At 27.5% G+C, this 51,986-nt stretch carries 55 protein-coding genes and 1 pseudogene; 27 read left to right on the top strand and 29 right to left on the bottom strand.

The features are described from left to right. The 5 genes and pseudogenes from BUA62_RS04995 to BUA62_RS04975 form a co-directional block, all read left to right on the top strand. A pseudogene (locus tag BUA62_RS04995) lies at positions 1–735 on the top strand (PD-(D/E)XK nuclease domain-containing protein); the annotation flags it as partial. A gap of 129 nt (positions 736–864) precedes the next feature. Then, the gene (locus tag BUA62_RS04990) at positions 865–1,080 is read left to right on the top strand and encodes a hypothetical protein (RefSeq protein WP_072864087.1); all 216 of its coding nucleotides are present in this window, start codon (positions 865–867) and stop codon (positions 1,078–1,080) included. A 45-nt stretch (positions 1,081–1,125) separates the two neighbouring features. Beyond that, positions 1,126–1,962, top strand: a complete 837-nt coding sequence (locus BUA62_RS04985; protein ID WP_072864084.1) for a PHP domain-containing protein — start codon at positions 1,126–1,128, stop codon at positions 1,960–1,962. 9 nt (positions 1,963–1,971) lie between these two features. After that, entirely contained in the window at positions 1,972–2,913 is a 942-nt protein-coding gene (locus BUA62_RS04980; protein ID WP_084670708.1) for a cation diffusion facilitator family transporter, read from the top strand. A gap of 2 nt (positions 2,914–2,915) precedes the next feature. Then, a complete protein-coding gene (locus BUA62_RS04975; protein WP_072864082.1) occupies positions 2,916–3,983 on the top strand; it encodes an alanine/ornithine racemase family PLP-dependent enzyme in 1,068 nt (355 codons plus the stop codon). 30 nt (positions 3,984–4,013) lie between these two features. On the opposite strand, the gene BUA62_RS04970 is transcribed toward BUA62_RS04975, so the two are convergent. From BUA62_RS04970 to BUA62_RS04855, 24 genes are all read right to left on the bottom strand, one after another. Further along, positions 4,014–4,211 (bottom strand): cold-shock protein, encoded by a 198-nt coding sequence (locus BUA62_RS04970; RefSeq protein WP_072864080.1) that lies wholly within the window; start codon positions 4,209–4,211, stop codon positions 4,014–4,016. Positions 4,212–4,366: 155 nt separating this feature from the next. Beyond that, positions 4,367–4,564, bottom strand: coding sequence for a cold shock domain-containing protein (locus BUA62_RS04965; RefSeq protein WP_072864077.1), 198 nt, complete (start codon positions 4,562–4,564; stop codon positions 4,367–4,369). A 153-nt stretch (positions 4,565–4,717) separates the two neighbouring features. Further along, the gene (locus BUA62_RS04960) at positions 4,718–6,268 is read right to left on the bottom strand and encodes a 5'-nucleotidase C-terminal domain-containing protein (RefSeq protein ID WP_072864075.1); all 1,551 of its coding nucleotides are present in this window, start codon (positions 6,266–6,268) and stop codon (positions 4,718–4,720) included. 36 nt (positions 6,269–6,304) lie between these two features. Next, positions 6,305–7,192 (bottom strand): damage-control phosphatase ARMT1 family protein, encoded by an 888-nt coding sequence (locus BUA62_RS04955; RefSeq protein ID WP_072864072.1) that lies wholly within the window; start codon positions 7,190–7,192, stop codon positions 6,305–6,307. Between the two features lie 94 nt (positions 7,193–7,286). Then, complete coding sequence (locus tag BUA62_RS04950) at positions 7,287–8,666, bottom strand: RtcB family protein (RefSeq protein ID WP_072864070.1); 1,380 nt, start codon at positions 8,664–8,666, stop codon at positions 7,287–7,289. 819 nt (positions 8,667–9,485) lie between these two features. Next, positions 9,486–10,058 (bottom strand): acetate uptake transporter, encoded by a 573-nt coding sequence (locus tag BUA62_RS04945; RefSeq protein ID WP_072864067.1) that lies wholly within the window; start codon positions 10,056–10,058, stop codon positions 9,486–9,488. A 128-nt stretch (positions 10,059–10,186) separates the two neighbouring features. Continuing rightward, on the bottom strand, positions 10,187–10,936 hold the full coding sequence (deoC, locus tag BUA62_RS04940) for a deoxyribose-phosphate aldolase (RefSeq protein ID WP_072864065.1): 750 nt from the start codon (positions 10,934–10,936) through the stop codon (positions 10,187–10,189). 56 nt (positions 10,937–10,992) lie between these two features. Then, the gene (locus tag BUA62_RS04935; protein WP_072864063.1) at positions 10,993–11,535 is read right to left on the bottom strand and encodes an HD domain-containing protein; all 543 of its coding nucleotides are present in this window, start codon (positions 11,533–11,535) and stop codon (positions 10,993–10,995) included. Further along, entirely contained in the window at positions 11,528–12,748 is a 1,221-nt protein-coding gene (locus BUA62_RS04930) for a hypothetical protein (protein WP_072864061.1), read from the bottom strand. The genes BUA62_RS04935 and BUA62_RS04930 overlap by 8 nt, the downstream gene beginning before the upstream one ends. Further along, positions 12,741–13,406 carry a RadC family protein gene (gene radC / locus BUA62_RS04925; RefSeq protein ID WP_072864059.1) on the bottom strand — a complete coding sequence of 222 codons (666 nt, stop codon included), beginning with the start codon at positions 13,404–13,406 and terminating at the stop codon, positions 12,741–12,743. Before radC ends, BUA62_RS04930 begins: the two co-directional genes overlap by 8 nt. Next, positions 13,399–13,959, bottom strand: a complete 561-nt coding sequence (locus BUA62_RS04920; RefSeq protein WP_072864056.1) for a Maf family protein — start codon at positions 13,957–13,959, stop codon at positions 13,399–13,401. Before BUA62_RS04920 ends, radC begins: the two co-directional genes overlap by 8 nt. Then, positions 13,956–14,453 (bottom strand): Gx transporter family protein, encoded by a 498-nt coding sequence (locus BUA62_RS04915; protein WP_072864054.1) that lies wholly within the window; start codon positions 14,451–14,453, stop codon positions 13,956–13,958. The genes BUA62_RS04920 and BUA62_RS04915 overlap by 4 nt, the downstream gene beginning before the upstream one ends. Beyond that, positions 14,447–14,809 (bottom strand): NusG domain II-containing protein, encoded by a 363-nt coding sequence (locus tag BUA62_RS04910; protein ID WP_072864052.1) that lies wholly within the window; start codon positions 14,807–14,809, stop codon positions 14,447–14,449. Before BUA62_RS04910 ends, BUA62_RS04915 begins: the two co-directional genes overlap by 7 nt. An 8-nt stretch (positions 14,810–14,817) precedes the next feature. Continuing rightward, the gene (locus tag BUA62_RS04905; protein ID WP_072864050.1) at positions 14,818–15,858 is read right to left on the bottom strand and encodes an FAD:protein FMN transferase; all 1,041 of its coding nucleotides are present in this window, start codon (positions 15,856–15,858) and stop codon (positions 14,818–14,820) included. Beyond that, the gene (gene amrS / locus BUA62_RS04900; RefSeq protein ID WP_072864048.1) at positions 15,828–16,820 is read right to left on the bottom strand and encodes an AmmeMemoRadiSam system radical SAM enzyme; all 993 of its coding nucleotides are present in this window, start codon (positions 16,818–16,820) and stop codon (positions 15,828–15,830) included. The genes BUA62_RS04905 and amrS overlap by 31 nt, the downstream gene beginning before the upstream one ends. Before the next feature lie 51 nt (positions 16,821–16,871). Then, positions 16,872–17,393 (bottom strand): AmmeMemoRadiSam system protein A, encoded by a 522-nt coding sequence (gene amrA / locus BUA62_RS04895; protein WP_072864046.1) that lies wholly within the window; start codon positions 17,391–17,393, stop codon positions 16,872–16,874. Between the two features lie 10 nt (positions 17,394–17,403). Continuing rightward, positions 17,404–18,318 (bottom strand): tRNA pseudouridine(55) synthase TruB, encoded by a 915-nt coding sequence (gene truB / locus BUA62_RS04890; RefSeq protein ID WP_072864043.1) that lies wholly within the window; start codon positions 18,316–18,318, stop codon positions 17,404–17,406. Further along, entirely contained in the window at positions 18,311–18,682 is a 372-nt protein-coding gene (gene rbfA, locus BUA62_RS04885) for a 30S ribosome-binding factor RbfA (RefSeq protein ID WP_072864041.1), read from the bottom strand. The genes truB and rbfA overlap by 8 nt, the downstream gene beginning before the upstream one ends. Next, positions 18,675–19,571 carry an HDOD domain-containing protein gene (locus BUA62_RS04880; protein WP_072864038.1) on the bottom strand — a complete coding sequence of 299 codons (897 nt, stop codon included), beginning with the start codon at positions 19,569–19,571 and terminating at the stop codon, positions 18,675–18,677. Before BUA62_RS04880 ends, rbfA begins: the two co-directional genes overlap by 8 nt. A 5-nt stretch (positions 19,572–19,576) precedes the next feature. Then, positions 19,577–21,043 (bottom strand): sensor histidine kinase, encoded by a 1,467-nt coding sequence (locus BUA62_RS04875; protein WP_072864036.1) that lies wholly within the window; start codon positions 21,041–21,043, stop codon positions 19,577–19,579. Between the two features lie 3 nt (positions 21,044–21,046). Then, positions 21,047–21,430, bottom strand: a complete 384-nt coding sequence (locus BUA62_RS04870) for a DUF1667 domain-containing protein (RefSeq protein ID WP_143148330.1) — start codon at positions 21,428–21,430, stop codon at positions 21,047–21,049. After that, positions 21,405–22,625 (bottom strand): NAD(P)/FAD-dependent oxidoreductase, encoded by a 1,221-nt coding sequence (locus BUA62_RS04865; protein WP_072864033.1) that lies wholly within the window; start codon positions 22,623–22,625, stop codon positions 21,405–21,407. Before BUA62_RS04865 ends, BUA62_RS04870 begins: the two co-directional genes overlap by 26 nt. Next, positions 22,622–24,055 (bottom strand): NAD(P)/FAD-dependent oxidoreductase, encoded by a 1,434-nt coding sequence (locus BUA62_RS04860; protein WP_234970287.1) that lies wholly within the window; start codon positions 24,053–24,055, stop codon positions 22,622–22,624. Before BUA62_RS04860 ends, BUA62_RS04865 begins: the two co-directional genes overlap by 4 nt. Before the next feature lie 24 nt (positions 24,056–24,079). Next, positions 24,080–25,423, bottom strand: coding sequence for a hypothetical protein (locus BUA62_RS04855; RefSeq protein WP_072864028.1), 1,344 nt, complete (start codon positions 25,421–25,423; stop codon positions 24,080–24,082). A gap of 112 nt (positions 25,424–25,535) precedes the next feature. On the opposite strand from BUA62_RS04855, the gene ruvC reads away from it, so the two are divergent. From ruvC to BUA62_RS04820, 7 genes are all read left to right on the top strand, one after another. Next, positions 25,536–26,012, top strand: a complete 477-nt coding sequence (gene ruvC / locus BUA62_RS04850) for a crossover junction endodeoxyribonuclease RuvC (protein ID WP_072864026.1) — start codon at positions 25,536–25,538, stop codon at positions 26,010–26,012. A gap of 73 nt (positions 26,013–26,085) precedes the next feature. After that, the gene (mreB, locus tag BUA62_RS04845) at positions 26,086–27,096 is read left to right on the top strand and encodes a rod shape-determining protein (RefSeq protein WP_072864023.1); all 1,011 of its coding nucleotides are present in this window, start codon (positions 26,086–26,088) and stop codon (positions 27,094–27,096) included. Between the two features lies 1 nt (position 27,097). Continuing rightward, complete coding sequence (locus tag BUA62_RS04840; protein ID WP_072864021.1) at positions 27,098–27,778, top strand: hypothetical protein; 681 nt, start codon at positions 27,098–27,100, stop codon at positions 27,776–27,778. Next, the gene (locus tag BUA62_RS04835) at positions 27,778–28,188 is read left to right on the top strand and encodes a hypothetical protein (protein ID WP_072864020.1); all 411 of its coding nucleotides are present in this window, start codon (positions 27,778–27,780) and stop codon (positions 28,186–28,188) included. Before BUA62_RS04840 ends, BUA62_RS04835 begins: the two co-directional genes overlap by 1 nt. Further along, positions 28,169–29,878 (top strand): penicillin-binding transpeptidase domain-containing protein, encoded by a 1,710-nt coding sequence (locus tag BUA62_RS04830; protein ID WP_072864018.1) that lies wholly within the window; start codon positions 28,169–28,171, stop codon positions 29,876–29,878. Before BUA62_RS04835 ends, BUA62_RS04830 begins: the two co-directional genes overlap by 20 nt. Positions 29,879–29,893: 15 nt before the next feature. Continuing rightward, positions 29,894–31,105, top strand: a complete 1,212-nt coding sequence (locus BUA62_RS04825; RefSeq protein WP_072864016.1) for a hypothetical protein — start codon at positions 29,894–29,896, stop codon at positions 31,103–31,105. Between the two features lie 11 nt (positions 31,106–31,116). Continuing rightward, on the top strand, positions 31,117–31,749 hold the full coding sequence (locus BUA62_RS04820; RefSeq protein WP_072864014.1) for an HAD family hydrolase: 633 nt from the start codon (positions 31,117–31,119) through the stop codon (positions 31,747–31,749). A gap of 179 nt (positions 31,750–31,928) precedes the next feature. Here BUA62_RS04820 and BUA62_RS04815 read toward each other — a convergent pair whose 3' ends face one another. The 5 genes from BUA62_RS04815 to BUA62_RS04795 are packed head-to-tail and all read right to left on the bottom strand — an operon-like array spanning position 31,929 to position 36,559. Next, the gene (locus tag BUA62_RS04815; RefSeq protein WP_072864012.1) at positions 31,929–32,246 is read right to left on the bottom strand and encodes a hypothetical protein; all 318 of its coding nucleotides are present in this window, start codon (positions 32,244–32,246) and stop codon (positions 31,929–31,931) included. Between the two features lie 9 nt (positions 32,247–32,255). Next, positions 32,256–32,720 carry a 23S rRNA (pseudouridine(1915)-N(3))-methyltransferase RlmH gene (locus tag BUA62_RS04810; protein WP_159429496.1) on the bottom strand — a complete coding sequence of 155 codons (465 nt, stop codon included), beginning with the start codon at positions 32,718–32,720 and terminating at the stop codon, positions 32,256–32,258. Between the two features lie 9 nt (positions 32,721–32,729). Further along, positions 32,730–33,842: an FtsW/RodA/SpoVE family cell cycle protein gene (locus BUA62_RS04805; protein ID WP_084670705.1), complete on the bottom strand. Its 1,113-nt coding sequence runs from the start codon at positions 33,840–33,842 to the stop codon at positions 32,730–32,732. Beyond that, the gene (locus tag BUA62_RS04800) at positions 33,839–35,881 is read right to left on the bottom strand and encodes an HD-GYP domain-containing protein (RefSeq protein WP_072864011.1); all 2,043 of its coding nucleotides are present in this window, start codon (positions 35,879–35,881) and stop codon (positions 33,839–33,841) included. Before BUA62_RS04800 ends, BUA62_RS04805 begins: the two co-directional genes overlap by 4 nt. A gap of 3 nt (positions 35,882–35,884) precedes the next feature. After that, positions 35,885–36,559 carry a substrate-binding periplasmic protein gene (locus BUA62_RS04795; RefSeq protein WP_072864009.1) on the bottom strand — a complete coding sequence of 225 codons (675 nt, stop codon included), beginning with the start codon at positions 36,557–36,559 and terminating at the stop codon, positions 35,885–35,887. A gap of 91 nt (positions 36,560–36,650) precedes the next feature. On the opposite strand from BUA62_RS04795, the gene BUA62_RS04790 reads away from it, so the two are divergent. From BUA62_RS04790 to miaA, 15 genes are all read left to right on the top strand, one after another. Next, positions 36,651–37,391: a DUF2520 domain-containing protein gene (locus BUA62_RS04790; protein ID WP_072864007.1), complete on the top strand. Its 741-nt coding sequence runs from the start codon at positions 36,651–36,653 to the stop codon at positions 37,389–37,391. A 1-nt stretch (position 37,392) separates the two neighbouring features. After that, positions 37,393–38,205, top strand: coding sequence for a 3-methyl-2-oxobutanoate hydroxymethyltransferase (gene panB, locus BUA62_RS04785; RefSeq protein ID WP_072864005.1), 813 nt, complete (start codon positions 37,393–37,395; stop codon positions 38,203–38,205). After that, the gene (locus BUA62_RS04780) at positions 38,202–38,942 is read left to right on the top strand and encodes a biotin--[acetyl-CoA-carboxylase] ligase (protein WP_072864003.1); all 741 of its coding nucleotides are present in this window, start codon (positions 38,202–38,204) and stop codon (positions 38,940–38,942) included. Before panB ends, BUA62_RS04780 begins: the two co-directional genes overlap by 4 nt. Before the next feature lies 1 nt (position 38,943). Continuing rightward, positions 38,944–39,474: a hypoxanthine phosphoribosyltransferase gene (gene hpt, locus BUA62_RS04775; RefSeq protein ID WP_072864000.1), complete on the top strand. Its 531-nt coding sequence runs from the start codon at positions 38,944–38,946 to the stop codon at positions 39,472–39,474. Positions 39,475–39,563: 89 nt separating this feature from the next. Continuing rightward, on the top strand, positions 39,564–40,397 hold the full coding sequence (locus tag BUA62_RS04770; RefSeq protein ID WP_072863998.1) for a purine-nucleoside phosphorylase: 834 nt from the start codon (positions 39,564–39,566) through the stop codon (positions 40,395–40,397). Between the two features lies 1 nt (position 40,398). Further along, a complete protein-coding gene (locus BUA62_RS04765; protein WP_072863996.1) occupies positions 40,399–41,391 on the top strand; it encodes a lytic transglycosylase domain-containing protein in 993 nt (330 codons plus the stop codon). A gap of 10 nt (positions 41,392–41,401) precedes the next feature. Then, on the top strand, positions 41,402–42,952 hold the full coding sequence (gene fliF / locus BUA62_RS04760; protein WP_072863994.1) for a flagellar basal-body MS-ring/collar protein FliF: 1,551 nt from the start codon (positions 41,402–41,404) through the stop codon (positions 42,950–42,952). A 14-nt stretch (positions 42,953–42,966) separates the two neighbouring features. Beyond that, entirely contained in the window at positions 42,967–43,983 is a 1,017-nt protein-coding gene (gene fliG / locus BUA62_RS04755; protein WP_072863992.1) for a flagellar motor switch protein FliG, read from the top strand. Further along, on the top strand, positions 43,976–44,662 hold the full coding sequence (locus BUA62_RS04750) for a FliH/SctL family protein (RefSeq protein ID WP_072863990.1): 687 nt from the start codon (positions 43,976–43,978) through the stop codon (positions 44,660–44,662). Before fliG ends, BUA62_RS04750 begins: the two co-directional genes overlap by 8 nt. Next, positions 44,649–45,971, top strand: a complete 1,323-nt coding sequence (gene fliI, locus BUA62_RS04745) for a flagellar protein export ATPase FliI (RefSeq protein ID WP_072864095.1) — start codon at positions 44,649–44,651, stop codon at positions 45,969–45,971. Before BUA62_RS04750 ends, fliI begins: the two co-directional genes overlap by 14 nt. Before the next feature lie 158 nt (positions 45,972–46,129). After that, the gene (locus BUA62_RS04740; protein WP_072864092.1) at positions 46,130–47,431 is read left to right on the top strand and encodes a carbohydrate ABC transporter permease; all 1,302 of its coding nucleotides are present in this window, start codon (positions 46,130–46,132) and stop codon (positions 47,429–47,431) included. 12 nt (positions 47,432–47,443) lie between these two features. Beyond that, on the top strand, positions 47,444–49,663 hold the full coding sequence (locus tag BUA62_RS04735; RefSeq protein WP_084670703.1) for an ABC transporter permease subunit: 2,220 nt from the start codon (positions 47,444–47,446) through the stop codon (positions 49,661–49,663). Between the two features lie 2 nt (positions 49,664–49,665). Next, a complete protein-coding gene (locus BUA62_RS04730) occupies positions 49,666–50,010 on the top strand; it encodes a hypothetical protein (RefSeq protein WP_072863988.1) in 345 nt (114 codons plus the stop codon). Beyond that, positions 49,937–50,698: a class I SAM-dependent methyltransferase gene (locus tag BUA62_RS04725; protein ID WP_072863986.1), complete on the top strand. Its 762-nt coding sequence runs from the start codon at positions 49,937–49,939 to the stop codon at positions 50,696–50,698. Before BUA62_RS04730 ends, BUA62_RS04725 begins: the two co-directional genes overlap by 74 nt. Continuing rightward, entirely contained in the window at positions 50,695–51,591 is an 897-nt protein-coding gene (miaA, locus tag BUA62_RS04720; RefSeq protein WP_072863984.1) for a tRNA (adenosine(37)-N6)-dimethylallyltransferase MiaA, read from the top strand. The genes BUA62_RS04725 and miaA overlap by 4 nt, the downstream gene beginning before the upstream one ends. Positions 51,592–51,986: the final 395 nt, after the last annotated feature.

Raw genomic sequence — 51,986 nt, 5'->3', positions numbered from 1 at the left:
AGAAAATACATAGATAAAAATATGGAAAATATTATATCAAAAGCGAAAAAAGAAAAAGAATTAATGATGAAAATATTATTTGAACCAGAAAGTATTGAGTTTGATATAAGCGATGATAGAATAAAATTCTTATATTTAAATGGGGTAATAGATGACTGTGACGGCAAATGTTGTGTAAAAGTACCGTTATATTATAAAAAATTATACAATCATTTCAAACCACAAATTAATGGAGAAAAATCGCAAATGAAACCATTTGATGAAAGTATAAAAAAATATCTAAACAAAGATGGAAGTCTGGATTTAAACAAATTGATGAAAAGATATATAGAATATATAAAATCAAGAGGAGCAGTAATGTTCAAAGGCAGGAACTATTACGAAGGAGTATATCAATACAATCTTGATCAATTCCTTAGCTTGTATGTAGAAGCGGCAGATGGAAAAGTATATCCAGAAACACAAATAGGCGGAGGAAGAATAGATTTATTGATAAATTTAAACAACAAAGAATATTTAATAGAAATAAAAGCTAATATAGATGAAGATCAATATGAAAAATCAAAAAAACAAATAAAAGAATATATAAAAAGAAAAGGGCAAAAAGAAGGATGGTTAATAATATATTCGGATACTATAAAAGATTTTGAATATATAACAGAAGAAGAAAATGGAATAAAATTACATATTTGGTTTATAAAAACCAATTTTGAAAGTCCTTCGAAGATAAAATAAAACAAGAGAGAAATAAGGGGTGAATATGTTTTGTAATTTAAAGAATATAATGATATAATTAAATATAGTGGAAGTTAAGACGATATATATTATAGATAACTTAGTCAAAGCTCTAAAGAAGGTGATAAAATGATCAGTCCTGTAAGTGGTGTTTCATCCCAATATGTTCCACAAAATGTTTCAAGGCAGGTTAATGCAAAGGCTGTTCAAAATGTTCAAAAAACTGCTCAAGATTTTGGGAATCTTTTAAATGCTATTATGTATAAGCAAAACGGTTTAACAGAAAAAATGGTTAGAATTGTTGGAGAGATGTATCAAGGACAAAAGTTAGATATTCTCGCATAATGCGGGCTCTTTGCCCGCATTAATTTATTGTAAAGGAGGCCGTATATGTTTTTAGATTTGCACTCACATTCAATTTATTCAGATGGAACTTTTACACCAGAGGAGTTAATTTTAAAAGCTAAAGAAAAAAATCTATTATTATATTCTGTTACAGATCATGATAATATTGGCGCACAAAAAGAGGCAATTTATTTTGCAAACAAATATGAAGTTAATTATATTACAGGACTTGAAATTAGTTGTAAGTTTAAAAATATGTTTGATATTTTAGGATATAATATAAGTTTGGATAATAATGATTTAAATAGTGCTCTTGAAAAGGTTCAAAATTTTAGAAAAAATAGAAATAAGTTAATGATTGAAAGGTTAAACAGTTTAGGATTTGATATTGCTTTAGAAGAAGTGATAAATGAGGCTGGTGGTGATGTTGTTGGAAGGCCCCATTTTGCAAGGGTATTATTGAAAAAAGGATATGTTAAAGATAGAGATGAAGCTTTTGATAAATATCTTGGTGATGGAAAAATTGCACATATCCCTAAAGAAAAAATTGAACCAAAAGAGGCTGTAAGACTTATAAGAAATGCTGGAGGATTTCCTGTTATTGCTCATCCAAAATATTTAAAGTTATCTTATTCAAAATTAAAAGAAATTATTTTAGAATTAAAAAAACATGGACTTTGGGGTATTGAAGTTTATTACCCTAAACATAGTAATTCTGAAATTAAACTATTTAGAGATTTAGCAATTGAAACCAACCTTTATATTACTGCTGGTAGTGATTTCCATGGGGCAAATAAACCAGATGTTGATCTGGGAATGAATGTAAATGACCCTTTTTTGGAAGAATCTATTAATTATATTATAGAAAATAAAACAATATAGAGGTGCAAAATGGATTATATTGAAAGAGAGAAAATATCTACTAAATCTTCTTTAATCTCGATATTTACAAATACTTTTTTGGCTGTATTAAAAATAGCAATAGGTTTTTTTACAAATAGTATGGCTATTCTTGCTGATGGGCTTGATACTGCTACAGATATTTTAACATCTTTTATGACATTAATTGCTGGTAAAATATCCAATAAACCACCGGATTTAAAACACCCTTATGGTCATGAAAGAGCAGAAACTATTGCTACAAAGGTTGTTTCTTTGATTATTATATATGCAGGATTCGAGGTTTTAATTAATTCTATTAATCGTTTAATAAAAAAAGATGTTATTATTGAAAATGCTTTGTTTGTTGTAATTATTGCTTTTATCTCTGTAATAACTAAATTTATATTATATAAATATAGATTATCTGTGGGAAAGAAAATTGAAAGTAATGCAATAATAGCAGATGCTCTTAATATGAGAAATGATATTTTTACTTCTTCTTCTGTTTTAATAGGTATGGTGGCTTTATATTTTACCGGCATATGGTGGTTGGATTCTGCAATTGCTATTTTTGTTTCTTTTATGATTATAAAGACAGGATTTGAACAATTTATGGAATCTTCAAGTGAATTTATGGAGAGTTCTCCAGAGTTGAAAGATATTTATGATATTGTTATTGAAGAAACTAAAAAGATGAAATGCGCTAAAAATCCTCACAAGATTAGAGCAAGAAAATTTGGTTATAAAATTTTTATAGATATGCATTTAGAACTCCCACCAGAAATAACTGTAAAAGAAGCAAATGATATTTGTGCAAAGTTGGAAAGTAAAATAAAAGAAAAAAAGAAGAATATTAGAGATATTGTTATACATATTGAACCTTACGGTAATGCTGAAAAAGAATGTTTTGGTATTGATTCTAATAATATAAAAGATTTGAGGGAGGAATGAATATGTATCCTGTTCTTCATATTTATCCTGATAAAATCAAACATAACGCTAAAAATTTAAAAAAGCTCTGTGATAAGAAGGACGTTAAAATAACCGGTGTTACTAAAGTGGTTTCGGGTAATTTGGATGTTGCTAAAGCTATGGTTGACGCAGGAATTACTTCTTTAGGTGATTCAAGAATTCAAAATATCATCAATATGAAAAAAAATGATATTGATGCAGAATTTATGTTATTAAGAATTCCTATGAAATCAGAATTAGAGTTAGTTGTAGATTATGTTGATATTGTGATGGTTTCTGAATTAAAAACTGTGGAATGGTTAAATGATATAGCTAAAGAAAAGAATAAAGTTCAGGATATTATTTATATGGTTGATGTGGGTGATTTAAGAGAAGGGGTTTGGTATGAAAATGCCGTTGATGAAATTATTTGTGCCCAAAAATATAGCAATATATTTTTAAAAGGAATTGGAACAAATCTTGGCTGTTTTGGTGGAGTTTTGCCCAGTATTGATAATATGAATATTTTGCTTGAAATACGTAATGAAATTGAAGAAATTTTAAATAGAAAATTAGAAATAATTTCAGGTGGCAATACTGCAGCTTTACCTTTAATAGAAAATGGAACTTTACCTAAAGGAATAAACCATTTTAGACTTGGTGAATCTATTATCTGTGGTACTGATGTAACAAATGATAGGATTGTTCCAGGAAATAGACAGGATACTGTTATATTAGAAGCCCAAATTATTGAATTAAAAGAAAAACCTTCTGTTCCTATGGGAGAAATTGGATTTGATGCTTTTGGAAGAAAACCTGTTTTTGAAGATAAAGGTAAGAGATTAAAGGCTATTCTTGCTATTGGAGAACAGGATATTTCTCCTGATGGTTTAATACCTCTTGATAATAAAATTGAAGTTTTACATTCCAGTAGTGATCATACAATTGTTGATTTAACTGATTCAGATAATATTTATAATCTTGGGGATACTATTCAATTTAAAATGAGTTATGGTTGTTTGTTAAAAGCTATTACTAGTAAATATGTGGAAAAAACTATAGAAAAATAAAAAGCCCCTTTACGGGGCTTATTGGTTTAGTTAGATAGCTCTTACATTAACTGCTTGTAAGCCTTTTTCGTTTTCTTGAATGTCATATTCTACTTCTTGACCTTCTTCTAATGTTTTGAATCCGTCCATTGTTATTGCTGTGAAATGAACGAATACGTCATTTCCATCTTCACCTGAAATAAATCCATAACCTTTTTTTGCGTCAAACCATTTAACTTTTCCTCTCATACTCTTCCTCCATGTTTCTACCGTGTTACCCATTGCAACTACGGATATGATTCTTTGTCTTTAAAAGACATTTTAATTATATACCTTTTTTTTATAAATGTCAACTATGTAGATTAAAATATTAAAAGCCCCTTTACGGGGCTTGATTGGTTTTATTAGAGTGTTGTTACATTAACTGCTTGTAAACCTTTGTTGTTTTCTTGAATGTCGTATTCAACATCTTGACCTTCTTCTAATGTTTTGAATCCGTCCATTGCTAATGCTGTGAAATGTACAAATACGTCATTTCCATCTTCACCTGAAATAAATCCATAACCTTTTTTTGCGTCAAACCATTTAACTTTTCCTCTCATGTTTTCCTCCATGTTTCTCCGTGTTACCCTTGTAACTACGTGTGATTTCTCTTATAGTATATACTTTTATTATTACGAAGTGATACGCTAATTATTACAGTTTGAATTTAAAAAACTCCTTCCAACAATTGGAAGGAGTTAAATTAGATTTTATTATTTTTCAACAACTACTCTTGTTTCATTGTCATAATTTTCAATTGTTCCGAGTTTTTGAATGTATTCTTTAACAACATCTGCTAATACAAATCCTGTATCGTATCCTTTTAATCCTTTTAACATTTTGTATCCATCTCCGCCACCAGCAATATAATTGTTAGCAGCTACTTTATATGTTGCTTTTAAATCTATAGGTTTTCCATTTACCATTACATCAACTGGTTTTCCATCTTTTATTTTGTATGTCATTCCACCAACATGTAACCATGCGCCTTTTCCTGCAGGTATTTTTGCTGCATAATCTAACACTTTCATTAAGTCTGCACCTGTCATTTCAATTACATATGTTGTGTTTCCAAATGGTAATACTGTTAATATATCTCTATATGTTATAGGTCCTGGTTGTATTGAAGCTCTAATTCCTCCACCATTTTGTAATGCAACATCTGCACCAGTTTTCCACATTATTGCATCTGTTATTAAATGTCCTAAATTTGTATCTCCACTTCTAACATGAGCTCTTTCGCCATCTAATAATATTTTTGTTTCACCAATCACTTTATTTAATTCTTCAGCGCCTAATGTATAATAATAATCAGCAATCATTTTAATGAATGGATCTTCTGGAATTGGTTCTGTTACAAATTCATATTGAGCCTTTCCATTTGCATCTTTTCCTAAATATTTTTTCATATTGATTGGAATTGGTGCCCATTCATAGTCTACTATTTTTCCATTTTCTACCCATAAATCTAATCTTCCTAAGTATTTTCCCCATTCTCCTGATTGAACAACTATTGTTTTATTTATGTTTGCTGCTTTATCCATCAATGTGTGTGAATGTCCATCAATAATTATATCTATTCCTTTTACGTCTTTTGCTAATTGATCTGATGTTGTGTATTCTACACCTAATGGTTGATATTCTCCGCCAAAACCCAAGTGACCAAGAACAACTATAATATCTGCTTTTTTCTTTAATTCTGGTAAATATTTTTTCACTGTTTCTTCAACATTTAAGAATTTTCCGCCTTTTAAATGTATTGGTTCTAATACTTGTGTTTGTTCTGTTGTTACACCAAGAATAGCAACTTTAACTCCACCCACATTTTTAATAATATAAGGTTTGAATAATTGTCTGCCATCTTTTGTTACAAAGTTAGCAGATAAGAATGGAAATCCTGCGTATCTTTGTTGCATAAGTGTTGTTTCTATTGGATTGTCAAATTCGTGGTTACCTAATGCCATTGCGTCTACACCCATGTAATGCATTGTAACAAAATCTGGTATAGCATCTAATTGATCTGATTCTGGAACACCTGTGTTAGCGTCTCCTGCATGTAGGAACAATACATTTGGATTTACTTCTTTTTCTGCATTTACTAATGTAGCAATCCTTGCAAATCCCCCAATGTCAGGATTATGATACTCACTATATGGCCATACATGACCATGAGTGTCATTCATATGAAAAATAACAAGGTGTTTTGGAGCAGCAAAAACTGCAACTGTCAAAATTACCAATAATACAATAAATAACTTTTTCATCTTCTTACCCCCTTAAAATATGATATGAAACAAATATTATTTTACAAATAAATTTTTTCTAGAAAAAACTAAATCTCCTACTTTTACCCCTAATTCTCTTGAAACTACTGGACATTTTGACATTAAAACAAAATATATATTTTCTTCTTCTCCTGATAACCCCTCAAAATTACCCTGTCCTTTTGAAATTATAACATCCGCTTGTTTGTAGGCAATCATAAATTCTTGATTAACATCGCTTAGCAATGTTCCGGGTATTTTACTACCTGATGATATTATTTCAGATGATACTTCATCTAAACCAATCTCTTTTGCATCTTCAAGTGTAACGTCATTTATTACCGGTGCACCTCTTACTGCTGAAATTACATATAAATAGGGATATTTTTCTTTAATAATCTTTATAAACAATTTATCTAAAACTATTTCTCCCGCATTATCGTGTATATATAATAATATCTTAGCATTTTCTAATGTTTCATTAAAACTTTCAAAATCGTCTAAAACAAAATCTTTTGTTTTAAGTATATTTTCTAATTCCCACTCTAATTCTCCAAAAGAATTTTTTACTCCATAATCTATAACATTTCCTAAAGCGGAAAGTTTTGCTGCATTTTTTAGCGGATCTTCTGAATCCTTTAAGAATATATACATTTCATCAAATACCTCTAAAAATGTTTCATTTGATTGCTTTTTTTCTTCTTTAAAATAATCTGTAGTTCCTGTATATTCGCTTAAATTATCATATATTATCCTGGCCATTTCTATAGGTTTTTTTCCATAGGTAGAATATTTTAGCATTTCTAAAGATATTTTATTCATAATTTCAAATTTTTCTTTTTCTTCGTAATCTTTAAAATTTTTGTTTATAATACTTTTTATCTGTTCAATTACACAAGCTATACATTCATATTTTGCAAACATATTATTACCCCCGTTGATATTTCTCTTATTTAAATTATAGAAATAAATCATTACGGTTTTAAATATTTAACTTGAATATACCTTTTAATTTTTATTAACCCTTTACAACACCAACGGGAGTTAACTTTGCTATTTTTTTGGATATTCCTATCTTTTCGATGATATTTACAATGTCTTCTATATTTTTATAAACTTCTGGAGCTTCTTCTACAATTGTTGATTTAGATTTAGCTATTAGATGTATATTTTTTTCTTTTAATTCATTTATAACAGCAGATGAGTTTAATCTTCTTTTTGCTTGCCTTCTACCTAAAACTCTTCCTGCTCCATGTGCTGATGAGCCAAATGCTAATTTCATTGATTTAGCTGTTCCTATAAGAATATATGAGGATGTCCCCATGTCACCAGGAATAAGCACTGGTTGATTTTCATATGCTCTTGTTGCGCCTTTTCTGTGAACAATTAAATCCATTTCTTTTCCATTAATATTATGTTTTTCTAATTTAGCAATGTTGTGTGTAATATCATATAATAATTTTACATTAACATTATATATTTTTTTAAAGATTTTTCTTATTTGATGCCCCATAACCTGTCTGTTTGCAAAAGCAAAATTAGCTGCACCATTCATCGCAAAAAAATAATCCTGACCATATTGACTATTAAAAGGAGCATTGATTAATTGTTTATCCGGAATTTTTTTATTCCACTCTTTTAAATTGTCTCTGAATATTTTAATATAATCTGTGGCCACTTGATGTCCTAATCCTCTTGAGCCAGAATGAACTGTGTAAACTATTTGGTTTTCGAACAATCCCCATTCCTTAGCTTTTTCTTTATCATATATTTTTTCCACTTTTTGGATTTCAATAAAGTGATTTCCTGAACCTAATGTTCCTAATTCATTGGATCCTCTTTTTATAGCTTCTGAACTAATTTTTTTAGAATCCGCGTATATAATTTTACCGCTATCTTCTATATTATTCAAATCTTCTGATATTCCATAATTATTGCTGACTGCCCAATATGCACCATTTTCTATAATATTCTTCATTTCTTTCACAGAAAATTTAAATTTTGTTCTGGATCCAATCCCTACTGGTATTTCATTATATATTTCTTTTATTAATTTATCAATATCAATATCTATATCTTTATAATTTAATGGAGTAATCATCACTCTAACACCACAGTTAATGTCAAATCCCACTCCACCAGGAGATATTATTCCTTCATCTTTGTCAAACGCTGCTACTCCACCTATTGGAAATCCATACCCCCAATGTATATCTGGCATAGCATATGCAGCTTTTACAATCCCAGGTAAAGTTGCTACATTTATCAATTGGTTAATTGCCTCTTGATATTCTGAATTGTTTATAGTTTTTGAGTCTGTAAAAATTATAGCGTCTACTTTCATATTATCATATTTTTTTATTCTCCATATGTACGGTGATTCTCTTATTATTTTCATAGTTTCACCTCTCATATGATACATTGCTCTTATTGTATGCAAAAATTCATTTAATACTTTTTAAGTTTTTAATTTTTTAGAACTCTTTAAATATTTACAGAGCAAATATTTACCTCTATACTTGAATTATATCACATTTCGGTAACTTCATTTGCAGATAATTTTCCAATTATTTTCACTTTCTTTTTCGCTACACCAGAATATTACGATGTCCAAAAAAGTAAAGTCGCTCAAACCTTGATTGTTAATCCTCAAAAATAGCTCATTCTCGCCGGTCGTATCAGACTCACATCCGTGTTCGGCTTCACTCAATTTTGCATCCATGCAAAATTGACCGGCTTCATTCTCTATTTTTTCGGACAATCTGCGAGTTTTCGCTTGCTTTACTAATTGGACACACTAACCAGAATATGAAAAAGATATGGAATTAAAAAGTTTGAAATAAATATTGAAAGAGATGAGGAGGAATTTCACATGTTTGAAAACTTTGTATAAGCTATTGATGAGTTGTTAAAAGAAAACTATAAAAAGGGATTGAAAAAAGAATAGAGAAAGGAATAGAAAAAAATTCGTACCCCTTACTTTCGTAAGGAATACGAATTCAACAATCCAGATGTTTTAAGAAATTTGGTTAAATTCTTAGACATCAACCCTGTAACAGGAAACTCGAAAAACAGAGGTATGAGGTCCTACAGGGAAAAAGATCTACTTTTATTATATCAAAATTTTATCGCTAAGTCAACTAGTTATTAATTTTTAACAAAAGTTTAATCGTAAAAAGTTGTTCTGAAAAGTTATATTAAAATAGATATTATTTTGTTATAATGGTAATACGGTTTTTCCTAATTTTTCATTTAATACTTCTCCCATTGCTGTATATATTGCAGAAGCACCACAAAAGATTCCTTCCCAACCAGCAATAGTTTTTATTATCGCACTTCCAGTAAAATCACCTATTGCTAATAAGAAAAATAATATCGTCAACGTTCCAAATACAACCTGAAGTGATTTGTTACCATTTAATGTTCCTATGTACATAAATAATGTAAAAATTCCCCATAACAAAAGATAAAATGCTACTGCAGTTGCAGATGCTGGTTCGCCTAATCCCATTTTTGGCATTGTCCAAATACCCACCAATGACAACCAAAATAAACCATAAGATGTAAATGCTGTAGCACCAAAAGTATTATTCTTTTTCATTTCAAAAATACCAGCAATCACTTGAGCTAATCCACCATAAAAAATTCCCATTGCCATAATCATCACATTTAACTCATAAATACCTGCATTATGAAGATTTAATAGCACTGTTGTCATACCAAAGCCCATTAAACCTAATGGAGCAGGATTTGCCAATTTTTCTGAGATACTCACATTCTTTATTTCCATCTTTTTTCCTCCCTTAAATAATTTCAAGCTATTTTAAATTATTAATATTACTACAATATAAAAGAATCCTTAATTATATGAAAATAAAAACCCCTTTAAGCTTTTTGCTTAAAGGGGTTTTATTATTTTTAATAATCTGCGTTAGATTTTTCACCACTCACAATTTTTACTCCTGAACTTGCCCCAATTCTTTCTGCTCCAACTTTTATCATTTTTTCAGCATCTTCAAAACTTCTAACTCCGCCTGATGCTTTTACTTTTAATGCTTCACCAACTACAAATTTCATTAAAGCGACATCTTCGACTGTTGCTCCACCAGTTCCAAAACCTGTGGATGTTTTTACGAAATGCGCTCCAGCTTCTTTTGATATTACACATGCTGCTATTTTTTCTTCTGTTGTTAAATAACATGTTTCTATAATTACTTTTACTGTTTTTCCTTGAGCTGCCTCAACAACTGCTTTTATTTCATCATATATATAATTATATTCTTCAGCTTTTAACATACCCACATTAATAACCATATCGAATTCATCCGCACCATCATTTAAAGCTATATCTGTTTCATATGCTTTTACATCTATGGAATTTGAACCTAGAGGAAAACCTATTACTGTAGCTACTTTTACATCTGTTCCTTTTAACTCTTCTTTTGCTAATGGAACATATACAGGATTTACACATACTGAGAAAAAGTGATAATCCTTTGCTTCTTTACATATTCTTTTTATATCTTTAGGCGTTGTTGTTGCTTTTAAGATAGTATGATCTATGTATTTTGCAACATCTTTTGGAGTTAAAGAAATGTCTTTTTCTGTGATTTTAAATTCTTTGTTATATCTTTCTATTTCTTTTTTGATTAGTTCTCTTAAATCCATTTTTTCCACCTCGCTGTTATTTTTTTCATAATAAAAAGTTGCGTATAACGCAACTTTTATAATCCAAGTTCTTCTGCTATTTCTTTCATTGACTCTATGGATATCTCAAAAAATTTGCTTAACTCTATATTTATTTCTTCAATTTTCTTTATGTTTTCTCTATTAGCTCCAGCTGCAAATGATTTATCTTTAAATTTTTTCTTTAATGATTTTACTTTTAGTCCTTCAATTTTTTTGTCTGGTCTCACTAAAACTGCAGCTGTTACTAATCCTGATATAGGATCTGCTGCATATAATGAATAATCTAATTTTGTGTTTAAAGAAGCATGTTCATTATGGGCTAAAATTGCATTTTTTTCTTCATCTGTTATTTGATTTTCTAATATTTCTACTGTTTTTTTTGCATGGATTTCTGGATTATTTTTTGTATATTCGTAATCAAGATCATGTAAAATACCTATTATTTCCCATCTTTCTTCATTTTCATTTAATTCTTTCGCTAAACCTTTCATTATAGCTCCTACCGCTAAACAATGTTTGACTAAATTATCATTTTTTACATGTTGTTTTAATAATTTAATGGCTTCTTCTCTATTCATTTGAATCCTCTCCTGTAAAATATAATTGACATGTTCTCCAACCAAATAACATTCTTATACCTTCATAAAATGGTAAATCTAAAGCAAAATCATACCTTACTCCTTCTTTAGATTCTAATCTCTGAATAACATTCTTTATTTTTTGATAAACACCTGGTCCAAACAATTTTGCTATTTTTCCATTTTTTATGGGTTCCATTGTAAATGTTTTTAATCCTTTCACATGAGAATCATTTGGGAAAAATACTACTCTTACTTCACCAAACATATCTGAAATTTCTTCAAAACTTTTATTCGCTTTTTCTTCATTATTATAATTATAGAAACCTAAAAAACTAATTATTGATTGTTCTGGTAATTTCATTTCAGTTTCAAATCTACCGGCAGTTTCGTACTCAAATGATTCGAGTACCTTCCAGAATTTACAATAATCTGGTGGTACATTAGATTTTAATTTGGAATATCTCAACAAACAGTTTGAACAAGGAATATCATTTTCAAAATTTTTTCGCATTTGATATAATTTATCGCCTTCTTGAGATAAAAAGTGTAGATATCCCTGGTATATTGACGCAACGTATTTAACTTTTCCTTGTAAAAATACTTTACTTAAATATTCTTTTGCTTTTATATAGTCTTTATCATATAATGAAAGAATAAAGTGTAATAATGGATCATTCGAACCTCTTGCTGCTTCTTCTACTGCTTTGTATGCCTTAAAATAATCCCCATTATATACGGCATTCATCGCTAATAATAGATTTGTATATTTATTGTTTGGAAATCTCTTTACTGCATCTTCTGCAAATTCATATGCATCTTTTTCATGCAACATCATTTTTGCCATTCCTAAATTAAAGTAATCTTCAGGAAATGACGGATTATCTAATAATTCTTTTACTTCTTCATATTCTTCCCTGAGCAAATGTACTACAGCTAACTGGTTAATGTAGGAATTTTTCGGCTTATTTGCCAATAGTTTTTCAATGTGACGAGCCAATTCTAAATTATTGTTTTTAAAATCATAATAATTCAGGTCAACAATTGTTTGTACATCATCAATAGGCACAGAAATATACTTTATTTCTATGTTTGCTCTTTCAACTGTTTTTTGCTTTTTACTTTCAATATTAATTCCTTTCCTTCTCAAATCTTTTTCAAACTTACTCTTTAGTTTCATTATTGCTTTTAAATTTTCAGGCATATTATCCATTTCTAATCACCTTTCTTCCCATTTTAAAACTATAATATTCTGATTTACCAATTATTACATGATCTGATAATTTTATTCCCAACAATTCACCGCTTCTTTCTATCTTTTTTGTTATTTCATAATCCTGTATGCTTGGTTCGCTATCTCCAGATGGGTGGTTATGAACAATTAATATAGTTATTGCATTGTTTTTTATTGCTGTTTTAAAGATATCTCTTGGGTGTAAAATAGATTGATTCGCCGTACCAATACTAATTGTATCGATAGAAATAGGGTTTAATTTACTATTTAAAGATATACATTTTACAATTTCTTTATCTGAAAAAATCATTTCATCATACAATAGTTCATATACTTTATCTGGTGAATCTAATTTTAAGTTTTCTTTTTTTAGTGATTCTTTGTGAAATCTTATTCCAAGTTCAAAAACAGCTTTCAACGTTACTGCTGTAACAGGACCTATTCCTTCTGTTTCGCATAATTGCTCAACATTCATAGAAAATAAGTCTTTTAGGGAATACTTTTTTGAAATTTCTTTTGAGATTTCAAAAACATTTTTTTCTTTGGTTCCCTTTCTTATTATTATAGCTAATAATTCATTAATAGTCAAATTTTTTGGTCCATATTTTAATAATTTTTCCCTTGGTAATTCAGCCATTAAAAACTCCTTTTTTATATAAATACCAAAAGACTTTATTTAATGGTAATCCCATGACGTTATAATAATCCCCATTGATTTTTTCTATAAAGGTACCCCCAAAATCTTGAATTCCATAGCTTCCAGCTTTATCCAGAGGTTTATAATTTTTTATGTAATATTTTATTATTTCATCAGATAACTCATGAAAATATACTTCTGTTGTATCATCTATTGTATAAATTTCTTTTAATGTTCGAAATGTAATTCCTGTTATTACCACATGTTTTTTTCCTGATAATTTTTTTAACATATTAAAGGCTTCTATTTCATTTTTTGGTTTTCCCAATATTTCGTTTTCAAATGCTACAATAGTATCTGCTGTTATTAATAATTCATCTTCAAAAATTTCTATATCTTTTGATTTTTTTAAGCTTAACTCTTTTGCATAATCTACTGGATTTACCTTTTCGCTATATTCTTTTGCGGTTGATACTCTTATATCAAAAGATAATCCAATTTTTGATAATATTTCTTTTCTTCTTGGAGAATTTGATCCTAATATTATTTTCATCTATTTACACTCCTAAATGTTGATTTTACTACAAATGCATTAGCTAAAGCTGAAAATGTTCCAAATAAAATCATTTGAGGTAAATACCAGAATATCCCTATTGATTTGACGATAAATAACCAGCCTATTGTAACCTGAGTTAAATTATTAAATATTGCTCCTACTTCACTAATTCCTATTATACCAAATTTTTTTGTTTTTATTACAATATACATTGTAAATGTTGCGATTAAACTTCCAGATAATCCCATTAAAAATGTTGGACTAAATAGTTTGCCTGCAAGTAATGCCCCTAAAACACTCTTAAATAAAGCTATATAAATTCCATTTATCAAATTTTCATCAGAATTCAATGAATATAATATTGCAAAATTAGAAAAACCCCATCTTGCACCTGGCAATGGAATTGGAAATGGAACTAAGGTTTCCAGATAATAAACTGCAGAGGATAATGCTGTTAATATTGCTAATCTTGGAATGTTATTTTTTACCATGAAATTATGTCAACTCCTATATCTTTTTCTTTTCCTATAGGTTTTACAACTACTTTATTTGGCAAGCATATTATTTCTTGTGCTGAATTATCAACCCAACCTGTATATTCACATGTTTTTAAAGGACAGTCTGCATCTATAACTCTAACTTTTTCACCATTAAAAACTACACTTAATTTATAATCATTATCCTGACCATATATTGCATATGTTCCTGGCTTTGTTATTTTAAATAACTCTTCTCCGTTTACAAAAACTTCAGCACCTTTTAGATCGTTCTTTAAAGAATTTTGCAATAATATTATTCCTGTAGCTATAATTATTATTATTAAAACAAACATCAGATCTTTTTTCATTATATCCCTCATTTTTCTTCTTTTAAATAGTAATCAAAACCAGTGGTTTTTATTATTTTATTATCTGCTGTAATTCCATATACCTGTATTCCATATCTTGTCATTGAATCTAATCCTATTAATTTGTCTCCAAGGATAAAAATCGCTGTTGCCATAGCATCTGCTTTCATGGCATTATCTGCTATTATTGTAACGCTTTTATAATAATTAACAGGATACCCTGTTTTGGGATCAATTAAATGATGATATCTAACGTCATCTTTTATAAAAAATCTTTCATAATTTCCAGAAGTAACTATAGCTCCTTCTTTTAAATATACTATTTCTTTTATATCATATGGTCCTTTATCAGGATCTCTTATACCTATGCTCCATGCAAATCTACCAAATTTTGGTCCAATTATTCCAATATCTCCTCCAGCATCAATATATCCCGTTGCATTTGGATCCAAATCTTTAATTTTTTGGATAGCCATGTCGACTGCATAACCTTTTGCTATTCCACCTAAATCTACTTCTGTTTTATTATTTAATAATGATATTTTATTCCCATCTATTTTTATAAATTTATAACTAACTCCTGATAGTTCTTCGTTTATTTCTTCCTGAGTGGGTACTCGTTTTTCGCTATTAATATCGTCAAAACCCCATAATCTTATTATTGAACCTATTGTTGGGTCAAAGGCACTACCTGTTAAATCTGCATAATTTATTGCTGCTTTTATTAAAAACAATGTTTCTTTATCTGCTGTAATATTTCTTTCTTTATTTAACTTAAATGTTACGCTTGTTTTTATATTTTTACTAAATTTTCTTTCTATTCTTCTCATCTCATCAAAGGCTATATCTGCTAACTTTTCTGAACTGATTTTATCGCCTGCTACAACAACATTAACCCACGTCCCCATAGCAAAATCTTTTTTTTCGAAATATTTCGGCAATGGTTTATGAAAAATCAAAAATAAGGTTAAAATTATTGCTATAAATAATATTACAATATATAATATACCTTTGTTTTTTAAATAATTACCGGGATCTTTTTTGAGCAATTTTTGCACCTTCCTTTATCATCTATGTTTTGAATTGATATATTATATCCCTCTCTTTTTATCAATAATGTTTTACATTCCGGACAATATGTAGATTCATATTTTTCATCCCATACATTACCCAGATAAACATAATTTAGATATTCTTTTGCTATATTGTATATGTATTTCAATTTTTCTATATCTGTTGGCGGTTCATGATATTTATAAACGGGATAATATCTACTTAAATGCAACGGAATATTTTTTGAAATATTGCCAATCCATTTAAACATTTCTTTCAACTCATTTATATTATCATTTCCATTAGTAACTATAAGAGTTGTTATTTCAATGTGAATATTATTTTCAACGGCTAATTTTATATTTTCCATTACTGGTTCTTTTTTTCCACCAATAATCTTTTTATAAAACTCAACATTAAATCCTTTTAAATCTATATTCATTGCATCTATGTATGGCATAATCTTTTTCATTGGATCTTTATTTATATATCCATTTGTTACTAGTGCTGTTTTTATATCTTTTTCTTTTAAAAGTTTTGCTGTTTCATATATATATTCAAACCATACTATCGGTTCAGAATATGTAAAAGCGACAATTTTTATATTTCTATCTTCCACTATTTTAACAATTTCTTCAGGCTTTAGTTTATATATACCAGATGGTCGTTCCTGAGATATTTCATAATTTTGACAAAATGCACATTTGAAATTACAACCCCATGTACCAATTGAAAAAGCACTTTTCCCTGGATAAAAATGAAAAAGCGGTTTTTTCTCAATTGGGTCTATATTAAGCGCTGTAACTTCTCCATAATTTAAGGAAATTAATTCACCTTTAATATTTTTTCTCACTCCACATATTCCCGAGTGATTGTTTTTTACTATGCAATTATGTGGGCACAATAAACATTTTACAGAATTATCATTTAGCTTTTCAAAGAAAAGCGCTTTTTTCATAGTTTTCGCCCCATAATTTCCACTCCTATGAATTTTATAAAATTTTACTTTTTAAAAATATCTTTCTACAGTAAAACGATAAATTTCATATGGTTCTGAAGAATAAATTCCCGCTTTTAATTTTGCTATTCTCAGTTGTTCTTCTACTGTATCAACACCGTCCAAAGCAGGTAAAAGTACTCCCTTTTTCCAACCACTAATAACAATTACACCATAAATATTCGGATCTAAATCGTCTGTAGATTCTACATATTCCGGTTCACTTAGAACATCAACGCTAACCTGTATATTATCTAATTCATCGACACTTACAGGTGAAAATCTATAATCTCGTGTCGCTGCAGCTATTCCATTTTCTCTTATTTCTACTGCTAAATTTTCATACACTGGCTCTATTGTCCCAATACATCCTCTTAATTCACCATCTAATGTATGTAACGAGACAAAACAAGCTGACCTTCTTGTAAGTAATTCTTCTGGTAAATTCTCTCTAATTTCTATTTTTCTACCATGTTTTATATAATTTTCAATACAATCTATAGCCCATTTAATATATGGATGATTTCCTTCCATACTTTCACCTTCATTTAAAAACTTTTTTTATTTTAAAAATTCTTTCATTTCTTTCATGTTCTTCTAATGTTTTTAAAAATTTCGAGTTTCTTTCTGCTATCGCTATTGCTATCAAATTTTTTTCTTTATCAATTAAAGATACTTTATCACCTTTCTTGAACGTATCATATTGTTCAATGTGCTCTAAGAATATATGATTGCCGTTTAACGCTCGTTGCTTTCCTTTTTCATTTAAATAAGCTGCCGGAAAGGATAACATTTCAAACATTGGTATAATATCTTTTTCTGACATTTTTTCTAATGTGACAGCGTCATCTACCTTAATACTTCCTATTTTTAATCTTCTTAATTCTGTAGTTACCGCACCTGTATTTAATTTATATCCAATATCCATTATCAATGATCTTATATATGTTCCAGAGGATACTTCACATTCAAATTCAAATACACCATTTTCAAATATTTTTATGTTTTCAATACTATATATTTCAACCTCTTTGGGTGGCATTTTTATTATTTTTCCTTGTCTTGCCAATTCAAACAATCTTTTTCCGTTATATTTCCTTGCTGAATACATTGGCGGTACCTGTAAATACTTACCTTTAAATGATAAAATTACTTCTTCTAATTTATTAATATGTTCCTTTTGTACTTGATTTTTTTCTTTTATTTCTCCTGTAATATCATATGTATCTGTTATTATTCCCAATTCTGCTTTTACATAATATTTTTTGCTTTGATGTTGGAGATATTCAAGAAGTCTTGTTCCTTTATTAATTCCAAGAATTAATAAACCTGTTGCAAACGGATCTAATGTCCCAGAATGCCCTACTTTTTTTGTTGAAAATTTTTTTCTTATTATGTCAACTGCATCATGAGAGGTAATTCCAGAGGGTTTGTCTATTAAAATAAAACCATTATTCATCAGTTTCACCTATATCTTTTTTGTCTTTAGATATTTCATTTAATAGTCTATGAATTTTTATACTTTCTTCTATTCCTATATCTTTATGAAATCTAATTTCTGGTATTTTATACATTCTTATGTTTCTGGATATTATATTTTTGAAAAAACCCTTTGCTTTTGATAATACTTCTATTATTTCATCAATATCACCATTTAAAACGGAGATATAAATATCCGCAAATGATTTGTCTCTAGATAATTCAACCCTTGTTGCGGATATTATTTTATTTTGTACTTTTGGATCTCTTAAATTATTTATATTCATATTTATTAATTTCAATATTTCTGATTCTATCATTTCTCTTCTAAATTCTTTAGCCATCGTTTTCTCCCTCCTCTTCAGAATCACCTATAAATGTATCTAAATTCATGAAATCATTTGATTCTCCTAATTTTTGCTCTAAGTTGTTCAAAAAGTTTAAGTATTTTTTTGAATTCATATCAAATTTATTCCACACTACATCTGACGGAACTGGAATATCAAAACATCCGGAATATCCATAATATATTGAATTTACAGAGATATTTGCCAAATGAACAATATATACATTCATGGAGAGTGCATCTATTTTAAGCTTTTCTGGATCATCATGAAATGCTGCTGTATATATAACATTTTCTGGTAAATTCCAGTTTTCAAATAGATGTTTTCCAAGTGTTTGATGAGTCATAACATTTAACATGTTTTCTGCTTTTGAAAATGAAACCTTTTTATATTCTGCAACATTTAATATCATTTCTACTGTTTCTGGCGTAATTATTCCCATTATCATTTTACCTAAATCATGTAACATACCGCTTAAAAATATCTCTTCTTTATCTGGATAATTGACAACTTGAGATAATTGTTCAGCCGCTATTGCAACAGCAATACTATGTTGCCAGAATTTTTTTGAATCTAAAAATTCAAATTCTCTTCTGAAAAAAGAATCCGCAACAAATATTCCTAATGCTAAATTTCTAACTGTTTTGAACCCTAAAATATTTATTGCCTGAGAAACTTTTGTTATTTTTCTTGGTAAAGCATAATATGCCGAATTACTTAATTTTAATATTTTAGCTACAAGAGGTGGTGATTGCAAAACTGCAGCTTCGAGTTCTTTGGTATTTGAAGATGGATTAGATGCTATATCCATTATTCGTTTTAATATAAAATCAGGAGTTGGTAATTCAGATATTTTTTTTATAACTTCATTTATCGTAGGTGCCATTAATATCACTTTCCTTTTTTGAATTCTATATAAAATCTTGTCCCTTTTCCTTCAACACTTTTTAGCCAGATTTTCCCACCTTGAATTTCTACCAATTCCTTTACAACAGATAACCCTATTCCTGTTCCAGATATTTCATAAGTTAATGAAGAATCCACTCTGTAAAATTTTTCAAATATCTTTTCGTGATGTTCTTTTGAAATCCCAATTCCATTATCTTCTACTAATATTAAAACCTTATCATCTTCACTTTTTAATGTAATTTTTACAAATTTCATATCTTTTCTTTTATCGGAATATTTAATTGCATTATCAATTAAATTAGACAGAATTTGTTTTACTCTTGTTCTATCTAAATTAACAATTATATTTTCTTTAGGTAAAACCTTATATATTTTAATACCATTTGCTTCCGCTTTGTTCTTATTTGATATATAAATTTCTTCTATTAATTCATTCAAAGAAAAGTTTTCTTTTTTGATATTTAAGGTTTTCATTTCCAATCTCGAGAAATCTAATATTTCGTCTAATAGATTTTGAAGATGATCTGCTTCATTTAATATTGTTAGCATAAAATCTTTTAATGTTTCCTCATCAAGAATTTCTAAACTGTCAACAATAGATTCTGAATATGCTTTTATAGCTGCTAAAGGTGTTCGTAATTCATGTGATACTGTTGATAAAAATTCTGTTTTCATTTGATCTAATTTTCTTAATCTTTCTAATTCTTTTGTACCTGTAATATCTGAAATTATAACCAAATAATTTTCATCATTTGTTTTTAAAAAATCAATTGATAAAAAATGATTCTTATATTCATATTCTTTTGTTAATTTCTCTCCAGAAATTTCCAAGTTTATCAATTCATTTTTTATAAACTTTAACATTTCATCGCCAAATGCTTTTTCAAATTTTTCAAAGTTTGAATTAAAAAATATCTTTTTATAACTTTTATCAAAAACTGCCAAACCGCTTATCATAGAGTTTAATATTTGATTTAAAAAATCTCTGTTTTTTTCTACTATTTTGTTTGTTTTTAATATTTCTGAATATAATTGTAAATTTTCTATAATTGTTGCCGTTAAGAAACTTAAAATATTAAGAAATAGCATTGTTTCATTAGAAATTTCTTCTACTGTTGTTTTACAAATATATATTAATAATAATCTTTGCGACTTTGAAAAAGGTAATATCAATGCACTTTTACCGCTATCTAAAGGAAACATAGAAATTTTTAAAGATTTAGCTGCCCAGGCAGCTAAATCTTTAATTTCTTCTGATATTTCATTTTTACTATTTATATTTCCCTTTTCATCTGTAGTAAAAAAATATTCTTCTTCTATTATTATTAATCTGGATATCATTGTATGTATAAATTTTTCGATTTGATCAAGATTATTTAAAGAACTGAGCTCCATTACAAGGTCAGATATTTTTGCATATGTCTCTATAACTAAATTTTTCGATTCCATAATTCACAACCTTTCAACACTTCTTGTAACCACTAAATCAGCTCCTGTTCCAAGAAAATTCTTTATTACTATATCGCCTCTTTTTACTGGTGCTTCAACTTCCAATTTTTCTATTATATCCATAGCTTCATCAAATAATCTTAAAGGAATAGCATCCGATGTTTTTACAGAAGCTAAAAGGTATTTTCCATTTTTAACTTTTACACTTGTTACTAAAATCCTATGTGGATCGCTTATCTCTTGTATAGCATATTCTCTTCCACGAGGACATTTATTACCTGAAATTTCTAATACTTCCAATTCTTTTGTATATTCAATTTTTACTTTACAACCTAAAGGACATCTTACACAGGTTAATTCTTTAACCAAGTTTTGAGATGAGTTCATCTGCTATCACCTCTATTTCATTTATATTTTCATCAAATGGTTTTAATTTTACTACAACCATTTCAGGAGGTCTTGCATCATTTTCAATTATTTCAATCCCTAATGGCTCTACCTTTATACTTGCTCTATCAAAAACCTTTGACACTCTTATATATAATGTGGATTCTTGTGTAGGATCTATGTATACAGGATGTATTATACCTATATTTTCGCCTTTTCTTACCTTTACTTTTTTCCCTTTTTTGTATTCACCTTTCGCATATAATGCTGCATATTTTCCTGCTTTTTCGCCCTCTTTAGCAACATAATCAACTAAATCAAAGATTACTGTACAATTTCCTGCTGCAAATATCCAATCTTCACTTGTTTGATTGGTATTTGATACTAAAAATCCAGGATCCGCTTCAACAAAATTTACAGGCTTTGTTTGAGGAATTAATCCTACAGATGTAATTAATGTATCAACTTCAAATTCCTTTTCTGTACCTGGCATTGGATCCCATTTATAATCAACTTGAGCAGCTATTACTTTTTCTAATCTTCTATCTCCTTCTATTGCAGTTACTGTATGAGATAAATAAAGAGGGATACCGAAATCTTTTAAACATTGTTGAATATTTCTTTCTAATCCTCCAGGATATGGCATAATTTCTAAAACAGCTTCTACTTTTATACCTTCTAACGTTAATCTTCTGGCCATTATAAGTCCTATATCTCCAGAACCAAGAATTACTGCTTTGCTGCCTGGTTTTAAATTTTCAAGGTTTATAAATCTTTGCGCTAAACCCGCTGTAAATACCCCTGTTATTCTTTTGCCAGGAACAGGTAATGAATTGAAATGTCTTTCTCTAGCTCCAGATGCCATAACTAACGCTTTAGTTTCTATCTCATGAATACCTCTTCTATCAACAAAGGTTATTGTTTTATCTTTTCTTACTTCAAGAACATATGTTCCAAATAATATTTCTATATTATTTAATCTCTCTTTTGCTAATTCTTTAAATTCTGGACCTGTTAAATCTTTTCTGAAATATTGTAATCCAAATCCATTATGAATACATTGATTTAAAACACCACCTGTATCTTCATCTCTTTCTAATAATATAACTTTTACCCCTTCTTCTTTTGCTCTATATGCTGCTGCTATACCTGCAGCTCCTCCACCTATTACAACAACATCTGTTTTATATTTCATATTCTCACCTTCGCATTCACAATCCAGGTTCCATCTTCATTTTGATTTATTTCTCTTGGATCTCTATTTGTATATTCTGCTAATATTTTTAATATTTTTGCTGTACAAAAACCTCCCTGGCATTCACCAAATGAAGCTCTTGTCATAAATTTTATATCGTCTAATGTTCTTGCGCCATTATTAATAGAATCTATTATTTCTTTTTTAGTAACCTTATTACAGTGACATATCATTTCGCCAGCATTGGGATCTTCTTGAATTATTTTATTCCATTTATCTCTATCGATATGAACTAAATGTGGTGTTTTTTCCATTTCAGCTATATAATTTTCACGTTGATATATTTTTAATCCTATTTTTTCTTGAATTAAATATTCAACTACATATTTTGCAATTGCCGGTGCAGCAGTTAACCCTGGTGATCTAATTCCAGATACATGAATTGCTCCACTTTTACCAACGTCTATATAAAAATCTTTTTTCTCTGTTTCTGGTCTTAATCCAGCAAATGTTTTCACAAGATGTCTTCTGAAATTAAGGTTGGGGACTAATCTCATTCCTTTTTCTCTAATTTCATTTAACCCTTCACGCGTTGTTGCTGTATCATTTTTAGACATTACTCTATTTGCATTTGGTCCAACTAAATATCCACCATCTACTGTAGGCAATACTAAACAACCTTTGGAAATTCCAGTTGGAACAGGGAAAATCGTTGAATTGACATATTGATAATCTTTTGATAAAAGAAAATATTCTCCTTTTACTGGAAAAATTTCAGGAACTTCATCACCAAATAATTTGGCTACATCATCTGCATATAATCCTGCAGCATTTATTACTAGATCAGCAAAATATTCGGATTTATCTTGAAATTTTAATAAAAATTTCCCATTTTTCTTTTCAACTTCTACTAATCTTTTTTTTGTTAATGTTCTTCCTCCATTTATCCTAACAGACTTCGCAGCTTGTATCGCTACTATCCATGGATCAAATATACCCGCTATTTCGCAAAACAAAGATCTCTTTGCTTTAGGGTTAATATTTTTTTCCATTTCAAGTAATTCTAATTTTTCAACAATTCTAACTTCTTTTACCCCATTTTTTTCTGCTTTTTTTAACAGATCATATATATAGTTCGTTTCTTCATCTTCTATAGCAACAACGTGTGAACCTACTCTTTTCAGATCGAAATTTAATTCTTTTTGCAATTGTGTATAGAGTTGATTCCCTTTATAACATAATTGCGCTCTTAAACTACCTGGTGGATCATCATATCCTCCATGTAAAATAGCAGAATTAGATTTTGTTACTGCCATTCCAAAATTTGTTTTAGCCTCAAAAAGCCAAACATCTTCTACATATTTATTCAATTCCCGTGCAATTAATGTGCCTACTATTCCCCCACCTATAATAGCAATCAAAAAAATCACTTCCTTCCTTGTCTTTTCACATTATTACTCGATAAATCTAATTATATTATCATAATAATAATATACTAAATTTTTATATAATTTTATTTTTTCAATTCTACTTTTTATATATCTATATTTAGTCAATTCTAAGTTTATATTATATACATATATTTCATCATTTATGGTTAAAAAAGCTATTTTATCTTTATAAATATCCCAATCTATAATCTTTGATAGAGTTAATTCCTTTTCATAATTTACTATTCCATTTTTATAATTGTATTTTATTAATTTATCCGATAAAGTTATAATTAAAGTATTATCATCATTATATATTATTTTTTTTGGTTTTTCTATATTTTTTTGATAATATATTTTAAGCTCTTTATCCATTAATACTAATTTATTTTTTGTTAAGAGTATTATTATATTATTATTTACTGAAACTGAAACAAATTCACCTAAAATCTCTTTTTTTAGAAATGGGTAATATGGATTGGTTATATCAAAAACATAAAGCGCCTTTCCATCTGTTATATATAATAATAGTTCTGTATCTTTTTTTTCTATGGAAAAATCTAATATATTTTTAATGGATATTTCTGATGTAAGTTTTCCTGTTTTATGTATAATATCTATACCTTTTTTTGTTTTTAAGATAATAAAATTTTCATGTTTTTGAATTTTTTCAATTTTATATTCTGAAATGTATAAAGATTCTTTTTCTATATATTCTCCATATGTTTTTATTTTATAAATTTCGTTGTTTATATTCATAATAAATTCATACGCTTTTGTTGAAAATATATATGGCCCAAATATATATTTGTTATTAAATTTATCTTTTAACTTCAAATACCATTTATAATTTATACCTGGTGATAACTCTATAATATATGTATTTGTACCTATTCTTTTATCTATTATTTTTGTATTATTTTTATACAAAATAAATTCTGTGTTATAATCTATGGAATATTCAATTTCCCAACTGAAATTCACCTTTTCGGAATCTATATTATATTGAAAATTCGGATATACATTTTTTATTTCTGGTTTTTTTAATCGTAAATAAAATCTATAAACCTGCGAGGTGTATATTTCATTTTTTGTATATACCTTTATTTTCCAATAATAATTTTTATTTGGAATCAAATCCTTTACATCAAAAAAATTATTGTCTCCCTTATATATAAGCTTTAATTTATTTTCCTTTTCTCCAAAATATAATTCTGAAAAAATTATTTTTTTATTTACATCCCATTTTAACGTTATTTTTGTGGAATATTCAATAACTTCAAAATTGGATGGAGTTATTTCCCAAATTATATTTGAATATGCATATGTCATTATAATCAAAAATATTAATATTAATATTTTTTTCATATTTACCTCCATTTGTTTCATTTTCAATTTAATTATAACACAAAAGTTGCTTTGTAATAGACAAAAATGATATAATTTTATAAAAACTACTTTTGTAGGTTAGAGGTGAAAAATGAGAATTTTAGGAATAGATCCAGGATACGGGAGAATTGGTTTTGGTATCATTGACAAAGTTGGTAATAATTTTAAATTAATTGATTTTGGCGTTATTGAAACAGATAAAAATGCTGATCTTAATGTTAGACTGTTAGAAATTTTCGATAAATTGAACAATTTAATCATAGAATATAATCCTGATGAATCTGCAGTGGAGAGTTTATTTTTCTTTAAAAATGTTAAAACAGCTATTCAGGTTGGAGAAGCGCGAGGTGTAATATTACTTGCATTACAAAAAGCTGATATACCAATTTTTGAATATACACCATATCAAGTAAAACAGGCTATTACTGGTTATGGAAGAGCTGAAAAAGGACAAATTCAAAGAATGTTAAAGGTTGTTTTTAATTTAAAGAAAAATCCAACTCCAGATGATGCTGCTGATGCTTTAGCTATTGCTTTTTGTCATGGGAATTATAGAATCATAAAATAATACTTTATATTCTTTGTTTATTAACTATTATGTGATATAATTTTTAAAACAAAATTTTTCAGGAGGATTAAAGATGAGATCAAATATAGGAATAGATTTAGGAACTGCTAATACTTTGGTTTATGTTAAAGGGAAAGGTATTGTAGTGAATGAACCATCTGTTATTGCTATAGAAAAGGATACAAAGGAAATTTTAACTGTTGGAAAAGATGCAAAAAAGATGATAGGAAAAACACCTGCAAATATCATCGCTGTCAGACCTTTAAAAGATGGTGTTATAGCTGATTATAATACTGCATTGGCTATGTTAAAATATTTCATCGGTGCTTCTGTTGGTTCTTTTACTTTTTTCAAACCTACAGTTATTGTGGGAGTACCTACTGATGCAACTGAAGTGGAAAGAAATGCACTATACAAAGCAACTTTGGATGCTGGTGCTGGAAAGGCTTTTTTAATTGAAGAGTCTATGGCTACTGCTATTGGTGTTGGCTTAAATGTAGAAGAAGCTTCTGGAAATATGGTTGTTGATATAGGTGGAGGAACAACGGAAATCTCTGTTATTTCACTCGGGAGCATTGTACTTTCAAAATCTGTTAGAATAGCTGGAGATGAACTTGATGAAGCCATTATTAATTATGTTAAAGATAAAACAGGATTATTAATTGGAGAAAGAACTGCAGAAAAAATAAAGAAAAGAATTGGTAATACATGGCCAAATGAAGAATATGATAATGAAGAAGTGGAAATTATTGGAAGAGATATATTATCTGGACTTCCTAAAACTATTGTATTAAAGGGTTATGAGATAAGAGAAGCTATAAATAATCCCGTTTCAAAGATTGTTGAGCAAATAAAATTAACTGTAGAAGAAACACCTCCAGAATTATTAACTGATATTGTTATGAAAGGAATTTATTTATCTGGTGGTGGCGCTTTATTAAAAGGTTTAAAGGATTTAATCGAACATGAGACAAAAATTAAAGTTATAGTTGCTGAAGATCCTCTCACTGCTGTTGCAAGAGGTGCTGGTATGGTTTTAGATAAGGTTAAAATTCTTGAAAATCTAGCAAAGTTACAGAGGTAATATGTTTAGAAAATTTATTTTTTATACGATAATTCTCTTATTTATATCAATAATTTCAACGTTATTTCCTTATATCAATTCAATTATATCCAGAGTAAATTATCCTCTGGATATTGTTTTTTTTGAAATAAGAAATAATTATCTATTATTAACAAAAAACGCATCTTATTTAGAAAGATTAGAATATATTATTTCTGATTATACTAAAAGTATAAATATTAAAAATGAAAATATTGATTTAAAATTATCTTTAATTCCTGGGATTTTTATCAACGAAGATTCTAAGTATTATTATATAAAAACAAGCAAAGATGTAAAAAATGGAGAAATTGCTTTTACAAAAGATGGAATAATACTTGGATTTGTTGTTGACTCTTTAAATGAAAATAAAGTTATACGTAAATTAGGTTGGGGAAATACAGAAATTTTTGGAAACTATAAAAATATTGATTTATTAATAAAAGAAAGCAGAAACGGAAATATTATTATAAACATCCCTGAAGGTTTTAATATTTTTACAAATGGAGAAGAGATTACTCTTTTGATATCCAATTCTAATTGGATTAATAAAACCCTATTTATAAAAGGAACTGTATATAAAAAATCTCGTACAATATATTACTTAAACCCAACTAAATTGCAAAGTAATATTATCTTTTTTAGTGAATTTGGGGTGAAATAATGACTTATATTTATATCACTATTATGACATTAATATCATCTTCATGGGATAGATGGATGGGGGATATTTTATTCTTTTCTTTCCCTATCGCATTTTTAATAGTTCAATATCTCTTTAAAGATAAAATGTATTTTTTCTCATTATTATATTCTATTATATATTTTGCATCTAAATATGATATTGGATTAATGACAATAATATTTTTTATTATAAATGTAATTTCATTTCATTTATTTGAATTTTTAGAAAAAAGCTATTTGAGAAGTCTTTTCAGTGCTTCAATACCTTTAATTTTTTTAGCTTTTATAAATAAAAATTTCTATGTATTAGTAATTTCATACATTTTGCTTTCTATTACCCATTTTATTATTGTCGGAAGGATAGATAAAAATGAAAGAATCACGATTTGAAACTTTGGTTGTTCTATTTCTTTTTTCCTTTTTTATTCTTGGTGCAAGAGCTGCTTACATACAACTTATCAATCATGCAAAATATGAAAAAGAAGTTGAGGAATTAAGTACAAGAATTATTACCTTAAATCCTATACGTGGAAATATATATGATAAAAACGGGGTTTTATTAGCCTGGAATGAAAAAGTATATGTTATTGAAAATTTTAATGAATCTTTTTCCGAAGAAGACATTAAACTATTAAAAAATATTTTTTCTTCTATTACTGATTCACCAGAAACATTAATCGATAAACTTATATTTCAAAAGAATCTTACTGTAAATCTTACTCCTGCTAATATTAAACAAATTTTAAATATTAAAGGTATAAGAATTTCTGAAAAATATATACGAAAATATAGAGATAAGTCTTTATATCCTATTATCGGTTATGTCAATTCTGAAGGGAAACCCTTATATGGTGTTGAAAAAGTATATAATAATGTTTTAGAAGGGAAACCTGGTTATCAAATTGTAAAAATTACTCCAGGAGGACGTATAGATAAAGTTTTAGAAACTGTTGAACCTATTAAAGGGATGGATTTATATCTCACAATTGATTATTATTTACAAAAATATATATATGATGAAATAGAAAAATATAAAAAACCTGGTGCTGTCATAATGTCTAATCCTAATAATGGTGATATTTTAGCTCTTGTTAGTTATCCAGCTGTTGAACCAAATTTATTTTCTTCTGGACTATCTATACAGGAATGGAAAAAAATAATTTACGATACAAAGCAACCTTTAATTAATAGAGCTATTTCTTCAGTCTATCCTCCAGGTTCTGTTATAAAACCATTTTTTGCATTAGTAGGTCTGGAAGAAGGAATTTCTCCAGAAGCAACTATCTTTTGTGATGGAAAATTCGAGTTAAAAAATTCAAAAGATAAGGTTATTGCAGAATATTATGATTGGAATATCTTTGGTCATGGCGTTACTGATCTTGTAAAATCTTTAAGAGTTTCCTGCAATCTATATTATTACAATCTGGGTTTAAATCTTGGTATTGATACTATGAGTTCATATGCAAAAATGTTTGAAATAAATAGAAAAACTGATATAGATTTAACAGGTGAAGTTAAATCTGTATTTCCAAGCAGAGAATGGAAAAAAGAAAAATTTGGAAAAGATTGGTTTATTGGAGAAACGGTTCTAACCTCTATTGGTCAAGGTTATATGCAATTCACACCTATTAGTATATTAAGATTATATAATATACTTTCAACAAAAGGTAAATATTATCAATTTCATGTTTTGAAAAGATACGTAAAAAATATGTCTGAAGATGTTGTAAATTATGAAAAAAAATTGACCTTTGTTCATAATATTAATCCTTTAGATTATTTCAATATTTTAAAGGGATTAATAGAAGTTACAACATATCCTGGAAATAGTTCTGATGGTGGAACTGCCTATCATGTTTTTAAAGATTTCAAGGGATTAGTTGCTGGAAAAACCGGAACAGCTGAAGTTACAGGCGGAAAATCAGCTCATTCATGGTTTGCGGGATTTATGCCTGCTAACAATCCTGAAGTTTCAATAGTTTCTTTTGTGGAAAATGGTGGATATGGTTCTGAAGTTGCTGCACCAATTGCAAAAAAAGCTTTAGAAAAATATTTGGAATTAAAAAATACAAATAAATAGGCGGGGGTGTTTTTTATGAAAAAAATTTTTATTTTTCTTATTGTTATTTTTTCACTAACTATTTTTTCCAATAACCTATTTATATTTAAAAATATTGGAATAATCAGCCAAGAATATCCATGGACTGATGAACTAAATATTTCTTTAGATCCAGAAGAAAATTTAGTATTTATAGAAAACGCTGAATATTATAAAGTACAAATAGCAAATTTGGAAAATATAACCTTTAAAATTATAGGAACAATTGATGATTTGAAAAATACTTTAAGTAGTCGAGTTAATATAATAAATACAAATCCTATAATCTTAAAAGATTTTTTTAATCCAAACTATATTTATTTTTACAACAATTCATTAAAATCATGGTGTAAAACAGATTCAGAAAAGTTAAGTATATTATTAAATAACAAGGTATTATATGCAAAAAATATTAAAGGACTTGTTCTTACTTCCAAACCTTTAAAATGGGATTTATTCTACAATTTAAAAACTAATGGTGATTTGTTTGTTACCTATAAAATATACGGCAAAATAAAAGATTCATATAATACTTTTTTAATTAATGAAAATTTTGATTTAAATCAACCTTTAAAAGATAATAGATTATATACCAGTAAATCTTTTGCTTTAGAAACATCTCCATCTATTCCACAAATAGTCAATGAAAGCGCTATTATCGATATGGGAGAAATTAAAACTTTTGATGGTGAATTTTCAAAGGTTATAAAATTAGGAAGTATAAAAAAATATGAAGATATAAATTATTTAGAAATTAATTTTTATTCCAGATCCTTTAATAATAAATATCTATCTATTATAAGGGAATTTGAAAACACTAAAGAAAACGGTTTGGGTATTCCACTTATCCCTGGAAAAATATATTTGTTTTCTAAAAAAGATAATATTGAATATTTAAACAAAGTATCCAACATATCAAAAACCGCTGTAAATTCTAAAGGTGAATTTTATATAGGGGAATCTTGGAATTCTTTTTCGAATTTAGAAATTCTAAACGAAATAAAAACAAAAAATTATGTTGAAAAAACATTTAAATTCAATGTTACTTCACCAGGAAAAACAAGAATAACTATTACAGGTCAAGCTATGAAATTATTAAATATTAAAGGAAATTACATAAATAAATTTGAAAACTCTGACAAAATCTCTGTTTATATTAACGGAAATCAAGAAATTGTATTAACCATCAGAAGTTATATCAATTATTAAAGGAGGAAAAAATGAATATTGTTTTCGATTTAGATGGTACGCTTATAAAAACAGAAAATATTGCTTTACCAGCAATTAGAAATGTCTTAAAATCTCTTGGATACAATCATAATATTCCAGATGATGAAATATTTAAATATATTGGCTATACTATTGATGAAATATTTGAAGGGCTATTAAAAACTACAGATAAAAATATTATTAATAAAGCTATAGAATTATTGGATGAATATGAAACCGAAATAATAAAAACCTCAAATTATAATAACCTTTTTTTTGATGGTGCGTTTGAAGTTTTGGAAAATTTAAAAGAGAAAAAACATATTTTGTATATTCTTTCAAACTGCAATATTAAATATCTAAATGCATTATTGGACAAAGGTTTAAACAAATATATTGATTCACCACATTGCGCTGAAATGTATAATTGGCAAGAAAAAGATGTTGTTTTAAAGAAAATTTCAAATGGAAAAAAAGATTTTATTATGATTGGGGATAGGCATAAGGATATAGAAGCTGCCAAAAAAAACGGATTTCTCTCTATAGGTTGTGCATATGGATTCGGAGAAGATGAAGTAAAAGATGCTGATTATATTGTTCATGATATTAAAGAAATACTTCCAATTATTGATAATCTAAAATAATTTTAAAAAACTGAATTTTTTCTATATGTCAGATTATAATCAAGTAATACCCCACCGGAGGTGTGTTTGCGAAATATATTGAGGAAGTAAAATAAATCGGGCAAAGATGCCCGTAAAAAATTATAAACAAAAAAGCGCTTGAGAATTTTCCCAGGCGCTTTTAATTGTCAAAAGTTATTTTATTTCTCTTTTACCTCTATTATAATTTCTAACTGCAATGTTTGATCTCTAAAATCTGGCGGGTTTTCTTTCCATTCTTCCAATTTTGTTTTTGTTTCATCAATATATTCTTCATAACATAATTCACAACTTCCAGAACGATAAAATTTTATAAATTTAACTTTATCTTTTTCTTCGATTAAAGCTTGATTTTCATCATTATCTTCGTATAATACATCTTTTACAATTTCTAATGTTTGAACATCTTTTATTTCACTTTGAAAATATTCTTCAACTGCTTTATAATTTTTTAATCTTTTAAAAATTCTTTTATGCATATTTACCTCCTAATAATGATATTTTTCATTATTATTTATTTTAAAAGCTCTATATATTTGCTCTAATAATAACAAAACTGCCATTTCATGCGTAAATGTCATTCTTGATATTGAAAGCAAGAAATCTGCATTTTTCCTTATTTCTTCATGATGTCCTAAAGGCCCACCAATAAAAAAAGATATATTCTTTCTGCCTATTCTCCATTTTTCTATTTTATTTGCAAATTCTATTGAAGACAATTCCTTTCCTCTTTCATCTAAAACAACTTTAAAAACATCTGGAAGATAATATTTTGCAAATTTTTCTTTATCCTGTTTTTTATATTCTTCAGAGGTTATTTTATTTAAATCTGTTGATAAAGGTAATTCTATTAATTCAACTCTATCGTATTTTTTATTCCATTTCAAATATTGTTCAATTCCAGATTTTATAAATTTTGTTTTTGGTTTTCCTATTACAAAAATCTTAATCACAATTACCACCTATTCATTGTCTATATAATTATCTTCAGAAAATCTTTCTGTTGTTGAAATACCTTTTGTTACTAATCCTAATAAAAATGAGAATGTTATTATCTGACTTCCACCATATGAAACAAGAGGTAATGGAACTCCTGTAACAGGCATTATACCAAGAGCCATACCAATATTTTCATATACATGAAAAAATATTATCGTAATTGTTCCGAAATATATATATTTCCAAAATTTTCTCCTTGTCTTTTTTGCATATACATATATTCTGTATATCAATAACGCATATATTATTAATACAAATAAAATACCTAAAAAACCCAATTCTTCTCCAATTACCGAGATAATAAAATCATTATGATCTTCTGGAACAAAGTCTGATAAATTCATAAAACCATTTAAATAACCTTTTCCAAAAAATCCACCTGAACCAATTGCTCTAATAGATTGCAATGTATTATAAGCAACACTCGCAGCATTTTTTTCAGGAAATAAAAATCCAACTATTCTTGCACGTTGATAATCTTCCATAAAATAGAAAGCAAATGGGGAAGAAAATAACATTAAAAACAATGATGTTTTCCATGTTTTTTCATGTTCTCCAGATATATATGTCAATAAGAACCACAATCCAAATGTAAATAATGTCATTCCTAAATCCGGTTGTTTAAATATTAAACCTAAACCTATTAAAGTTGTAAATGATAAAATATAATATGCCTTTTTATTCTTTTCAGCTAAATATTTCGCAAAAATAACTAGAGTAAATATTAAAAATAAATGCGATGGCTGTATTCCAACAGGTCCAACTCTTATCCATCTTTTTGCACCATATCTGGCTCTTTCAAAAACTAACACATACATTAATAAAAATAATGTTATTGTATATAAATGAACTATTATACTTTTTAGAATTCTTTCTTTTAGAAAAAAAGTAAAGAAAAAAATTATTATTCCTAAAAATGAAAATATAATTTGTTTATAATAATTATCTTCAATATATTCACCATATGTTGCTGTTCTTACCATAAAAATACCAAAAATTAAAAGAGTTATATATATAAAAGGAACAATATATTCAAACTTTCTCATTCGCTCAAATGGTTCTACGTTTATTCTCACAGATACTTCCTCCTCAAAAATTCAATAAATTTACTCGATAAAATTGGATCGAATTGTGTACCTGCATTTCTTCTTATTTCTTCTATTATTTCATCAATCCTCATTTCTTTTTTGTACGGTCTTTCTGTTCTCATTGCATCAAAACTATCTGCAAGAGAAATTATCCTAGAAAAGTATGGTATATTTTCTTCTTTTAAACCATCTGGATATCCGGTTCCGTCCCATCTCTCATGATGATGTCTAACTATAATGGAAAATTCATTTAAATATTCATTTTTAGATAATAATTCATAACTTTTTACTGGATGTTCTTTTATAATTTCATATTCTTCATCATTTAATTTACCAGGTTTATTTAATATTGTTTGTGGAATAAAAAATTTTCCTATGTCATGTGTGATGCTCGACCAATAAAGTTTTTTTATTTTTTCTTTAGATAGATTTATAAATTCTGCAAATTCTGTTGAATATTTTGCCACTCTTTCTGAATGACCTTTTGTATATTTATCATAATATTCAAGCGCTTTAATAAGAGCTAATATAATATTCTTATGTAACTTTCCTTCCTCTTTAGAGACTCTTTTTAATCTTATAAATACTGAAGAAATTATGCTCAAAGTTTCAACGAGTTTTACACTTTCTTCTGATATATCTACTTCTCTATCTGTATCAAGGGCTATCTGACCAATTATAATATCGTTTATCTTTAAAGGTACTAATATGCTCTTTTTTATTGGAATTGTTGCTTCTTTTATCATTTTGTAATTTTTATTATCTAATAATATTTTATCTTCGCTAATTATATCCTCAACAATTTTTGATTTTTTCGCATAAATAAAATTTTTTTCAGGAAAAACAACATGTTTTAATATTTCAAAATTATGCCCATAGGTTGAAATAAATTTCCAGTTTTTATTTTCTTTAATTACGATACTACCATATTTTACTTCTGGTATCATATCTATTGATAATTTCAAAAATTCATCAAAGAATTTTTTTTCATCAAAATCCTGTAAACTCATATTCCCTATTATTTTGATAATACTTTCAAATTTTTTAATATATTGTTCTAATTTTTTATTGGTTTCTATTAATTCTTCATTCATAGCATTAGTTTCTTCATAAGCACTTTCTAATTCAATTTTGTTATTTTTCATTTTTATTATCATTTCATTAAATGCTTTTCTCATATTTTCAAATTCTACTATTTTAAATTCTTTATTATATGGTTCTACTTTTGATTCTCTTATATATTCAGAAAAATCTTTTACTGGCTCTATCATGTTTTTTTCTAAAAATCTTACGAATAATGTTTTTATTATATAGTATAATACAATAACAATAAAAAATAAAATCAAAGATAAGTAAAAAAATGTATAAACCTTTCCCTTAAAACTTATTACATAATAATATTTTGTTGAATAAAATCTATATTCTTTGTATTTTATAAAAAAATTTTTTATTGGTTTCGTGCTCACTATTTTTTCATCATCTAATAAAAATTCTTTTACTTGATTTAGCATAGAATCTTTATCAATTTCAAATATTAAAAGGCCCTGAAAAATTTCTTGATTCTCTATCAATTTATAAAAATACGGCATTATATAAAACAAGCTATCTTTTGTGTTAAATTTAATATATTTACCTTTCTCTAAATCTTTTATTTTATTTTTTATTTCAAGCTTTAAATTATTATTCAAAAATTTTTCTGGATATCCTTTATCAATCACATCCGAAAGTGGTTTATAGTCAATTATTGATTTTATATACATATTGTTATTTACAACGTCTTCTAAAACTTTTTTTGAGTCAACAGCATAAACATAAGAATTTGTGACTAACTTTATATCGTTAAAAATAGAATTTTCTTGAAATTCTATTGTTTTTAATATTTTATTATATTGTACATCCATTCTTTTTTCAGCATCAAAAGCTATAATATGGTAAATGAAAACAATCCATATTATATAGAGAATTATAAATAATAATGAAAAAATTATTTTTATATTATTTTTAAACCACTTTTTTAAAGAAATCATAATTTACTCACCTATTAAATTTTCTCTTCTATATTTTAATATTAAAGGATTTATTTTTTCTAAAAGATCCTTTGTTTTAACACCTATTCCAACATCGTTTTTTGTTAATGGCTCTTTATAAATTTTAACAGGATGTTTTTTCATTAAATATATTGCATTTACCAAATCAAAAAATGCACCATCAACTTTTTTACTTAGAACTGCATTTAAGCATTCTTCATTTGTTTCATATACTGTATAAATAATATCTTTTCCATATTTTTTCCATTTTAAAACTGTTTTATATCCCGTTGAATCATTTTTAACCGCAAAAGATTTTATTTCACTTTTTTCATTATCCTTTAGTTCTAAAATAACAAGCCCTGTTGTTAAATATGGAATAGTGAATTTTATGTGTTTTTTTCTTTCATCTGTTATATGTATTCCACCAATTATCATATCCATTTCTTTTAATCCATTTTCTATTAAATCAGAAAAATTATATATGTATATTTCTACTTTTTCATTTAAATCTTTTGAAAGCATTTTTATTAAATTTATATCTATACCCTTTAATAAATATCCATCATTTACTTCTTCAAAATAAGCATATGGCTCCGTTAATGCGATACCAACTTTTATTATTCCAAATGAAATACTCATAAAAAGCAAAATTATTATTAACAATACATTTTTCATAAAATCCTCCTTGTAGTATAATAAATATATGTTGGTAACTATTTTTTTTAAATTATAACATATTTCTTGAATTATTTCCAAGGAGGAAACTATGATTGAAAATAATATTACGATTAATATAATTGGACCAGGGAAGGTTGGGAGAAGTTTATACAATTGTTTTAAGGAAAAACATATAAAAACGCTTTTAATAGATAAAAATTGGGATTATAAAAATAAGAAATTAAACGGAATTGTTTTAATTACAACACAAGATGAAAATATAATTCCTGTTTGGAATATTTTGCAAAAACATGATTTAACAAAAATTTTAGCCATAGGACATTGTAGCGGATATCTGGATTCAAGTTTCTTTGATAATATTCCACATTTCTCTATTCATCCAAATTTTCCATTTTCTTCAATAAAAAAATGCCATGAAATTAAAAATATTACTTGGGGTATAGAAGGTGATGAAATTGGAATTACTTTTGCAAAAGAAATAATTAACATTTTAAATGGAAAATATGTTATAATACCACAAAATAAAAAGGGAATATATCATTTAGCTGCAGTTATTGCTTCAAATTTTTCTTATGTTTTGATAAAAATGGCAAAAGATTTATATGATGAAATTGAAATAAAAGATATAAATCATTTATTGGATTTATCAATAAATTCATTAAATAATATAAAGAAAATTGGGTTAAAAAATGCCTTAACTGGCCCTGTAGCAAGAAATGACTTTAATACTATAAATAATGAAAGAGATATTTTTGGTGAAATATTAGGAAATGTTGAAGTTTATGATTTTTTTATAAAGCTGCTATATAAAATCAAGGAGGATGATTGATATGAGTATAAAATGTTTTTTAAAGATGAAAAACAAAGAAAAAATAGCAATGATTACTGCCTATGATTACATAAGTGCAAAGATTGCTGAAGCTGCTGGAATAGATATGATTCTTGTTGGCGATTCAGCATCTAATGTTATGTTAGGAAATAGTGACACAATAAAAATAGGAATGGATGAAATGCTCATTTTCATTAAAGCTGTAAAAATGGGGGCTCCAAATACCTTTGTTGTAGGAGATATGCCGTTTTTAAGTTATCAAATTTCTGAAAGTGAAGCGATAAAAAATGCTGGTCTTATTTTAAAAGCCGGTGCTGATGCCGTTAAACTCGAAGGTGGAAAAAACGTTGCTCCTTTAATAAGGAAAATGGTGGAATATGGAATACCTGTAATGGGACATATTGGTTTTACTCCTCAATCCTATAAACAAATAGGTATATCCTCTAAAGGAAAAACAAAAACAGAAGAAGATTTACTTATAGAAAGTGCTGTTGCACTTGATGATGCTGGCGCATTTTCTCTTGTTTTAGAAATGGTTACAGAACCTGTTGCAAAAAAAATTACAGAATCTATTTCTATACCAACGATTGGAATTGGTGCTGGAAGATTTTGTGATGGACAGGTGTTAGTATGGCATGACTTTCTTGGTCTGAATAGAGATTTTGAACCAAAATTTCTCAAGAAATATTTAAATGGTTTTGATTTGTTTAAAAAAGCTATTGAAAATTATTCAAAAGAAGTAAAAGATGGTACTTTTCCATCTATTAAAAATGTTTTTAAACCTATAGATATAGAAAGTAGTGATCAAAAATAATAGGCGATAAACTTATATATTTTGATACTATTGATTCTACAAATAAAGTATTAAAAGAACATTGGAAGGATTTACCTTCTGAAACTGTTGTATGGGCATCTAAACAAACTGGTGGATATGGAAGAATGAAAAGAGAATGGGTTTCAAAAAGGGGTGGTTTATGGTTTTCTGTTTTATTTAAACCAAAAAACAGACCTATGAATCCTTGGCATTATGTTAGACTTTATACTATGGCTGTAAAAGACGTTTTATTAAAATATAGGTTAAAAAGCATTATAAAATGGCCAAATGATTTATTAGTTAATGAAAAAAAGATATGTGGCATATTAGGAGAAGGTATTTACACAGGAAAAACTTTTGCAGCGATTATTGTTGGTGTTGGATTAAATGTAAATAATGAGATTCCTGATAACTTAAAAAATATTGCTACAAGTTATATTGAAGAAAAAAACAAAGAACTCAATCTAAAAAAATTATTAAAACAAATTAATTCTATAGCTTATTATAAATATTATCTTAAATATTTTAAAAACAATACAATTTCCATTTTTACAAAGAAATGGATAAGTAATCTTAACATTAAAAATGGGGATTTAATAAAAATTATATCGCAAAATGTGGAAAAACATGGTAAAATTGTTTCAATACATGGTGATTATTTAGAAGTTCAATTTGAAGATGGTATTATAGAAAATGTTTATGCTGGTGAAGTTTCAGTACGAAAGGAGAGTGTTTAATATGGATATTGATCCAAAAAAATTAAAAGTATTATTAACTGAAGAACAAATTCTTGCAAAAGCTAAAGAATTAGGAAAACAAATAACTGAATATTATAAGAATATTAAAGAAGAAATTGTTGCTGTTTGCGCTTTAAAAGGTTCTGTTCATTTTTTCTCTGATTTAGTAAAAAATATAGATCATGATATGACATATCATTTTGTACGAGTGTCAAGTTATCATGGTGGAACAGAATCCAGTGGAAAAATAACTGTAAATAGCTGGGTTAAAGAAAATTTAGAAAATAAACATATTCTCCTTATTGAGGACATTGTTGATACTGGAAATACAATACGCTTTTTAATTGATGAATTCAAAAAGCAAAAACCTGCTTCAATAAAATTAACTTCTCTTCTCATAAAAAATGCGCATGATCATGGAATACATGTAGACTTCCCAGGTTTTGAAATTGATAATTATTTCGTTATTGGTTATGGCCTTGATTATGATGAAAAATATAGAAATTTACCTTTTATTGGCTATGTTGAATAACATAATTCTTATATGATTATTATATCGAATTTATGGTATAATAATTATGCTGGATTGTTTTTAATAAATTAATAACTGGGGGTGCTCTTATGAATTTTGATATTAAAGAATATGTGAAAAATGTTAGAGAAGCTGCTGAATATATAAAAAGCAAAATTTCTGATAAACCAGAAATTGCTATTGTGTTAGGTTCTGGATTACACGGAATTGCTGATAAATTGGAAAATCCTTTGAATATTTCTTATACTGATATTCCAAATTTTCCTGTTTCAACCGCTCCAGGACACAAAGGAGAATTGTTATTTGGAAAAATCTCAGGAAAAAATGTTATGTTAATGAATGGAAGATTCCATTATTATGAAGGATATACAATGAAAGAGGTTACATTTCCAATTAGAGTAATGCAAGAATTAGGTGTAAAAATATTGATCGTTACAAATGCTGCTGGTGGCATGAATCCTAATTTTGAGGTTGGAAATCCTTGCCTTATAACCGATCAAATCAATTTTATGGGCGATAATCCTTTAATTGGTCAAAATTGTGAAGAATGGGGTCCAAGATTCCCTGATATGAGCGAGGCTTATGATAAAGATTTAACAGAAATGGCTATTTCTACAGCTAAAAAGTTAGGTATACCTATATATACTGGTGTATATTTAGGTATCACTGGTCCAACTTTTGAAACACCTGCAGAATTAAAAATGATGAGAAACTTTGGTGCAGATTTAGTTGGAATGTCGACTGTTCCAGAAGTTATTGTTGCTAATCATGCTGGAATAAAGGTATTAGGATTTTCTGCTGTAACAGATAAAGCTGTACCAGATGAATTAAAACCTGTAACTGCTGAAGAAGTTATTGAAATTGCAAATAAAACTGGAGAAAAAATCGCTGATATTATATTAGCTTTATTAGGTGAGCTTTAGAGTGAAAAGATTTTTTTTCCTTGTATTCTTAATAATATCCATAATTTCTTTTTCTCAAAAATTAGATATATATAATAAGATTTTTTATAAACCCGGCTTACACATGGAGTTATATACAGACTCCATGTTTTTGAATTTTGAATACATTCTTTTAAGTAAATACTCTTATATAAATTCATCAGAGTTGCTAAACTATGTTTGGTCCCAAGATAGAAAACTTATTGGGGGACAAATGTATGTTGAGTCAAGCTATTATACGCATGCTATTTCTTCAAGTCATGCAATTGGATTATTACAATTAAAACCTATCGTTGCTCAAGATTTTGGTATCGATAATTTGTTTAATCCTATTGATAATGTAACTGGAGCTTCTGCATATCATAGTTATTTATATAAAATATTACAATCAGAAAAATCTCAAATAGCAGCATATTATCAAGGTCCAACATCTGTTTTAAAAAACGGAATTAATTCCTCTGGATTAAATTATTATAGAAAGGTTAAAAAAGCGCAAAAAAATTACAAAAATACTAAAATCTATTCTCCGTTTTTAATTGGTGTTCAGGGAGCTGTCTCGCAAAGCTTTTTTGAATTGAACAGTTATTCAGGATTAGCTTATAAAGATTTTGAATTTTATTCAACTCAAAATATATCTTTTATAAAAAATAATAATTCTACTGAATTTAATAAAATAAATTTAAATTTTGGACTCATGTATATGCCAAAATCGAGTTTGTCTATAGGTTCAACTTATGGAACTGATTTAAATTTTTATTTGAGAATTGGATATCCTTGGTCTCAAAATATCATATCTTTAAAAAATCTTAATGATTTAGATTCATATTATTTAAATATAGAAGCCAAAAATGGCTTATGGTTAAAGATTTTTGTTGATAATGTTTTTCAAATTAATACAGGTTTTTCTGTATATGATATTAAGTTCGGAATAATATTTAATTCAAATTATAGAATAGGCATTTATATGAGTCTCTAGAGGTGAGTTTATGAACCCATTTCAAATGATTAAAGATTATTGGGAAAACTTTTCTACAAATCAAAAAATTATATATTCTATTTTAAGTGCTACGTTTGTTTTTTTGTTAATATTTCTAATCGCTTTAAACTTAAGACCTAATTATCAGGTCTTAATAAGTGGTGTGGATGAGCAGCAAGGTGGAAAAATTATAGCTAAATTAGAAGAATTGAATATTCCTTACAAAGTTGGTCCTGGCGGTTCAATAATGGTTCCCGAAAAATATAATAAATATGAGTTGTGGATGAAACTTGCTCTTAACGGTGTTTTAGGAAATCAAATTCAGGGTTATGAACTGCTACAAAAACAAAATTTTGGTGCTACAAGTTATGATAAACAGGTGAATTATCAAATTGCTCTTGAAGGGGAACTATCCAGATCAATTTCTACAATGAAAGGGATACAATATGCAAGGGTGCATATTGTTATGCCGTCGAGAACATATTATACACCCGCTGATAAATCAAAACCTACGGCTTCAGTTTTATTATTTTTAGAGCCTGGCGCAAATATAGATTCTGGTCAGGTAAAAGCTATAATGGATTTTGTCGCTGGTGCTGTTCAAAATTTAGACCCTAAGGATGTTAAAGTTGTTGATAACAATTCAAGAAATTTAAGCGCACAGGTTATTTCTGAAGGAAATATTGCTGATGCTGCTACAAAATTTGATTTAAAAAGAAAAATTGAAGAGTATTATACACAAAAAATTGAAAATAAATTACAGCAAGTTTTTGGTGTAGGTGCAATTGTTGTTATTCCAGAAGTTGAATTGAATTGGCAAAAAATTGAAGAAGAATCAAGAAAAGTACAACCTGTAAATAAAACAGCTGGATTAATTGTAAGTGAACAAAAAGAATCAGAAGAAAAATATTCTACTTCTGGTACTTCAAACATTCCTGGTGTAGATTCTAATGTTCCTCCTTATACAACACAAACCCCAGATAATCAAGGTTCTGATACTTATAAAACATTAAAAACAATAACCAATTATGATTTCAACGAAATATATCAAAAAGTTACTGATGATAAAAATGGTGAAATAGCTGAAAAATCTATCACAGTGTTTATAGACTTAGATAAATCACCAATACCTGAAAATGACACGACAAAAGCGCAAATAAAAAGTGCTATTTCAACTGCTACTGGTGCAACTCCAAGTAATATAAATATTTTATTTACTAAGTTTAACAAAGAATTAGAAGCTGAATATCAAAAAATTGTTCAACAAACTGAAAGAGCCAGAACAATTACCGTTATAACGATTATTTCTGTAATTTTTATTATCGTTCTTGTACTGTTAATTATAGGTATAATAAACCTTAATAAAAAAAGAAAAGCTCGAAAAACTATTCTTGAAAGGAAGAAAAAACTTGAAGAAGCTGCAACACGTGCTATTGAAGAAATTGAACCTGAAATTACCGAAGTTACTGAAGATCAAAAGGTTTTTGAAAAACTTACAAAGATTGTTGATCAAAGTGTAGATGATGTTGTTGAAATACTAAAATATTGGATTAATCAATAATTAGAGGTGATAAAATGGCTGCAAATAAAGGAAATACTGCAACTGGTTTAAGAAAAGCAGCTATCTTAGTAGTTTTGGTTGGACCTGAAAGAGCCTCAAAATTACTAACAGAATTAACAGAAGAAGAGGTTGAAATGCTAACTTTAGAAGTTGCAAATTTAGGAAAAATTTCTGATGAAGAAAAAAGTGCTGTTTTAAATGAGTTTTTTGAATTGATGAAAGTAAAAGAGTTTATTAAAGAAGGTGGCGTTGATTACGCTAAAAAATTGCTTGAGGAAGCTTTTGGGCCAGAACAAGCTATTAAGATTATTGAAAATCTTGTTACAAACTTACAAGTTAAACCATTTGATTTCTTAAAAAGAATTGATGTCGCTCAAATTATTAATGTTTTACAAAATGAACATCCGCAAACTGTTGCTCTGGTATTATGTTATTTACCACCTGCTGCTGCTGCTCAAGTTATTGCTGGACTACCTGAAGATTTGCAGGTAGATGTTATAAAAAGGATTTCTATTATGGATAGAGCTACTCCAGATGTTGTTAAGGAGGTGGAGAGCCGTATGAAAGATAGATTATCCTCATTTGCCGCTCAACCTTTTAGTCAGGTTGGTGGAATAGAAACTACCGCTGAAATAATGAACAATATCGATAGAACAGTATCAAAAAATATATTTGATAGATTATCTGAATCAGATCCTAAATTATCTGAAGAAATTAGAAAGAAAATGTTCGTATTTGAAGATATTCTTAAACTCGATGACAGAACTATACAAAGAATACTCAGAGAAGTTGATACACGTGACTTAACCTTATCTCTAAAAGGTGCTTCAGAAGATTTAAAAGAAAAAATCCTTACAAATATGTCTCAAAGAGCTGCCCAAATGATTCAAGAAGAATTGGAATTCATGGGTCCTGTTAGGTTAAAAGATGTTGATGAAGCTCAACAAAGAATTGTTGCTATTATTAGAAAACTCGAAGAATCCGGTGAAATTATTATTGCTGGTGGAGGAGGAGAAGAGTTAATTGTTTAATAAAAGAATTATTAAAGGACAATACGTTATATATGAATCACCCGAAAATGTTCAAGAATTAGAAAAAGAAACTGCCGAAAACATCGCAAAAAAAGTTATCGAAGATGCCGAAAAAGAAGCTAAAGAAATAATTGAAAAAGCTAAAAAAGAAGCTGAAAATATAATTAATGAAGCTCATTTAGCTTATGCTGAAGAAGTTGAAAAAGGTAGAAAAGAAGGAAAAGAACAGGCTGAATATGAGCTGAATAATATTATTCAGCAGTATTCTTTACAGTTAAATAATTTACTGGATTCTTTTAGTAAATCTATTAATCTAGAAATATATAATACACGAATTTTGCTTTTTAATATATTAAAATTATTAGTAAATAAATTTCTTAATATTGAAATTTTTTCATCTCCAAAATGGATAGAACATTCGCTAAATAAAATCTTAGAAAAATTTATCAACTTTGACTATATTAAAATTCATGTGAGTTCTAATATTACAAGAGATTTCCCTGAATTAATTGAAAAATTTCAATCTATTGATAATATTGAAATTGTAGAAGATATTACATTGAGTGATTTTTCAATGTCTGTTTATACTGATATGGGAAAAATTACAATCAATAAAGAAGAGATTTTAAAACAAATTATGGATATGATAGAGGAAGAATTAAATGATGAAGGATTATAATGAAATATATGAAAATATAAATAGAAAAATTCAGACTATAGATTTATTTTCTTTAGAGGGTATTGTTGATAGAATAACGGGCGTTGTTATTGAATCCAAGGGACCTGATGTATCTCTTGGAGATTTGTGTTCTATTACTTTAAGAAATGGAAATACAGCTTTATGTGAAGTTGTTGGTTTTATTGGAAATAAAGTTTTGTTAATGCCTTTTGAAGATATACATGGTTTATATGTTGGTGCTAAAGTAAAAAGATTAAACAGAAAAGTTTCAATTGGTATAACACAAAATTTATTAGGAAGAGTATTAGATGGTATAGGAAGACCTATAGATGGAAAATCTTTAAGCGTCGATAAATACCGTTCTATATATTCTCCACCACCAAATCCTCTCATTAGAAGAAAAATAGAAGAGCCTTTATCTGTTGGTGTAAAGGCTATTGATGGATTAATTACTCTTGGAAAGGGGCAAAGAATTGGTATATTTGCAGGTAGTGGTGTTGGTAAAAGTACTTTGTTGGGTATGATTGCAAGAAATACTTCAGCTGATATAAATGTTATTTCATTAATCGGGGAACGTGGAAGAGAAGTTAGAGAATTTATTGAAAGAGATTTAGGAGAGGAAGGACTAAGACGTTCTGTTGTTGTTGTTTCAACTTCAGATCAACCGGCATTAATGAGAACAAAAGCTTTACTCAGTGCTACAACAATAGCTGAATTTTTTAGGGATATGGGATATAATGTAATGTTAATGGTTGATTCATTAACTCGTTGGGCTATGGCACAAAGAGAAATAGGCCTGTCTATTGGCGAACCACCAGCAACAAGAGGTTATACACCTAGTGTTTTTGCCGATTTACCAAAAATATTAGAAAGAGCTGGTAATTCTGATAAAGGGAGTATAACCGCTATATATACTGTGCTTGTTGAAGGTGATGATTTTAATGAACCTATTTCTGATACCGTTAGAGGTATTGTTGATGGACATATTATTTTATCAAGAAGATTAGCAGAATCATCTCATTATCCTGCTATAGATGTTTTAGCAAGTATCAGTAGGTTAATGTCTGCTGTTGTTTCTTCTGAGCATTTAGATGCTGCATATATTGTTAGAGATATAATGGCTACATATAATGATGCGAAAGATTTAATCGAAGTTGGTGCATATAAAGAAGGAACAAATAAGAAAATTGATATCGCTAAGAGAGAAATTGAAAATATTAATGCGTTTTTAAAACAGGGTACGTTTGAAAGGCCAACTTTTGAAGAAATTGTGGATCAACTAAAAAAATTAGCTGAAAAATTAAAATAATATCTTATAATTTGGCTAATAACTCTTTGACTTTTCATAAGAATATATGGTAAAATAAATGTTAAAAAATTTTTGGTTGATTGGAGGATGTTTATATGCCAGCTGAGATTCTTATTCCTATGATAGGTGCGAGCATTGCTATTTTATTAGCAATCTTGATGAAAGTATCTAAATACTTTCTTTCTCCACATGCATGGAGACGCACAAGAGAAAGTTTAACGGCGTATTTGTATATTTTACCATCTATGATTATATTATCGATTTTTGTTTTTTGGCCTATTATCTATTCATTTGTTTTAAGTTTTTTTAAATGGGATTTTAAAAATCAAGCTAATCCGCAGTTTATTGGTTTAGATAATTATATACAACTATTTAAGTTAAAACATCCTGTTGAATTAACTTTTAACGTTGCTTTTTTAGGAACATTTTTCATTGTCTTTTTTATGGCATTTTTATTGAACTCTTTACTTGATTTAAAAAGAATTTCTGATAAGAAGGTTAAAAATCTAATTATTATAAACACTTTAATTGGATTAATTTCTTTTGTTTTATGGAATTTTATTTCTTATCAATTACAATGGATTATTTTCTTATGGCTTGCTTTTTCATATGTTGTAATAGCTGCAATGAAAAAAATAGAAGGAACACCTGATAAATTACTTTTAAGATTAATACTTTTCGTTGGTGTTTATATTGTTGGAACCGAATTAATAAAAATACCTGAAATTGTGAATTATTTAAGTATGGCAAAAGAAGAAGCTGATTTTCTAAAAGCTATATGGAATACAAGTTATTATGTTTTATTATCGATGCCAATAACAATTTTCTTATCTTTAATTATAGCTCTTTTATTTTATCAAGATGTCAAAGGTAAAGTTGTATTTAGAACAATTTATTTTATTCCGTTTGTAACAAGTGTTGTTGCTGTTTCTTTAGTCTGGCAATGGATATTTAATGATAATGGTTTACTAAACTATATTTTATCATTTTTTGGTGTGGAAAAAATTTTGTGGTTAAAAGATGAAAAGTGGACAATTCCAACTATAGCGATTATATCTATTTGGAAATTGGTTGGTTATTATTCAATAATTTTCTTGGCCGGTCTTCAAAATATAGATAAAAGTTATTATGAAGCGGCAGAGGTTGATGGTGCAACAACATGGCAAAAATTTGCATATATCACATGGCCTTTATTATCTCCAACAACATTTTTCATTTTAATAGTTTCTATGATTGGGGCATTTAAGGTATTCTCTGAGATATTTATTCTTTATTCAGGACTCCCAGGTCCATATAATAATAGTGGTTTAACGGTTGTTTATTATGTTTTTGAAAAATTCTATGGTGAACAAAGAATGGGACAAGCAAGTGCTGCTGCATATGTATTATTTGGAATAATATTAATATTTACATTTATACAATTTGTAGCTGGCAAAAAACGCGTCCATTACGATTCTTAAGGGGGTCTTATAATGTCTTGGTCAAAATTTACAAATACTATGGGTACTTTGATTATATATCTTTTGGTTATAGGTGGAGCAATAGTTATGGCTATGCCTTTTGCGTGGATGGTTGTGACTTCATTTAAAACGGGCAGTGAAATAGCCCAATGGCCACCTAAATGGACTTCAAAAAACTTTAAATCAGAAATTATGGTTAATATAAAAAATGCTCCTTCAACTTCATTGGGAGACCAAGGAAGTGTAAGCTTAGCTGAATTTAGAGCTTCACAAAGTGATGCTTTATATAATCCATATAAAAAAGTTTTAAGAGTTGAAGATGATCCTGTAAAAAGAGGATTGGTAACGTTAACTTTCTCAACATTAAAATATGGTGATAATAATGATTTACATAATTTAATAAATGCTATCAAAGAATATAATGCTAAATATCCTGTAATTCAAGAATTATCAAATAAGATTAATTCTCTTGAAGAAAACCCAGAAAACTTTGAAAACTTTTATTTTTCATTATATTCAACATCTAATGGATTATTCAAAAAAGCTCAAATTTTAAAATCCTTAGACAAAGAACTGAAAAATTCGATAAATTATATTGATAAATTTATTAAACTATCAATCGATAGATTACCTTACTTAAAAATTAAAGATTCTGACAATTCAGTAATAAAAAATGAAAAAATCGGGAAAAAAGAAGAATTAAAGAATTATTTGATAAATCTAAAAAAAGATTTAGAAAATATTTCTTCTTTAATTCAAGTATATTCTAGAGGTACAGGAATCATTTCAAATGACGAAATTAATGCTATAATAGAAAAAATGAATTCTGTCAATTTTAAGTCTTTTACAGATATGTATCTGAGAAAAGTTAACAGGCTATTAGAAAAAAACATCTATAATTCCATAATATACAATAAAAATACCTTAAACTTTAAAGTTTTCTTTGAAAATAAATTTAGAGATAATCAAGAATATTCATCTGAGAAAAATATGATAAAATTTAGCGTCCCTACAAAAAAAATTATGAAAGATTCTTTTATTAAAAATTTAAGTTTATCAGATATACCAGATAAATTCAAAAAAGCTATTGACGAAAATGTCGATGTTTTTAAAATTAAAGACAATTTTGTTTTAAATTTAGAACATGATTTTAATAACCTTGTTTTAGAAAAATTAAAAATAAATTCCGAAGATTTATCAAGAACACTAATGATTATAAGAAGTCTTTCAAAAATAAATATTGTAAATTTAGATAATGTTGATAAATATTTGAATATTTTCGATGCAGAATTTATAAAGGAGAAAAATATTGATAAAAGTATATTACTAGAATTATCTTCTCTAAGAAAAACTTATAATAATATTCTAGAAAAGTTTAATAAATTATATTCAGATTCTATTTCAATAGTTAAAATAATTGATGCTCCAGATTTCATAGATAAAATATATTACAGGAACTATTCAAATATAGAAATACATTTTAAAAATGTTTATGCTTTATGGTTCCTTGATGATCAACCAACTATGAAAGCAAAATTTTCTACTTCAGAAATATTTGCTAACGTATTTGAAAATTATGTTGAAGCATGGAATGCTGCACCATTCTCAAAATATTATATAAATACTGTATTTATGGCAACATCTACAACTATTCTTGAAATTATTATTGCAGCAATGGCAGCTTTTGCTTTTGCAAAATTGGAATTTTGGGGTAAAAATATATTATTCACATTATTTTTAGCAACAATGATGGTTCCTGGTGAGGTTATGCTTGTTCCAAACTTCATAACAATTAGTAAATTCAGATGGCTTGATACATATTATGCATTAATTATTCCATGGATAGTTAGTGTATTTGCTATATTCTTATTAAGACAACAATTCTTAACTATTCCAAATGATTTGTGGGATGCTGCAAAAATAGATGGTAGTAGTAGTTGGAGATTTTTATGGACTGTAATGGTTCCTTTAAGCAAACCTGCATTAATAACAGGTGCTTTGCTAAAATTCGTTGGAAGTTGGAATGCCTTCTTATGGGTATTAATTGTTACAAAATCACCTGAAATGAGAACATTGGCTGTCGGATTACAAACATTTACTACAGAATCTGGAACCTTATATAATCTATTAATGGCAGCTTCAACATTCTCTATAATTCCTATTATTATTCTATTCATTTTCATGCAAAAATATTTTGTAGCTGGTATCGCACGTTCCGGTTTGAAGGGGTAAAAATGGAAAGAAAAAAAATTGTTGTCGGAAAAAAAAAGAAAAAAGAAAAAAAAATTAATAGTATTAAAATAATTATTTATCTTTTCATGATTTTTATAATAATTTATTTCAGTGTACAAATGATTCGTATGTTAGTTATATATACAGAATTATCAAAAGAATACAAAAAAACACAATCTGAATTTGAAATATTAAAAAAACGGCTTTATGATATAGAAAAAGAAAGGGATATGATAAAAAAACTATTAGAAGAGAAAGGTGTGACAATAAAGGATGGAAAAATTAATTATAACTACGTCCCACAAACCGTCGAAGGAACAGCTACAGCGAGCGAAACAACTCGCTGAAGAATATGGTTTAATATACAAAAATAGGCGTCATTTAAAAACAAATAATATTTATTTCATTGTTGAGAAAAATTTAACGGTAAAATTGAAAAAGGGTGATTTTGAGTTCTTTTTTCACCCTTCTATAGTTAAAATCAGAATGAAAAATTATGTTTCAGATAAAAAGGATTATTTACTAAATAACCTTGATTTAAAAGGAAATGAAAATATCTTGGATTTAACCTTCGGTTTGGGCAGCGAAGCCTTGTTAATTGCATCTCAATTAACAGATGGTAAATTAATTGGTTTAGAAGGAGCTTTTCCTATTTATTTTGTAGTAAAAGAAAGTATTAATTATTATCCATACAAAATTAAATGGTTAAAAGAAGCTGCTAAAAAAATTGAAATAAAAAATGCTAATTATAAAAGATTTATAAGAAAACAAAAAGATAAAAGTTATGATATTATATACTGTGATCCAATGTTTGAAAATCCTGTTTTTGAATCTTCTGCATTAAATCCTTTAAGAAGATTTGCTGTTTATGAAACCTTAGAAGCAATTGATATTGAAGAAATGAAGAGAGTTGCTAAAGATAAAGTAATTATAAAAGCTCATGTAAAAGATTCTATTTGGGATAAATATAAATTTGATAAAATTGACGGAAGTAAAAATTCTGGTGTATTTTATGGGGTGATTTATTTAAAATGAAAATACCTGTTATATTAGGACCAACTGCTGTTGGGAAAACAGGAATATTGACACAATTAGGAAATGAATTTGAAGTTGTTTCATGTGATTCAAGGCAAATATATAAGTATATGAATATTGGAACTGCTAAACCTACAAAAGATGAACAAAAAAAAATAAAACATCACTTAATTGATTTTATTGAACCCGATCAATATTATAATGCTTATTTGTATAGATTGGACGCATTAAAAATTATTGAAGATATTTTAAACAGAGGTAAAATACCTATTATTTCTGGAGGTACTGGACTTTATTTTGATGCTATTTATAAAGGTTTTTTTGAATCTCCAAGTTCTTTAACTTTAAGAAGCTACTTAAGAAAATTAGAAAATTCTCAGCCTGGTATTATTAGGGAAATTTTAAAAGATGTGGATCCTGAAAGTTATTTAAAGATACATCAAAATGACTTAAAAAGACTAATTAGAGCTTTAGAAATTTATATTATTTCTGGGAAAAGAATGTCTGATTTAATCAAAAGTCAGAAGACAGTTTCACCATATGATTTTAATATTATTATTTTAGATAGGGATAGAAAAGAACTACATGAAAGGATCAATTTAAGGGTTGAGCTCATGTTAAAAGATGGTTTAATTGATGAAGTAAAAAATTTAATTGCAATGGGATATAACAAAAACTTAAACTCATTGAATACTATTGGATATAAAGAAGTATTAGAATATATTGAGGGAAAATATGATTATGAAAAAATGATTCACTACATTAAAAGAAATACAAGACGTTATGCAAGAAGACAGATTATTTATTTCAGAGGATATAAAAAAGCTAAATGGATAAATTTGACTGATTTAAAGGATCCTATTAAGAAAATCAAAGAAATTATTTTTGATTAATTTTATAATTAAAAGATTTCCGGTAGGGAGTCAAATCAGTAAAAAAGAGCAAAAAGGAAATAATTCCTAACTTTGACAGCAATCTGGGAAATTTAAGGAAAATAGAACGGTAGAATGCGGGTTTGAGACGATAAAAGTATGGAAAAATAGGATTAAAAAAAATCGTGTGGTGACACAAAATATTTTAACAATAGTGTAATTTTCTTGATTTCATAGTGTTTTTGTGGTATAATATACAGTGACATTATGAAATCAAGAGGTGATTTTTATGTTTTTAAGAATTGTTAAAAATAATAAAGGAACAGAATATTTGAGAATTGTTGAAAATTATAGAGAGAACGGTAAAAACAAACAAAGGGTAATAGCAAATCTTGGTCGAGTCGATAACATAAGTG

This window comes from Marinitoga hydrogenitolerans DSM 16785, from assembly GCF_900129175.1.
GTDB lineage: Bacteria > Thermotogota > Thermotogae > Petrotogales > Petrotogaceae > Marinitoga > Marinitoga hydrogenitolerans.
This window is presented reverse-complemented; position numbering and strand designations above follow the sequence as displayed.

Excerpts from the sequence above, each read along its gene's own strand:
- BUA62_RS04990 (WP_072864087.1), top strand. The coding sequence starts at position 865 with ATGATCAGTCCTGTAAGTGGTGTTTCATCCCAATATGTTCCACAAAAT.
- BUA62_RS04985 (WP_072864084.1), top strand. The coding sequence starts at position 1,126 with ATGTTTTTAGATTTGCACTCACATTCAATTTATTCAGATGGAACTTTT.
- BUA62_RS04980 (WP_084670708.1), top strand. The coding sequence starts at position 1,972 with ATGGATTATATTGAAAGAGAGAAAATATCTACTAAATCTTCTTTAATC.
- BUA62_RS04975 (WP_072864082.1), top strand. The coding sequence starts at position 2,916 with ATGTATCCTGTTCTTCATATTTATCCTGATAAAATCAAACATAACGCT.
- BUA62_RS04970 (WP_072864080.1), bottom strand. The coding sequence starts at position 4,211 with ATGAGAGGAAAAGTTAAATGGTTTGACGCAAAAAAAGGTTATGGATTT.
- BUA62_RS04965 (WP_072864077.1), bottom strand. The coding sequence starts at position 4,564 with ATGAGAGGAAAAGTTAAATGGTTTGACGCAAAAAAAGGTTATGGATTT.
- BUA62_RS04960 (WP_072864075.1), bottom strand. The coding sequence starts at position 6,268 with ATGAAAAAGTTATTTATTGTATTATTGGTAATTTTGACAGTTGCAGTT.
- BUA62_RS04955 (WP_072864072.1), bottom strand. The coding sequence starts at position 7,192 with ATGTTTGCAAAATATGAATGTATAGCTTGTGTAATTGAACAGATAAAA.
- BUA62_RS04950 (WP_072864070.1), bottom strand. The coding sequence starts at position 8,666 with ATGAAAATAATAAGAGAATCACCGTACATATGGAGAATAAAAAAATAT.
- BUA62_RS04945 (WP_072864067.1), bottom strand. The coding sequence starts at position 10,058 with ATGGAAATAAAGAATGTGAGTATCTCAGAAAAATTGGCAAATCCTGCT.
- deoC (WP_072864065.1), bottom strand. The coding sequence starts at position 10,936 with ATGGATTTAAGAGAACTAATCAAAAAAGAAATAGAAAGATATAACAAA.
- BUA62_RS04935 (WP_072864063.1), bottom strand. The coding sequence starts at position 11,535 with ATGAATAGAGAAGAAGCCATTAAATTATTAAAACAACATGTAAAAAAT.
- BUA62_RS04930 (WP_072864061.1), bottom strand. The coding sequence starts at position 12,748 with ATGGATAATATGCCTGAAAATTTAAAAGCAATAATGAAACTAAAGAGT.
- radC (WP_072864059.1), bottom strand. The coding sequence starts at position 13,406 with ATGGCTGAATTACCAAGGGAAAAATTATTAAAATATGGACCAAAAAAT.
- BUA62_RS04920 (WP_072864056.1), bottom strand. The coding sequence starts at position 13,959 with ATGAAAATAATATTAGGATCAAATTCTCCAAGAAGAAAAGAAATATTA.
- BUA62_RS04915 (WP_072864054.1), bottom strand. The coding sequence starts at position 14,453 with ATGGTAAAAAATAACATTCCAAGATTAGCAATATTAACAGCATTATCC.
- BUA62_RS04910 (WP_072864052.1), bottom strand. The coding sequence starts at position 14,809 with ATGAAAAAAGATCTGATGTTTGTTTTAATAATAATAATTATAGCTACA.
- amrS (WP_072864048.1), bottom strand. The coding sequence starts at position 16,820 with ATGAAAAAAGCGCTTTTCTTTGAAAAGCTAAATGATAATTCTGTAAAA.
- amrA (WP_072864046.1), bottom strand. The coding sequence starts at position 17,393 with ATGGAAGGAAATCATCCATATATTAAATGGGCTATAGATTGTATTGAA.
- truB (WP_072864043.1), bottom strand. The coding sequence starts at position 18,318 with ATGAATAATGGTTTTATTTTAATAGACAAACCCTCTGGAATTACCTCT.
- rbfA (WP_072864041.1), bottom strand. The coding sequence starts at position 18,682 with ATGGCTAAAGAATTTAGAAGAGAAATGATAGAATCAGAAATATTGAAA.
- BUA62_RS04880 (WP_072864038.1), bottom strand. The coding sequence starts at position 19,571 with ATGGCACCTACGATAAATGAAGTTATAAAAAAAATATCTGAATTACCA.
- BUA62_RS04875 (WP_072864036.1), bottom strand. The coding sequence starts at position 21,043 with ATGGAATCGAAAAATTTAGTTATAGAGACATATGCAAAAATATCTGAC.
- BUA62_RS04870 (WP_143148330.1), bottom strand. The coding sequence starts at position 21,430 with ATGAACTCATCTCAAAACTTGGTTAAAGAATTAACCTGTGTAAGATGT.
- BUA62_RS04865 (WP_072864033.1), bottom strand. The coding sequence starts at position 22,625 with ATGAAATATAAAACAGATGTTGTTGTAATAGGTGGAGGAGCTGCAGGT.
- BUA62_RS04855 (WP_072864028.1), bottom strand. The coding sequence starts at position 25,423 with ATGAAAAAAATATTAATATTAATATTTTTGATTATAATGACATATGCA.
- ruvC (WP_072864026.1), top strand. The coding sequence starts at position 25,536 with ATGAGAATTTTAGGAATAGATCCAGGATACGGGAGAATTGGTTTTGGT.
- mreB (WP_072864023.1), top strand. The coding sequence starts at position 26,086 with ATGAGATCAAATATAGGAATAGATTTAGGAACTGCTAATACTTTGGTT.
- BUA62_RS04840 (WP_072864021.1), top strand. The coding sequence starts at position 27,098 with ATGTTTAGAAAATTTATTTTTTATACGATAATTCTCTTATTTATATCA.
- BUA62_RS04835 (WP_072864020.1), top strand. The coding sequence starts at position 27,778 with ATGACTTATATTTATATCACTATTATGACATTAATATCATCTTCATGG.
- BUA62_RS04830 (WP_072864018.1), top strand. The coding sequence starts at position 28,169 with ATGAAAGAATCACGATTTGAAACTTTGGTTGTTCTATTTCTTTTTTCC.
- BUA62_RS04825 (WP_072864016.1), top strand. The coding sequence starts at position 29,894 with ATGAAAAAAATTTTTATTTTTCTTATTGTTATTTTTTCACTAACTATT.
- BUA62_RS04820 (WP_072864014.1), top strand. The coding sequence starts at position 31,117 with ATGAATATTGTTTTCGATTTAGATGGTACGCTTATAAAAACAGAAAAT.
- BUA62_RS04815 (WP_072864012.1), bottom strand. The coding sequence starts at position 32,246 with ATGCATAAAAGAATTTTTAAAAGATTAAAAAATTATAAAGCAGTTGAA.
- BUA62_RS04800 (WP_072864011.1), bottom strand. The coding sequence starts at position 35,881 with ATGATTTCTTTAAAAAAGTGGTTTAAAAATAATATAAAAATAATTTTT.
- BUA62_RS04795 (WP_072864009.1), bottom strand. The coding sequence starts at position 36,559 with ATGAAAAATGTATTGTTAATAATAATTTTGCTTTTTATGAGTATTTCA.
- BUA62_RS04790 (WP_072864007.1), top strand. The coding sequence starts at position 36,651 with ATGATTGAAAATAATATTACGATTAATATAATTGGACCAGGGAAGGTT.
- panB (WP_072864005.1), top strand. The coding sequence starts at position 37,393 with ATGAGTATAAAATGTTTTTTAAAGATGAAAAACAAAGAAAAAATAGCA.
- hpt (WP_072864000.1), top strand. The coding sequence starts at position 38,944 with ATGGATATTGATCCAAAAAAATTAAAAGTATTATTAACTGAAGAACAA.
- BUA62_RS04770 (WP_072863998.1), top strand. The coding sequence starts at position 39,564 with ATGAATTTTGATATTAAAGAATATGTGAAAAATGTTAGAGAAGCTGCT.
- fliF (WP_072863994.1), top strand. The coding sequence starts at position 41,402 with ATGAACCCATTTCAAATGATTAAAGATTATTGGGAAAACTTTTCTACA.
- fliG (WP_072863992.1), top strand. The coding sequence starts at position 42,967 with ATGGCTGCAAATAAAGGAAATACTGCAACTGGTTTAAGAAAAGCAGCT.
- fliI (WP_072864095.1), top strand. The coding sequence starts at position 44,649 with ATGAAGGATTATAATGAAATATATGAAAATATAAATAGAAAAATTCAG.
- BUA62_RS04740 (WP_072864092.1), top strand. The coding sequence starts at position 46,130 with ATGAAAGTATCTAAATACTTTCTTTCTCCACATGCATGGAGACGCACA.
- BUA62_RS04735 (WP_084670703.1), top strand. The coding sequence starts at position 47,444 with ATGTCTTGGTCAAAATTTACAAATACTATGGGTACTTTGATTATATAT.
- BUA62_RS04730 (WP_072863988.1), top strand. The coding sequence starts at position 49,666 with ATGGAAAGAAAAAAAATTGTTGTCGGAAAAAAAAAGAAAAAAGAAAAA.
- BUA62_RS04725 (WP_072863986.1), top strand. The coding sequence starts at position 49,937 with ATGGAAAAATTAATTATAACTACGTCCCACAAACCGTCGAAGGAACAG.
- miaA (WP_072863984.1), top strand. The coding sequence starts at position 50,695 with ATGAAAATACCTGTTATATTAGGACCAACTGCTGTTGGGAAAACAGGA.